The organism is Pseudomonas sp. URMO17WK12:I7, from assembly GCF_003269045.1.
GTDB classification, from domain to species: domain Bacteria; phylum Pseudomonadota; class Gammaproteobacteria; order Pseudomonadales; family Pseudomonadaceae; genus Aquipseudomonas; species Aquipseudomonas putida_J.
Genome location: NZ_QLTL01000003.1, coordinates 1 through 57,586, shown reverse-complemented (window position 1 = coordinate 57,586; position 57,586 = coordinate 1). Strand labels below are relative to the sequence as shown.

Genomic DNA, 57,586 nt, shown 5'->3' with positions numbered 1-57,586 from the left:
AAGCCACTTCAAAAGTGGCGGACTCAGCAGGATTCGAACCTGCGACCGCTCGGTTCGTAGCCGAGTACTCTATCCAGCTGAGCTATGAGTCCGTGTCTTGCCGCGCATGATAGTTCGCTGAAACATTTTTGCAAGAACTTTTTCGTTTAACTTCAACGACTTAGCGTTCCTACCGCTTACAGCGCCCTACGCAAATAATGGCGGTGAAGGGGGGATTCGAACCCCCGATACCCTTATGAGGTATACTCCCTTAGCAGGGGAGCGCCTTCGGCCACTCGGCCACCTCACCGCAACACGAGGCGAATATTAAAGAACCTCTTTCACCTTTGCAACCCTTTTTTTGAAAAAAACTTCAAAAAAATTAAAGGCTTGGCTCTTCATCCTTCTCCTTCTTGATCCGCAGGTAGATTTCCTCGCGGTGAACAGCCACTTCCTTCGGGGCGCTGACGCCAATACGCACCTGGTTGCCTTTGACGCCGAGCACCGTCACGGTGATCTCGCCGTCTCCAATGATCAGGCTCTCGGCGCACCGACGAGTCAGAATCAACATAGCTTTCTCCTTACGCAAAACATTCAGGGATTACAGTCTTGGGATGTCAGGGCCTTGCCGTGGGCCACGGCACAGGGCCTGGATGATCGCCCCGCCGGCAGGACAGGGCCTGCGTGGCGACCAGAAACGCGAAGGGCGCGGCTAAGCCGCGCCCTCCAGGCAAGGCGTTACTCGCCCTGTCGGGCCGGAGCATCGAGCTCGAACGCGGTGTGCAGCGCACGTACGGCCAGCTCCAGGTACTTTTCTTCGATGACCACCGAGACCTTGATTTCGGACGTGGAGATCATCTGGATGTTGATGCTCTCCTTGGCCAGGGCTTCGAACATGCGGCTGGCTACGCCCGCGTGGGAGCGCATGCCAACGCCGACGATCGACACCTTGGCGATCTTGGTGTCGCCGATCACTTCACGGGCACCGATTTCACGTGCGGTGTTTTCCAGCACGCTGTAGGCCTTCTCGTACTCGTTGCGATGCACGGTGAAGGTGAAGTCGGTGGTGTTATCGTGCGAAACGTTCTGCACGATCATGTCCACTTCGATGTTCGAAGCGCTGATCGGGCCGAGGATCTTGAAGGCAACGCCCGGGGTGTCCGGCACGCCACGAATGGTCAGCTTGGCCTCATCACGGTTGAAGGCGATACCGGAAATGATCGGCTGTTCCATGGATTCCTCTTCATCAATGGTAATGAGGGTACCTGGACCCTCCTTGAAGCTGTGCAGCACGCGCAGCGGAACGTTGTACTTGCCGGCGAACTCCACCGAGCGGATCTGCAGCACCTTGGAACCGAGGCTGGCCATTTCCAGCATCTCTTCAAAGGTGATCTTCTCCAGGCGGCGGGCCTGCGGCACGACGCGCGGGTCGGTGGTGTAGACGCCATCGACGTCGGTGTAGATCTGGCACTCGTCAGCCTTGAGCGCAGCCGCCAGGGCCACGCCGGTGGTGTCGGAGCCACCACGGCCGAGGGTAGTGATGCTGCCGTGCTCGTCGACACCCTGGAAACCGGCCACCACGACCACGCGACCTTCCTTGAGGTCGGCACGGATCTTCTGGTCATCGATCTGCAGGATGCGCGCCTTGTTGTGCGCGCTGTCGGTGAGGATGCGCACCTGGTTGCCGGTGTAGGACACCGCTGGCACACCGCGCTTGATCAAGGCCATGGTCAGCAGAGCAATGGTGACCTGCTCACCGGTCGACACGATCACATCCAGTTCACGCGGAACCGGCTGATCGGTGATCTGCTTGGCCAGATCGATCAGGCGATTGGTTTCACCGCTCATGGCCGACAGCACAACCACCAGGTCGTCGCCCGCTTCACGGTGTTTCTTGACCTTTTCGGCTACCTGCTCGATCCGCTCGATGGAACCGACAGAGGTGCCGCCAAATTTCTGTACGATCAACGCCATTTCAATGGTGCCTCAGCCCATACCGGGCCTCAAAAAAACCATCCAACATGAAGGAGCCGGCGGGGTGGCCTGTGTGGCCAATTCTTGCACTCAAATTCGGCACCAGGATTCACCTCGCAGCGTTGCCACTCCTCGCCGTAGCCCAGCTACGACTCGTCGCGGCGCCTTGCGCGGCAAACCCTGGCACTCGAATGTGAGCACAAGAATTAGCCGTACAGGCCACTAGACCGCCGGCCCCTTCATCTCAAAGTCCCTGCTCTGCAAACGGCACGGCCAGCGCCAGGGCCTGGTCCAGTGCAGCGACGTCGACGCCACCACCCTGGGCCATGTCCGGACGGCCACCGCCCTTGCCACCCACTGCCGCAGCGGCTTGTTTCATCAGGTCACCAGCCTTGAGTTGGCTGGAGAGGTCTTTGGTCACGCCGGCCACCAGCACGACCTTGCCCTCATGCTCGCTGCCCAGCAGGATCACTGCGTGGCCGAGCTTGTTCTTCAACTGATCGACCAGGGCCAGCAGGGCCTTGCCATCCTGCCCATCCAGGCGAGCGGCAAGCACCTTGGCACCCTTGACCTCAACGGCCGCATTGGAGAGATCGTCCCCGGCGGCGCTGGCGGCCTTGGCCTGCAGCTGCTCGAGCTGCTTTTCCAGCTGACGGTTGCGCTCAAGCACAGCCGACAGCTTGTCGATCAGGTTGTCACGGTTGCCTTTGACCAACTGCGCGGCTTCCTTGACCTGCTCTTCGGCAGCATTCAGGTAGGCCAGTGCAGCGGCACCGGTAACCGCTTCGATACGGCGTACGCCCGAGGCCACGCCGCCTTCGCTGATGATCTTGAACAGGCTGATATCGCCGGTGCGCTTGGCGTGGATACCACCGCACAGCTCGACGGAGAAGTCGCCGCCCATGCTCAGCACGCGCACGGTATCACCGTACTTCTCGCCAAACAGGGCCATGGCACCCTTGGCCTTGGCGGTTTCGATATCGGTCAGCTCGGTTTCAACCGGGGTGTTCTTGCGCACTTCACGGTTGACGATGTCTTCCAGGGCCTTGATCTGCGCAGGCGTTACCGCTTCGAAGTGGCTGAAGTCGAAACGCAGGCGTTGGCTGTCGACCAGCGATCCCTTCTGCTGCACGTGCTCGCCCAGGACCTGGCGCAGCGCTTCGTGCAGCAGGTGAGTGGCCGAGTGGTTCAGCGAGGTGGCGTGCTGCACGTCGGCATCGACCTTGGCCTCGACTGGCGAGCCGATGACCAGTGCACCGCTGGCGACCACGCCGTGGTGCAGGAAGGCACCGCCGGTCTTGGTGGTGTCGCGCACATCGAAGCGTGCAGCGCCGGCCTGCAGGAAGCCGCTGTCACCGACCTGGCCGCCGGATTCGGCGTAGAACGGCGTGCGATCGAGGACCACGACGCCCTGCTCGCCTTCACCCAGCTGATCGACGGACTGGCCGTCCTTGTACAGGGCGATGATCTTGCCCTGGCCTTCGGTGGCGTCATAACCGAGGAACTCGGTGGCGCTGTCGACCTTGACCAGGCTGTTGTAATCCATGCCGAAGCTGCTGGCGGAACGGGCACGCTCGCGCTGGGCTTCCATTTCACGCTCGAAGCCGGCTTCGTCGATGGTCAGCTCGCGCTCACGGGCGATGTCGGCGGTGAGGTCCATCGGGAAGCCGTAGGTGTCGTAGAGTTTGAACACCACGTCGCCCGGGACCACGTCGCCCTTGAGTTGCGCCAGGTCCTGCTCGAGGATGCGCAGGCCCTGCTCCAGGGTCTTGGCGAACTGTTCTTCTTCAGCCTTGAGCACACGCTCGATGTGAGCTTGCTGGTTCTTCAGTTCTGGGAAGGCCTCGCCCATCTCGGCGGCCAGGGCAGCGACGATCTGGTAGAAGAAGCTGCCCTTGGCGCCCAGCTTGTTGCCGTGGCGGCAAGCGCGGCGAATGATGCGGCGCAGCACGTAGCCACGGCCTTCGTTGGACGGCAGCACGCCGTCGGCAATCAGGAAGCCGCAGGAACGGATGTGGTCGGCAACCACTTTCAGCGATGCCTGGCCGTCGTTGCTGCAACCGATGGCCTTGGCCGCGGCAGACAGCAGGTTCTGGAACAGATCGATCTCGTAGTTCGAGTGCACGTGCTGCATGACCGCACTGATGCGCTCCAGGCCCATGCCGGTATCGACCGACGGCGCTGGCAGCGGATGCAATACGCCATCGGCAGTGCGGTTGAACTGCATGAAGACGTTGTTCCAGATCTCGATGTAGCGGTCGCCGTCTTCTTCCGGCGAGCCGGGTGGGCCGCCCCAGATGTCGGCGCCGTGGTCGTAGAAGATCTCGGTGCACGGGCCGCACGGGCCGGTGTCGCCCATGGTCCAGAAGTTGTCGGAGGCGTACGGGGCGCCTTTGTTGTCACCGATGCGCACCATGCGCTCGGCCGGCACGCCGACTTCCTTGGTCCAGATGTCGTAGGCTTCGTCGTCAGAGGCGTAGACGGTGACCCAGAGCTTTTCCTTGGGCAGGTTCAACCACTGCTCAGACGTCAGGAAGGTCCAGGCGAAGGTGATGGCGTCGCGCTTGAAGTAGTCACCGAAGCTGAAGTTGCCCAGCATTTCGAAGAAGGTGTGGTGACGCGCGGTATAGCCGACGTTTTCCAGGTCGTTGTGCTTGCCACCGGCACGCACGCACTTCTGGCTGCTGACTGCGCGGGTGTAGGCACGCTTCTCGGCACCGAGGAAGCAGTCCTTGAACTGGTTCATGCCAGCGTTGGTGAACAGCAGGGTCGGGTCGTTGTTCGGGATCAGCGAACTGGAGGCGACTCGGGTATGGCCCTGCTCTTCGAAGAAGCGAAGGAAGGCTTCACGGATTTCTGCGCTTTTCATAGGTTCTTCCACGGAAACGGCGGCCCTTGGGGGCAAACACGTCGACGAAACGACGGCAAAGGGCCGCATTATATCGGTCCTGCAATCTCGGTGCAGTGTGTTTATGCGATAGAAAGCGTCGATTGGACGGCTTTTAAGGCGCCTGCAAAACAAAATGACATGGGCGGATGCTAAATGCAGCCTTTCGCCACTGGCAAGCCAATTACCGCCCAAGGGAAGGGAAAATGGAACAGGCGGTGAATTAAAAGGTTTTCATCAATAATCGGATCCGAAAACCAGCCGCCGTTTTCAACGGCGGCTTTGACGTCAGCCCAGGCGCTGCCCCGAATCTGGCACGATCAGGATCCCGGCACGCAGGCCATTCTTGACCCTGGGGTTGGGGAAAATGATCCGCGCCCCCTCCTCCTCGACCACCCAGCGCATCTCTGCCAGGTCCTCGGCCAGCAGGTAACCCTTGCTCAGCTCGGAGAAGTTCTCGATGTCCGCCGGCAGGTGCAGGTGGAAGCTGTCACTGTGCTTGATGATCTCGCGCGCCACGCTGAACAGCTTCAGGCCGTCCAGCGAGCCGTCGATCTCGGGCTCGGTATCCTCGATGATACGAATCAGGCGCTCTTCGAGCCTGTCGAGGTTGACCTGCTCGTTCTGCCCGAACGGCCGGGCCTTGCCGAGCTCCAGGGTAAATGCCTCGGCATCCAGCTGTTCGTAGGTGAAGGCACTGAAGGTGATCGACGACTTGTTCTGCAGCAGCACAGCCTCCATGCCGGCTGCCGCCAGGCGGGCCAGCTCGCGACGGGAATGCTTGCGCCCCTCCTTATAAGGGTACAGGGCAAACTGCTCGATTTTCGAACCGCGGATGGCTGTATGCAGGTCGTAATGCAGGCGGGTGCGTTCCGGCTTGCTGAAGAACACCCGGGCGAACTGCTCCAGCTCGGCTGCACGCAATGCCTCGAAACCACTGGAGAGCTCGTGGCGGCCGTTGAACAGGCGGTTGATATCCTGCTCGACGAAGCGCTCGCCCTTGCGGATGGCCACGGGGTTGCCGAACAGGAACAGAATCCGCGCGCGCGGCTTGACCTTGCCGTTGGCAACGCCATGCAGGAGCCTTTCGAGCAGCTCGATCGGTGCCGTCTCGTTGCCGTGTATGCCGGCCGACAGCAGCAGGTCCAGCCCACAATCCTCGCCTTCAGGTGGGCGCACCTCCAGTGCGCCCTCCCCCAACCAGCGCAACCGCACGCCCTTGGGTGTCACTTGGGTCTTCTCGGCCGGCTCGTGATCGGTCAGGGTCAGCTCGAGCAATTTGCCAAGGGCGAGCATAGGCGCTTCCTTAGTGGTGGTGGCCGCAGTCGGGGCCATGGACGTGATCGTCATCTTCGCCGACCTCTGCCGGCTCCATTTCCAGCTGCAGGCTGACCAGGTTGGTGGCCATCGGGCGCAGCAGCAGGTTGGCGTATTCAGCATCGCCTTCCTCGACATCCACGCCGATCAGCAGCTGGCCACGGCCGTCCTGCTGAACCCACACTTCCTTGCCTTGCCAGACAATGGCAAAACGGGTGCAGGAGGTTTCCAGCTGGGTGCCGTCTACATCTTCGAGGATCAGGCGCAGGGCGTCGGTCATTGCAAATTCTCTCTTCAAGGTTGGCGTTGGAACGGGTACACCGAGCCCAACTTCAGGATCTGGGTCAATTCATCCAGCGCGGTACGGCATTCCAGCAGCAGCTGCGGGTCGGCAAGGTCGGCTTCGCCAAGGCGATCGCGGTAGTGCTTGTCGACCCACTGCACCAGCGTGTCGTACAGCGGGGCGGTCATGATAACGCCTGGATTGACCGCCGCCAGTTCCGATTCCTTCAATGCCACGCGCAAACGCAGGCAAGCCGGGCCACCGCCGTTCTGCATGCTCTGCTTGAGGTCGAACACCTTGACCTCCTTCACCGCGCCCCCCTGGGCAGTCAGTTGGCCGAGGTAGGCCCAGACCCGCTCGTTGTTGCGGCACTCCTCCGGCACCACCAGCAGCATCGAACCATCGTCACGGCTGAGCAGCTGACTGTTGAACAGGTAGGAACGCACTGCATCCTCTACCGCTACCGCCGCGCGTGGCACGCGGATGGCCTGGAAATTGCCACCCTTGCTGGCCAGTTTAGCCTGCAGTTGGCCAAGCACCGCGTCGGTCTCGAGGAAAGCGTCCTCGTGATAGAACAGCACTTCACCGTTACCGACCGAAATCACATCGTTGTGGAACACGCCCTGGTCGATTACCGCAGGGTTCTGTTGAGCGTAGACCACACCATCATCGCTCAGCCCATGCAGCCTGGCCACGGCCTGCGAAGCCTCCAGCGTCTGCCGCGCCGGGTACTTCTGCGGCGCCGGGTAGCGGCTGTCGAAGGCGCTGCGGCCATAAACGAAGAACTCCACCCCGGCCTCGCCATAGTCACGACAGAAGCGCGTGTGGTTGGCCGCGCCCTCGTCGCCGAACTGTGCCACGGCAGGCAGGGCTTCGTGGTGGGCAAAGTGTTTCTCGTTGTTGAACATCGCCGCCAGCACACGGCTGGTGGTCGGGTGCTCGATGCTGCGGTGGTACTTGCAATTGAGGTTGGCAGCCGTGAAGTGCACGCGGCCATCTGCGGTGTCGGCACTCGGGCTGACAGTGGCGGCATTGGCCACCCACATGCTCGAGGCCGAGCAACTGGCGACCAGCAACGGCATGGCCTCCTTGGCGGCACGCTGGATCACCTCGGCATCGCTGCCGCTGAAGCCCAGGCGGCGCAGGGCGGCCACGTCGGGGCGCTCCTGTGGCGCCAGCACACCCTGCTTGAAGCCCATGTCGGCCAGCGCTTTCATCTTGGCCAGGCCCTGACGCGCGGCTTCACGCGGGTTGGAGCCTTGCTGGCTGTTGCTTTGCGAAGCCACGTTACCGTAGGACAGGCCGCCGTAGTTGTGGGTAGGCCCCACCAGGCCATCAAAATTCACTTCATAGGATTTCATCGGCTAGGCTCCGTGACCTGTTGTTATAGGGTGACGCCCGGCGTCAGGGTCGCCGGCAAGGCAAGGCTGGCGGTCTCCAGCGAAGCTACGGGGTAAGCGCAGTAATCGGCTGCGTAATAGGCGCTGGCACGGTGGTTGCCACTGGCGCCCACACCGCCGAACGGCGCACTGCTGGCGGCGCCGGTCAGCTGCTTGTTCCAGTTGACGATGCCGGCGCGGCTGCGCAGCCAGAAGTACTGGTAGCGGGCACGGGAATCGGACAACAGGCCGGCGGCCAGGCCGTACTGGGTGTTATTGGCCTCGTCGATGGCAGCATCGAAATCGGCATAGCGGATCACTTGCAGCAGCGGGCCGAAGAACTCTTCGTCCGGGCGTTCGGCCACGGCGGTGACATCGAGAATGCCAGGCGTCAGCAGCGCGGCGTCGGCCTGGGGCTGGGTCATTGCCAACAGTTTCACGGCGCCCTTGGCCAGTAGTTCGGCCTGGGCTGCGATCAGGGCCTGCGCCGCCTGCAACGAGATCACCGAGCCCATGAATGGAGCCGGCTGCTGATCGAAAGCACCGACGGTAATGCCCTGGCACACTTCGACCAGCCGGGCGACCAGCGCATCGCCCCAGGCCCCCTGCGGCACCAGCAGACGGCGCGCGCACGTGCAGCGCTGGCCGGCAGAGATGAACGCCGACTGGATGATGGTGTACACCGCGGCGTCGAGGTCCTTGACCTCATCCACCACCAACGGGTTGTTGCCGCCCATTTCCAGGGCGAGGATCTTGTCCGGGCGCCCGGCAAACTGTTGGTGCAGCAGGTTGCCGGTGCGACTGGAGCCCGTGAAGAACAGGCCGTCGATACCCGGGTTGGCAGCCAGTGCCACACCGGTTTCACGTGCTCCCTGAACCAGGTTGAGCACCCCGGCCGGCAGGCCCGCGGCGATCCAGCAATTGACCGTCAGCTCGGCGACCTTGGGGGTCAGCTCGCTAGGCTTGAACACCACACAGTTACCCGCCAGCAGCGCCGGGACGATATGGCCATTGGGCAAATGTCCGGGGAAGTTGTACGGGCCGAACACCGCCACCACACCATGGGGCTTGTGCCGCAGCACGGCCGTGGCATCGGCCAGCGGGCCGCTCTTCTCGCCAGTGCGCTCGCGGTAGCTCTGCACCGAAATCGCCACCTTGTTGACCATGCTGGTCACTTCCGTGGCCGATTCCCACAACGGCTTGCCGGTTTCCTCACCGATGCAGTGCGCCAGCGCCTCGGCATGTTGCTTCAATTGCTCGGCGAACTTCTCCAGCACGTCGATACGCGCTTCCAGGCTCAGTTGCGCCCAGGCCGGGAATGCCTGGCGGGCAGCCTTGACGGCTGAGTCGACCTGGCCGGCATCGGCGCCCTGCCCTTGCCAGACAACCGCCTGAGTCACCGGATTGAGCGACTGCAGGGCTTCGCCCTTGCCCGCCAGCCAGTTGCCTGCGATGTAATGCGTAGTCATTTACTGGGCCTCCCGGCTTGCCGACAGCGGCACGGCGCGCACATTGTCGCCGGCGCCCATGCGCAGACGCTTGGCGGTCTGCGGGTCGACCACCAGGGTGCCGGCGGCCAGGCGCGCGGGCGCAGCAGTGATGCGGCAGTCGTCGCGCTTGCGGTTGTGGATGATGTAAGGGGTAGCGTCATCGCCTGGCGTGCCCACGGCCAGCACCAGGGTCTCGCTGTCGCGCACGGCGCGGATCTTAGAGGTCTCGCATTCGATGGCCGGGCCGGCGTCGAAGATATCGACGTAGCCCTGGTAGCTGAAGCCTTCCTGCTTGAGCATCGCCAGCGCAGGCTCGGTGTCGGTGTGTACGCGGCCGATGACACTGCGCGCAGCTTCGGACAGGAAGCAGGTGTAAAGCGGAAACTTGGGCATCAGCTCGGCGATGAACGACTTGTTGCCCACGCCAGTGAGGTAGTCGGCCTGGCTGAACTCCATCCTGAAGAAGTGCCGGCCCAGGCTTTCCCAGAACGGCGAACGGCCCTGCTCATCGGACATGCCCCGCATTTCAGCGATGATCTTGTTACCGAACAGTTCAGGGAATTCGGCAATGAACAGCATGCGCGCACGCGACAGCAAGCGGCCGTTGAGCCCGGAGCGATAGTCGCTTCGCAGGAACAGCGAGCACAGTTCGGAATTGCCGGTCAGGTCGTTGGCCAGGAACAGCGTGGGGATTTCGCGGTAGATCTTCAGCTCCTGGGAGGCGCTGACCGTCAGGCCGACCCGGTAGTTGTACCAGGGCTCGCGCAGGCCCACGGCCCCGGCGATGGCACTGATGCCGACCACCAGCCCTTCATCGTTCTCAAGCACGAACAGGTAATCGGTGTCGCCACGCTCGGCTTCGCCACGGAAGCTCTTCTCGGCCCAGCCAACACGGTGGCCAAGGCGCTCCTCGTTGGCTGGCAGGGTGGTCAGCCCGGTGGTACCGGTACTGCGGGCCAACTCGATCAGCGCGGGTAAATCGCTGCTGCGTACAGGACGAACGATCATGCTATCTCCTTGTGCGGCGGCCTGTGCCTGCCGCATGACTCTCTATACCTGCCTGCTGTTCCGGTTTGCGCGCCGGCGCTCAGGCGGCAACCAGGCGCACGCTGGCGCCTTCGCCTACACCCAGAGCCTCGGCCGCCTTGCTGCTCAGGCTGACCGGCTTGCCCGGCACCCAGTCCAGCTCCAGCAACACCGCGCGGTAGTCCTGCAACTGGCCGTTGCACACCAGGTACGGGCGCCCGCCCTTGACCGGGGTATCGTCCACCTTGACCGGCACCACGCGGCTCTGGGCGATCGAGCGGATGCCCGAGGCACGCGCGTGCAGGGTCGGCCCGCCGTCGAAGATGTCGATGTAGTGCTCGGTCTCGAAGCCTTCGCGCATAAGGATATCGAAGGTGATCTGGGCCCGCGGGTGCACCTGGCCCATGGCTTCCTGGGCCTCATCGGGCAGCAGCGGCACATAGATCGGGTAATGCGGCATCAGTTCGGCGAGGAAGGTGCGGCTCTTCAGGCCGCACAGGCGCTCGGCATGGGCGTAGTTGAGGTCGAAGAAGTTGCGGCCGATGGCGTCCCAGAACGGCGACTCGCCCTGCTCGTCGCTGTAGCCGACGATTTCGGTGACCACCGAATCGGCGAAGCGCTCGGGGTGCGAAGCCATGAACAGCAGGCGACCTCGGGAGTTGAGCTCCGCCCAACCACTGTTCACCAGTTCCGGCAACACATAGAAACTGGTCAGCAGGCTATTGCCGGTGAGGTCGTGGCACAGCGACAAGACATGGATCTTGTTGTGGATCTTCAGCTCGCGCGAGGCGTGCACGAAGGTCTCGTTGCGAAAGCTGTAGAACGGCTCGGAGTAGCCGGCCGAAGCAACGATGGCCGAGCAGCCGGCGAGCTTGCCGGTGTCGCTGTCTTCGAGCACGAAGAAGTAGCTCTCTTCACCGTTGAAGCTGACTTCAGCAGCGAAGGAGGTTTCCGACGCGGCAATCTTGTCGCCCAGGCGGGCGGCATCGTCCGGCAGCGAGGTGACACCAACGGGGCTGTCGGCAGCCATGCGCTGCACTTCGTTCAGATCAGCCATTTGCGCGGGGCGCATCACCAGCATGGTGTCACTCCTTTGGAAAAACGGGCCATCCAGGACGGCACGGAAAAACGGCGGGCGCAACGGCACCCGCACTGGAATTCGAGCTTCACCGACCCGCGACGGATCGGTGAAGCGACCGCAGGCCGATCAGCCTTTGGTCAGTTGCGCCACAGCGCGTTCAAAGCGGTTCAGGCCTTCGTCGATATCGGCATCTTCTACCACCAGGCTTGGCGCGAAACGGACCACATCAGGGCCGGCCTGCAGCACCATCACGCCTTCTTTTTCAGCGGCGTTGAGCACGTCCTTGGCCTTGCCCTGCCAGGCTTCGGTCAGCACGCAGCCGATCAGCAGGCCGACGCCACGCACCTGGCTGAACAGGCCGTACTGCTGGCCGATCTTCTCCAGGCGGGACTTGAAGCGCTCGTGCTTGGCCTTGATGCCGGCCAGGGTCTGCGGGGTGTTGATCACGTCCAGCACGGCGCAAGCAACGGCGCAGCCCAGCGGGTTGCCGCCGTAGGTGGTGCCGTGGGTACCCACGGCCAAGTGCCTGGCGATGTCGGTGGTGGTCAGCATGGCGCCAATCGGGAAACCACCGCCCAGGCTCTTGGCACTGGTCAGGATGTCCGGGGTCACACCGTAGTGCTGGTAGGCGTACAACGAACCGGTACGGCCAACGCCAGTCTGCACTTCATCAAAGATCAGCAGGGCATTGTGTTCGTCGCACAGCTTGCGGGCACCTTCCAGGTAAGCCTTGTCGGCCGGTACCACACCACTCTCGCCCTGGATCGGCTCGATCACCACGGCGCAGGTTTTGTCGGAAATCTGTGCCTTCAGCGCTTCCAGGTCGTTGTAGGGCACGTGGCTGATGCCGGTGATCTTCGGGCCGAAGCCGTCGGAGTACTTCGGCTGGCCACCGACGCTGACGGTGAACAGGGTGCGACCATGGAAGCTGTTCACGGTGGCGATGATTTCGTGCTTTTCAGGGCCGAAGCGGTCGTGGGCGACGCGGCGAGCCAGCTTGAAGGCGGCCTCGTTCGACTCGGCGCCGGAGTTGCAGAAGAACGCACGGTCGGCAAAGGTGGCATCGACCAGCTTGTGCGCCAGGCGCAAGGCCGGCTCGTTGGTGAAGACGTTGGATACGTGCCAGAGGGTATTGGCCTGTTCGGTCAGGGCCTTGACCAGTGCCGGGTGGCAGTGGCCCAGGGCGTTCACCGCGATGCCGCCGGCAAAATCGATAAGCTCACGGCCCGACTGGTCCCAGACGCGGGAACCCTCGCCTCGCACAGGAATGAAGGCCGCCGGAGAATAATTGGGAACCATGACCTGGTCGAAATCGGCACGTTGCACCGGGGCTTGCTCAACGGACATCTGAGTCTCCTGAAGAGGAACGCTGGCCTGGAAGTGGCGAGCGATGGGGGGATTGTAAGGACTGATCCGCGCCTGTCCTTGCGGCCAAGCGACAACTTGTTACAGCGCAAAACCCAGTTTTACCAAGGCTTTCGGCAATGCGACAAACACTGTCGCAATCGCGCAGTGTACGGGAGAGAGGGGGCTGGGTGAACGGGTGTGCACAGGCAAATGGATGTAGCAGCGGATGCAAGGCGTAGTTGGTGTGTAGTGGCGAAAATCGAGCGCCGCCCGCGCGGCGCATCGCGGATGAATCCGCTCCTACATTTGTTGCAACGTGCCGAACCTGTAATGCCATGGTTGCCAGCCCTGGCGCAGGTCTTGAGCCGTGCAAATCGGCTGACAATCATGGCCTCGCAGGCATGGCCACGTTGCAACAAATGTAGGAGCGGATTCATCCGCGATGCGCCGCGCGGGCGGCGCTCGATTTCAGCACCACCCTCAAACCCAAGGCATGCACCCCGACCCCACCCGAAACCTCAGCCCTTTTCGGCCGGCGCCGAGCTCAGTTCAAACGGGCTGCTGCTACGCCGCTGGTTGCGGTCCTCCCGCGGCGTGGCGCCGAAGAAGTTGCGATAGGCACTAGAGAAATGCGGCCCCGAGGAGAAGCCACAGGACAACCCGATCTGGATGATCGACTTGCTGGTCTGCATCAGCATCTGCCGCGCCTTGTTCAGCCGCAGCTCCAGGTAATACTGGCTCGGCACGCGGTTGAGGTACTGCTTGAATATGCGCTCCAACTGCCGGCGAGAGACGCAGACGTGCTGGGCAATTTCATCAGTGGTCAGCGGCTCTTCGATGTTGGCTTCCATCAACAGCACGGCCTGGGTCAACTTCGGATGGCTCGAACCAAGGCGGTTCTGCAGCGGAATGCGCTGGCGCTCGCCACCTTCGCGAATGCGCTCGACCACCAGTTCCTCGGACACCGCCCCGGCAAGCTCAGCACCATGATCGCGGGCCAGCACCGCCAGCAACAGGTCGGTCACCGCCATGCCACCACAGGCCGTCAGGCGATCACGATCCCAGTCGAACAAATGGCTGGTGGCAATCACCTTGGGGAACCGCTCGGCGAAATCATCCTGCCAGCGCCAGTGCACCGCCGCGCGGTAGCCATCGAGCAAACCAAGCATGGCCAGCGGGTACACGCCAGCAGACAGCCCCCCGATCATGCAACCACTGCGCGCCAACTGCTTGAGCGCCGACGAAAGCGCCGAACCCACCGCTTGAGGCAAATCGTCTGCCAACAGGAAGAGCTTGTGACAGCCCTCCAGGCGGCCATTCCACGGCTCGCCCGGCAGGCGCCAGGCGCCCTCCTCGGCAGGCTCCGCCTGAAGGAAGGAAATCTCGTAGACCACCTCCGGATGCACCCGCTGGGCCACCTGCAACACTTCCTCCGCCAGCGCCAAGGTCAAAGGCTTGGTGCTTGGCCAGATGAGAAAACCGATTCGCTGGGTGGTCATAGGGTGCGGTCCGAAACCTGGGTTCGTTCGAGTCAGTGGCGCCGGGTCAGGCTGCGCTCGCTGCGCAGCATGCCCTATTCTGGTGCAAAGATGCAGCCTTTTACTTCAAGCTGCCGGAGAGGAACTGCTTGAGCCGCTCCGATTGCGGGTTGGCCAGCACTTCACGCGGGCAACCGGTCTCTTCGACCAGGCCTTTGTGCAGGAACACCAGCTGGTTCGACACTTCGCGGGCAAAGCCCATTTCGTGGGTCACCACCACCATGGTTCGGCCTTCTTGAGCCAGGGCCTGCATGACCTTGAGCACATCACCCACCAGCTCGGGGTCGAGCGCCGAAGTCGGCTCGTCGAACAGCATGACTTCCGGCTCCATGGCCAAGGCCCGGGCAATGGCCACACGCTGCTGCTCACCGCCAGACATGTGACCGGGGAAGGCGTCCTTGCGGTGGGCCACACCGACCTTGGCCAGGTAGTGCTCGGCCTTCTCCAGGGCTTCCTTCTTGCTTACCCCGAGAACGTGCACTGGCGCTTCGATGATGTTCTCCAGCGCGGTCATGTGCGACCACAGGTTGAAATGCTGGAACACCATCGACAGACGCGAGCGCATGCGCTGCAACTGGCGCGGGTCGGAGGCCTTGAGTGCGCCGTCCTTGCCAGGCTGGAGCTTCAGCTCTTCGTTGTTGAGCAGGATCTTCCCTGCATGGGGCTGCTCCAGCAGGTTGATGCAGCGCAGGAAGGTCGACTTGCCCGAACCGCTGGAGCCGATGATGCTGATCACGTCGCCGGCCTTGGCCGCCAATGAAACGCCCTTGAGCACTTCATGGCTGCCGTAGCGCTTGTGCAGGTCTTGGACTTCGAGTTTGTACATACTGTCGGTTCTCACAGAGCGTTCAGTGCTTGCGCGGCGCCAGATAGCCGAGCCAGCGGCGTTCGGCCATCTTGAACAGGCGCACGAGGATGAAGGTCAGGCACAGGTAGAACACGCCCGCCGTGATGTAGGCCTCGAAAGGCAGGTAGTACTGGGCATTGACCGTGCGCGCCGCACCGGTGATGTCGATCAGGGTCACGATCGACGCCAGGCTGGTGGTCTGCAGCATCATGATCACTTCGTTGCTGTACTGCGGCAGCGCCCGGCGCAGGGCCGACGGCAGCAGGATGCGGCGGTACATCTTCATCCGTGACATGCCCATGGCCTTGGCCGCCTCAATCTCGCCATGGGGCGTGGCCTTGAGGCTGCCGGCGATGATTTCGGCGGTGTAGGCACTGGTGTTGATAGCGAAGGCCAGGCAGGCGCAGAAGGTTGCGCTGGACAGCCACGGCCAGAAGATGCTCTCGCGCACCGCCTCGAACTGGGCCAGGCCGTAGTAGATCAGGAACAGCTGCACCAGCATCGGCGTGCCACGGATCACATAGGTGTACAGCCAGGCGCCCATGTTCACCAGCGGCTGCTTGGATACGCGCATCAGGCCCAGCGGGATGGCCGCCAGCAGGCCGAACAGCAGCGACAGCGCCAGCAGCTTGAGGGTGGTCAGCAGGCCGCCAAGGTACAGCGGCATGGCCTCCCAGACGACGTTGTAGTCGAAGATCATAGTTCAGCCACCTTGACGCCTACCGAGTAGCGGCGCTCGAGATACTTCAGCGCCAGCAGCGAAATACTGGTGATCACCAAGTACAGCGCGGCCACGGCCAGGAAGAAGGTGAAAGGTTCGCGGGTGGCGTCGGCTGCCTGCTTGGCCTTGAACATCATGTCCTGCAGGCCCACCACCGAAATCAGCGCCGTGGCCTTGGTCAGCACCAGCCAGTTGTTGGTGAAGCCCGGGATGGCCAGGCGGATCATCTGCGGCACCTGGATGCGGAAGAACACCTGGCGTGCACTCATGCCATAGGCCACGCCGGCTTCGGCCTGGCCCTTGGGGATACCGAGGAACGCACCACGGAAGGTTTCCGACAGGTACGCGCCAAAAATGAAGCCCAGCGTGCCGATACCGGCCACCAGCGGGTTAAGGTCGATGTAGTCGTCATAGCCGAGCAGCGGCGCCACCCGGTTGATGATGTCCTGGCCGCCGTAGAAGATCAGCAGGATCAGGACCAGGTCGGGGATGCCACGGATCACCGTGGAGTACAGATCCCCCAGCCAGGCCAGCCAGCGCACCGGCGACAAACGCAGCGCCACGCCGATCAGGCCGAGGACGATGGCCAGGGCCATCGACGACAGGGCGAGCTGCAGCGTCAGCCACGCCCCGTCGAGGATGACTGCCCCATAGCCTTTCAACATGATTCGGATTCCTCAGGGCTTGGGAATGAAAAATGGTGCAAACCTCAGAGCCTCTGCTGTTTGCACCATTGCACAGGTGAAACTCGACGTCTTAGTTCGAGTCTGGACCGTAGATATCGAAGTTGAAGTACTTCTTCTCGATTTCTTTGTACTTGCCGTTGGCGCGGATGGCGTCGATGGCCTTGTTGATGCGCTCGCGGTTGGCGTCGTCACCCTTGCGCACGGCGATGCCGACGCCGTCACCGAAGTACTTCACGTCGGTGAACGATGGGCCGACGAAGGCGAAGCCCTTGCCAGCGTCGGTTTTCAGGAAGCCGTCTTCGAGCAGGGTGGCATCGGCCACGGTACCGTCCAGGCGGCCGGCGGCAACATCCAGGTAGATTTCGTTCTGGGTGCCGTAAGGAACCACGGTGGCGCCCTTCGGAGCCAGCACTTCCTTGGCGAAGCGATCGTGGATCGAGCCGCGCTGCACGCCGATCTTCTTGCCCTTGAGCTCGTCGAGGCTGTCGCTCACGGTGGAGCCTTCCTTCATGACCAGGCGCGCCGGGGTCAGGTAGTAGCGCTTGGTGAAGTCGACCGACTTCTTGCGATCATCGGTGATCGACATGGACGACAGGATGGCGTCGATCTTGCGCACCTTGAGCGCCGGGATCAGGCCGTCGAACTCTTGCTCGACCCAGGTGCACTTGGCCTTCATCTCTTCACACAGGGCGTTGCCGATGTCGTAGTCGAAACCGGCGATGCTGCCATCCGGCTGTTTGAAGGCGAAGGGCGGGTAGGCGGCTTCGATGCCGATCTTCAACGGTTTTTCATCGGCCTGCGATACCAGGGAAAACACGGAAAGCGCCAGTGCGCCAAGCAGTGCGAGCTTCTTCATCAGGTAACTCCATCGGTACGGGGCAATACGAGGCAGGGTAACAGCTGCCCGATATGCGAATGGGTACAACGCGAGCCGCGCAGGTTTCGACCAAGGTCGCAGACCACGAGCGAGTGAGTGGCATTTTAACGACAGCCCGGTAGTCGATATTTCTTCAAAGCGACAACTACTTACAGAAGCGCTTGAAATCGCGGCGGGCGATGTTGACAGCTTTTGCAAATCATGCAAGAGCTCGAGAGAAATAACCTGTAAGCCAAGCAATTACTGGGCCTATTATTGGCAAACCCTTGCATTACGGCAAGTGCAGCGTTTCACCTCACTGAAAATGGCCACCGAGACGCACCAAAACGGCACGGACGTGTTTCCCTGCGCCCCGATCCTGTGCGAAATCGGTGACAGAAGAGTTACCGATGATTGTCGGGTAACAGTTAAGCAAAAACCCCGCCGGTTGCCCTGGCGGGGTTTCGTAGTGCCTACAAGGTCAGGCCGTAGCCAGGCTCATCGCCTTGTGAGTATCGATCAGGTGCTGCACCACACCTGGGTCGGCCAGGGTCGAGATGTCGCCCAGGGCGTCGTATTCGGCCGTGGCGATCTTGCGCAGGATGCGCCGCATGATCTTGCCCGAACGGGTCTTCGGCAGCCCCGGCGCCCACTGGATCACATCCGGCGAGGCAATCGGGCCAATCTCCTTGCGCACCCAGTTCTTCAGCTCCAGGCGCAGCTGCTCGCTCGGCTCGATTCCGGCATTGAGGGTGACATAGACATAGATGCCCTGCCCCTTGATGTCGTGCGGCACGCCAACCACCGCCGCCTCGGCGACCTTGGCGTGGGCGACCATGGCGCTCTCGATCTCGGCGGTACCCATGCGGTGGCCGGACACGTTGAGCACGTCGTCCACGCGACCGGTGATCCAGTAGTAGCCATCCTCGTCACGACGCGCACCGTCGCCGGTGAAGTACATGCCACGGAAGGTCTTGAAGTAGGTATCGACGAAGCGGTCGTGGTCGCCGTACAGCGAACGCGACTGGCCCGGCCAGGAATCGAGAATCACCAGGTTGCCTTCGGCAGCCCCTTCGATCAGGTTGCCCAGGTTATCCACCAGCGCCGGCACCACACCGAAGAATGGACGGGTCGCCGAGCCCGGCTTGAGTGCCGTGGCACCCGGCAGCGGGCTGATCAGCACCCCCCCTGTCTCGGTCTGCCACCAGGTATCGACGATCGGGCAACGCTCTTTGCCGACGGTCTTGTAGTACCAGTTCCAGGCCTCGGGGTTGATCGGCTCGCCGACCGAACCCAGCAGGCGCAGGCTGGAACCATCGGCACCGGCAACGGCAGCCTGCCCTTCGGCCATCATGGCGCGGATGGCGGTCGGTGCGGTGTAGAGGATATTGACTTTGTGCTTGTCGACGATCTTCGACACGCGGGTGATGTCCGGGTAATTTGGCACGCCTTCAAACAGCAGCGTGGTTGCGCCGTTGGCCAGCGGGCCATAGACAATGTAGCTGTGGCCGGTGACCCAGCCGACGTCGGCGGTGCACCAGTAGACTTCGCCCGGGCGGTAGTCGAACACGCGCTCATGGGTCAGTGCGGCATACACCAGGTAACCACCGGTGGTGTGCAGCACACCCTTCGGCTTGCCGGTGGAGCCGGAGGTATAAAGGATGAACAGCGGCTCTTCGGCCCCCATTTCCTTCGGCGCGCAGTGGCTGGAGGCAACCTTCATCAGGTCCTCGTACCAGATGTCGCGGTGCTGGTGCCAGGCGATGTCGCCACCGGTGCGCTTGCACACGATGATCTTCTGCACGCTGTTGGTTTCCGGGTTGGTCAGCGCCAGGTCGACGTTGGCCTTGAGCGGCGTGCGACGCCCGCCCCGCAGGCCTTCGTCAGCGGTGATCACCACTTTGGACTTGCAGTCGATGATGCGCCCGGCCAGGGCTTCCGGCGAGAAGCCGCCGAACACCACCGAGTGGATGGCACCGATGCGGGCGCACGCCAGCATGGCCACCACGGCCTCAGGGATCATCGGCATGTAGATGGTCACCACATCGCCACGGTGCACGTCCTGGCCGCGCAGGGCGTTGGCGAACTTGCAGACCTGCTCGTGCAGCTCGCGGTAGGTGATGTTGCGATGCTCGGAAGGGTCGTCGCCCTCCCAGATGATTGCCAGCTGGTCGCCGCGCTCTTCGAGGTGGCGGTCCAGGCAGTTGGAGGAAACGTTGAGAGTGCCGTCGGCAAACCACTTGATATCGACATGGTGGTCGTCGAACGAGGTCTGCTTGACCTTGGTGAAGGGCTTGATCCAGTCCAGGCGCTGGGCCTGCTCGCGCCAGAAGCCGTCCGGATTGATCACCGATTGCTGGTACATGGCCTTGTAGGTGGCCTCGTCGGTCAGGGTAGTGGCCGCAACCTCGGGACGAACGGGATACAGTGGAGCCGCACTCATCTGTGTTACCTCGGTGTAATAGTTGTTTTTGTATGGAACCGTTTGTAACTGTACCAGAGCGGGAAAAACCATACGACGATGGTAGTAGCACGCCCGGCAAATCTTCATGCCCACGGCGCGGGAGGCTCTAGCCCGCAGCCGCCGGCCCGGCAAGGGAAAACCACGAGGGCACCTGCCAAGGGATTGTTACAGATTATGGAAAAAGGCGAAAAAACTTTATCAAAACCCCATCTGTTTCCCTTAGTTACTCAGGCATAAGATTCACCTCGCCAGCAACGGCAAGGCGATTAACTACTGGAACAGCCCCCACGAAGGCAATCAGTTAATCCCCCTCTAATCCCGATAGTTGAACTTTGGCAGTACTCGCGGCGCCACAAGTGCCGCGTGCCCCCTCACGACCTTAGACAGGTAAATAGAAAATGAAAGCTTTACTGGTATTGGTACTTGGCAGTCTTTGCGGCGCGGCAATGGCCGGCGAAGCAAACAATGTCGAGCAGATTCCGGTTGAACAGTACAGTTACTCGCAGCACCTGGACATTGCCCGCGTCATCTCCATGAGCGAAGTGCCCAACGTCTGCGAAGTAGTGCCCGCCCGCATGACCTACGAGGACTCCAAGGGCCAGAAGCACATTCTCGAATACCGCGTGATGGGGAACGGCTGCTCCAACGGCTGATACCTTCGAATCGGGGCCCCTGCGGGCCCCGTTCGCGTTTTTGCCTGCCTGCAACTTTCACCCCGAATTGAAAGTTAACGAGGCATTAAATAGCAGCCATTTAATCTGCCGACTTGCCCAACGAATAATCCCGCAACTTGTTGGCAATTGTCGTATGGGAAACCCCCAGGCGTTTTCCCAGCGCCCGGCTACTTGGAAACTCCCCCATCAGACTTTCCAGCACCGCCTTTTCAAATCGTCCTACAATCTGCGAAAGATCCCCATCCAGCGAAAACTCGCCCAACGGCTGCCGCACGCCATAATCCGGCAAACGAATATGCTCGCTCTTCACCACCCCGCCTTCGCATAACGAAACCGCCTGGAACAACACGTTCTCCAGCTGCCGCACATTCCCTGGCCAGTGATACTGGCTGAGTTTGTCCATGGCCGCCGGTGCCAGGCGCGGCATGGCGCAGCCGATCTGCCGGCTGGCCTGATCGAGGAAGTGCTGCACAAGGCCCTCCAACCCGTCCATGCATTCGCGCAGCGGCGGAATGTGCAGCGACAGCACGTTGAGCCGGTGATACAGGTCCTGGCGGAATTCGCCGCGGGCGCACAGCTCGGACAGGTCGACCTGGGTGGCGCAGATTACCCGCACATCCAGGTACACCTCTTCATCGCTGCCGACACGGCGGAAGCAACCATCCTGCAGGAAACGCAGCAGCTTTACCTGCAGGCGCGGGCTCATCTCCCCCACGCCATCGAGGAACAATGTACCGCCAGCCGTCAACTCCAGCAGCCCCAGCTTGCCCTCGGCACGCGCCCCCTCGAAAGCACCGGGGCCATAACCGAACAGCTCGGTTTCGGCCATCGACTCTGGCAGGCCGGCACAGTTGAGTGCCATCAAAGGCGCCTGGCCACGCGGGCTGGCCAGATGGCAGGCGCGGGCCAGCAACTCCTTGCCGGTGCCGGTCTCGCCTTCGATCAGCAAGGGCGCATCCAGCGGCGCCATGCGCCGCGCTTCACGGACCACCGCCGCCATGACCCGCGAGCTCTGGAAAATGCTGTCGAAACCGCGCAATTCCTGTTTGCGCACGTTATAGATGCGCTCGCCGATGCGGTCGGCGCGATGCAGGGTCAGCACGGCACCGGCCAGGGCCTCGCTGTCATCGTGCTCGGATTGCAGCGGCGCAATATCGGCCAGGAACACATCACCCTTGACCTTGATGCGCAGGCCATTGATGCGCGACTTGTTGGCGCGCACCAGCTCCGGCAGGTCGAAATCCTCGACATAGCGCGCCAGCGGCATGCCCGGCACTTCGTCGACCCGCACCCCGAGCAACTGCGCCGCAGTGCGGTTGGCAGCGACGATGCTGCCCCCCATGTCGATCGACAGCACCGGGAAATCCAGCGCGCCGAGCAACGCATTGAGCTCCATGTGGCGGCGCTCGCTGGGCATCAGGCCGACGCGCTTGACCCCGAATACGCCGGCAATCGATTCGAACTTGGGCCGCAGCGCCTGGAACTGCAGATTGATCAGGTTCGGGCAGTGCAGGTAGATGGCATTGCCATGGTCTCCCCCCACCTCGCCGCGCAGCACGTTGATGCCGTATTCCACCAGCAGGTTGAGGATGTCGCGAAGGATGCCGATGCGGTTCTGGCAATGCACTTTGATACGCATGGAAGCTCTCGAAGTGGCGAAGTTTTTCAACGTCGCACGGAAAAGTCGTAAAGATAAGCTGCCAAAAACGACGCAAAGGGCAGCTTGATGAGCCGGATTTTCCGGCATGCAGGGTATTTTGTAAAATTATCGTTACGAATGACCGGTCAATGGGCACCTACCAGGAGGCGCTGCCCCCCGTGCAAATCAGCCGGTGAAGGGATATTCCTGAGTCATGTCGTGGACATAACAAGAAAGCCCTCACCAGGAGAGCCACATGAAACAGACGCAATACGTGGCACGCGAGCCCGATGCGAACGGTTTTATCGATTACCCGCAGCAAGAGCATGCGGTATGGAACACCCTGATCACTCGCCAGCTGAACGTCATCGAAGGCCGCGCGTGCCAGGAATACCTGGACGGCATCGACCAGCTCAAGCTGCCCCATGACCGCATTCCGCAGCTGGGCGAAGTCAACAAGGTGCTGGGCGCCACCACCGGCTGGCAGGTTGCCCGGGTACCGGCGCTGATCCCCTTCCAGACCTTCTTCGAGCTGCTGGCCAGCAAACGCTTCCCGGTCGCCACCTTCATCCGCACCCCGGAAGAACTGGACTACCTGCAGGAACCGGACATCTTCCACGAGATCTTTGGCCACTGCCCGCTGCTGACCAACCCGTTCTTTGCCGAATTCACCCACACCTACGGCAAGCTCGGCCTGGCCGCGACCAAGGAACAACGCGTGTACCTGGCACGCCTGTACTGGATGACCATCGAATTCGGCCTGATGGAGACCCCACAGGGTCGCAAGATCTATGGAGGCGGTATCCTCTCCTCGCCGAAAGAGACCGTCTACAGTCTTTCTGGCGAGCCTGAGCACCAGGCCTTCGACCCGATCGAGTGCATGCGCACGCCCTACCGTATCGACATTCTGCAGCCGCTGTACTTCGTGCTGCCGAACATGAAACGCCTGTTCGACCTGGCCCATGAAGACATCATGGCCATGGTCCACAAAGCCATGCAGCTGGGGCTGCATGCACCGAAATTCCCACCCAAGGTCGCTGCCTGAGCACCTTGCCGATAACAACTCGAAGCGGAAAACACACCATGAATGCCTTGAACCAAGCCCACTGCGAAGCCTGCCGCGCTGACGCACCCAAGGTCACCGACGAAGAACTGGCCGGGCTGATCCGCGAGATCCCGGACTGGAACATCGAAGTCCGCGATGGCCACATGGAGCTCGAGCGCGTGTTCCTCTTCAAGAACTTCAAGCATGCCCTGGCGTTCACCAATGCCGTGGGCGAGATCGCCGAAGCCGAAGGCCACCACCCCGGCCTGCTGACCGAGTGGGGCAAGGTCACCGTGACCTGGTGGAGCCACTCGATCAAGGGCCTGCACCGCAACGACTTCATCATGTGCGCGCGTACCGACAAGGTCGCCGAGACGGCTGAAGGCCGTAAGTAACACCAGATCGAAGCTGGCTGCGACACCTACGTCGCGGCCAGCTTCGTACATGCCAATAGCACTTATCTGCCACAACCAACCGCCACATGCCCTCCCTCCTAGAGAATGCCCCTCTGAAAGAATTGTTCCGCTTGAACCACGCTAGCCGCTCTCAACCCCGGAGCGACTCACGATGTTCCTATCCTCATTCGATACCGAACTGAACAACGCAATTACCGCCTCTCACAGGGCATGCTCAAAACCTGGCAGTGCACAGCTTGATACACCTCGCCTGGCCAGCCTGGACAACTTCCGTGACATAGCGGGCACCATCGCAGCGCACACTACCTGTTACGGCACCCTGCGCAGCATGTGCTTCTACCGGAGCAATGCCGTAACCCCTAGCGCAGCCGACATGGCCATCCTTGAACAGCTTGGCATTCGCGCAATCTTCGACCTACGCGACGATCACGAAATCGAAACAGCGCCAGACGTACTCCCAAAAGGCGCCATTTATCGTCATTTCAACGTGTTGCGCCACCGCTTCAAAGGATTCGACCTCGCCTCATTGCGCCTTGAAAGCGCGGAGCAGACCAGCGCACTCATGCGGGATGTGAACCGCGACTTCGTCGTATGCGCATCAGCACGCGAGGTGTTGGGGGAAGTCCTGACGGCAATGACCCAAACCCAAGGGCCGGTGCTTTTCCATTGCTCCGCCGGCAAAGACCGTACCGGCTGGGTATCTGCACTGTTGCTGAGCATTGCCGGTGCTGATCATGCAACCCTGATGTACGACTACCTGGCGAGCAATGCCTACACCGCCCAACGCATCGCCGCCACTCTGGCAGGCATGCCAGAAAGCAGGAGGGCCATCTATGCGCCTGCCTTGACGGTCGATGCGCGCTATCTCAATGCAGCACTGGAACAGGTGACCCGTGATTACGGCGACATGGACAATTATCTGCACAATGGCTTGAACCTGTCGCACCAGACGCTGAGCACCTTGCGCAGCAAACTGGTCGTTTAACCCGCCGTGCTCTGCCCGCTCAACACGCGGGCAGAGCACTATTGCGTCCGGTATCCGCCCGCAAAACCGACAAGCGACCGGGAAAAATTACAAACTGTCATCCAGACTTGTGTATCCTGCCCCAGCTTTGCGAAGCTCCGAACGCGCCTGGCGCAGACTTTTCACTCACACTTGCGAGGAACGACGAGATGCATGAAATCCCGAATCTTCCCTTCCCAAGCCTGAACCCAGAAGAGCCAACCGTTACCGTCCACGCCGAACCGACGCCTGCCGTCGATCAGGATGGTGACGATCAATCCAGCGCTGACCAGGAATAAACTGCGCATCCCTCCGACTGTGTGAAAACGGCTGACCTGCGGGCCACCCCCGTCATCACGTTTTCACACCGTCACGAACCTCTGCCACGAAGACACCCATGCCTGACTCACCGCGCCCCCTTGCGGTCACCCTGCAAGTCGTATCCATCGTCCTCTTCACCTTCATCGGCTACCTGAACATCGGCATCCCCCTGGCCGTGCTGCCTGGCTATGTGCACAACGACCTCGGCTTCAGTGCCGTGATCGCCGGCCTGGTGATCAGCGTGCAGTACCTCGCCACCCTGCTCAGCCGCCCTACCGCCAGCCGCATCATCGATAACCTGGGCAGCAAGAAAGCCGTGATGTACGGGCTGTTCGGCTGCGGCCTGAGCGGTGTGTTCATGCTTGCCTGCGCCTTCCTCACCCACCTGCCCTGGGTCAGCCTGAGCTGCCTGCTGGTTGGCCGCCTGGTGCTTGGCAGTGCCGAAAGCCTGGTGGGCTCTGGCTCGATTGGCTGGGGTATCGGCCGGGTCGGGGCCGAGCACACGGCCAAGGTCATATCCTGGAACGGCATCGCCAGCTATGGCGCGCTGGCCATCGGTGCGCCACTGGGCGTGCTGATGGTCAAGAGCCTGGGGCTGTGGAGCATGGGGGTAAGCATCATCCTGCTGTGCGGCATTGGCCTGCTGCTGGCCTGGCCGAAGCACGCGGCGCCCGTCGTCAGCGGCAAGCGCCTGCCGTTCATGCAGGTGCTGGGCAAGGTGTTCCCGCACGGTTCGGGACTGGCCTTAGGCTCCATCGGCTTTGGCACCATCGCCACCTTCATCACCCTGTATTACGCCAGCCGTGGCTGGGCCAATGCAGCACTGACCTTGAGCCTGTTCGGTGCCAGCTTCATCTGCGCGCGGCTGCTGTTCGGCAACCTGATCAACCGGATGGGTGGGTTCAGGGTGGCAATCGTTTGCCTTTCGGTAGAAACCCTTGGGCTGCTGATGCTGTGGCTGGCGCCAAATGCCGAGTGGGCGTTGGCAGGGGCTGCGCTAAGCGGGTTCGGTTTCTCGCTGGTGTTCCCGGCACTGGGGGTGGAAGCGGTAAACCAGGTGTCGGCGGCCAACCGCGGGGCGGCGGTGGGGGCTTATTCGCTGTTCATCGACCTGTCGCTGGGGATTACCGGGCCGCTGGTGGGTGCGGTGGCGTCGGGGTTCGGGTTTGCTTCGATGTTTCTGTTTGCTGCTGCGGCGGCGTGCTGTGGGTTGGTGTTGAGCCTGTATCTTTATCGCCAGGCGCGGCTGGGGCGCGGCCAATAAAGCTGGGAGCGCTTTGCGCTCCTTTCGCGACACAGGGCCGCTCCGACAGGGGATCGCATTCGCTTGTGGGAGCGGCCTTGTGTCGCGAAAGGGCTGCAAAGCAGCCCCGGGGCCCTGAAGGTCAGCGCCTGGCGTACTGCAACACCACTTCCAACGGGTGGCGCATCTGCCGCTCGGTCATGCGCTTGACCTGGCTGCGACACGAGTAGCCAGTCGCCAGCGCCTCCCCTTCCTTGTCCAGCTTGGTCGCCCACGACTGCTCGAAGATGGTCCGCGAAGTGCCCTGGTTGCGCGCCTCGTGCCCGTAGGTACCTGACATGCCGCAGCAACCCGTCGCCTCGGTCACCAGCTTCAGCCCGAGCCGGGCAAACACTTGCTCCCACTGTTTGGTGCTGGCCGGCACGTTGGTTTTCTCGGTGCAATGCGCCATCAGGCGGAAATTGCCCGGTGCGGCAGGCGCCTGCTCCGGCAGCACATCCATCAGCCACTCCTGCGGCAGCAGAACGTTCGGGCAGCCATCCAGGCCCGGCACTTTCTGGTATTCCTGGCGATAGACCAAGGTCATCGCCGGGTCCAGGCCCACCAGCGGCACGCCGCAGTCAGCCAGGGCCTTGAGCTGGGTTGCGTTGCGGATCGCCGCCTTGGCAAAGGCGCCGAGGAAGCCCTGCACGTGCAGCGGCTTGCCATTGGCGCTATAGGGCGCCAGGAACACCCGGTGGCCCAGGCGATGGGCCAGCTCGATGAAGGCGGCCAGCAGCGGCGTTTCGAAGTAGCGGGTGAAGGCATCCTGCACCAGTACGATGCTGCGCTCGCGCTGGGCCGGGGTTAGTTCGCGCAGGGCCGGCACGCTGGCCACGCCGACGCGGCAACGGGTCAGGGTCGACTGGAAGTTGAAGCGGCTGATCAGCGGGCTGTCGACCATGCCGACCTTGTCCGCCAGCAGCTTGCTCACCCACTTGGAGCCCATCACGGCGTTGTACAGGCCAGGTGCATGGGCCAGGTACGGAATGGTGAACTCCAGCGAGCCGATCAGGTAATCACGCAGCGGGCGCTGATAGCGACCGTGGTACAGCTCCAGGAAGCGCGAGCGGAAGTCCGGCACGTTGACCTTGATCGGGCACTGCCCCGCGCACGATTTGCACGCCAGGCAGCCGGCCATGGCGTCGTACACCTCATGGGAGAAGTCTTCCTGGCCCTGGCTGCGTGCACGGTTGTTGCGCAGCCGCGCCGGCAGACCCTTGAGCCACGACACCTTGTTGCGCGCAGCCGCCAGCACGTCGATGTTGGCCTCGCCCTGCAGACGCAGCCACTCGCGCATCAGCGAGGCGCGGCCTTTGGGCGAATGCTGGCGTTCACGGGTAGCCTTCCACGACGGGCACATGGCGTCGTTGGGGTCGTAGTTGTAGCAGGCACCGTTGCCGTTGCAGTGCACGGCGCTGGGGAAGTCCTGCCACACGCGCTCGTCGATGGTGCGGTCGAGCTCGCCACGCAGGGTCACGCCGTCGACCGGGGTCAGGCCCTCGGTGCTGCCCAGCGGCGTGCAGATCTTGCCCGGGTTGAGCTGGTTGTGCGGGTCGAAGGCGCCCTTCAGGCGCTGCAGCGCCGGGTATAGCTTACCGAAGTACTCCGGCACGTATTCAGACCGCAGGCCCTTGCCGTGCTCGCCCCACAGCAAACCGCCGTAGCGCTTGGTCAACGCGGCGACGGCGTCGGAAATCGGCTTGACCAGTGCGGCCTGGGCGGGGTCTTTCATGTCCAGCGCCGGGCGCACGTGCAGCACGCCGGCATCGACGTGGCCGAACATGCCGTAGGCTAGGCCGTAACCATCGAGCAGCGCGCGGAAGTCGGCGATGTAGTCGGCCAGTTGCTCTGGCGGTACGGCAGTGTCTTCAACGAACGGCTGCGGGCGCACCTCGCCCTCAACGTTGCCGAGCAGGCCGACCGAGCGCTTGCGCATGGTGTAGACGCGGGTTACCGCCTCGGCGCCCTCGGCCAGGGTGTGGCCCAGGCGCTCGACACTGGTGTCGCTCTGCAGGTGATCAATGAACGCCTGGACCCGAGCATTGACCTCCGCCGGCTCGTCGCCGCAGAACTCCACCAGGTTGATGCCCAGGGTCGGGCGCTCAGGGTCGGCCGGGAAGTATTCGGCAACGCTGTGCCAGACGATGTCCTTCATCGCCAGCATCAGCACCTTGGAGTCGACCGTCTCGATCGACAGCGGCTTGAGCGCCATCAGCGCATTGGCGTCGCGCAGGGCATCCATGAAGCTGCTGTAGCGCACGTTGACCAGCACCGCGTATTTCGGGATCGGCAGCACATTGAGCTTGGCTTCGACCACATAGCCGAGCGAGCCCTCGGCACCGCACAGCACGCTGTTGAGGTTGAAACGGCCTTGCTCGTCGCGCAGGTGCGCCAGGTCATAGCCGGTCAGGCAACGGTTGAGCGTGGGGAAGGTGGTCTCGATCAGCTCGCCTTGGGTTTCCTGGATCTCCCGGGCCATGCGGTACACCTCGCCGACCCGGCCAGGCGCGGCGCATGCCTGCTCCAGCGCGCCATCGTCGATCGGCAGGCTGTGCAGGCGCTCGCCACCGAGCAGCACGCTGTGCAGTTCGAGCACGTGGTCGCGGGTCTTGCCGTAGGTGCAGCTGCCCTGGCCGCTGGCGTCGGTGTTGATCATGCCGCCGACAGTGGCGCGGTTGGAGGTGGACAGCTCAGGGGCGAAGAACAGGCCGTACGGCTTGAGCGCGGCATTGAGCTGGTCCTTGACCGTACCGGCCTGGACCCGCACCCAGCGCTCCTCGACGTTGATTTCGAGGATCTGGTTCATGTGCCGCGACAGGTCGACGACGATACCATCGGTCAGCGACTGGCCATTGGTGCCGGTGCCGCCGCCACGAGGGGTCAGCTTGACCTCCTTGAAGCGTGGCTCGCCCATCAGCGTGGCGACACGCGCCACGTCGTCGGCATCCAGCGGGAACACCGCCGCCTGCGGCAGACGCTGGTAGATCGAGTTGTCGGTGGCCAGCACCGTACGGGTGCCGTAGTCGGCGCTGATCTGGCCGCGGAAGCCGCTGTTGCGCAGGGCTTCGAGGAATTCTGGGTAGTTGGCGCTCGGCGCAAGGGTCGACAGCTGGGCGATCATCGAAGGATGGCCTCTTGATATGGACTAATTCACGGGAATCCTGTCATGCCGGTATGGGTAGCCACACGCGAGGATGACGCATAGACCAATGTTCCTGTAGTTTCGCTTCAGGGGCAAACGGATAATCCTGCCGCTATCAATGACTTTTATGAATGAATTACCGCCACCTGACACCGTCCATGTCGCTACTGCTGGCTTTCGAGGCCGCCGCCCGGCATGAAAGCTATACCCGCGCCGCTGCCGAACTGTCGCTGACCCAGAGCGCGGTCAGCCGCCAGGTGCAGGCGCTGGAGCAGCAACTGGGCCTGACCCTGTTCCGCCGCGAGGGCCGCCAGGTGCAACTGACTGACGTCGGTCGGCTGTACCAGCGCGAATTGAGCGAGGCGCTAGGTCGCATTCGCAGCGCCACCCTGCAGGCACTGGCCTACCAGTCGGGGGTCGGTACCCTGCGCCTGGCAACCTTGCCTACCTTCGGCTCGAAGTGGCTGCTACCACGCCTGCATGCGTTCTACAGTGCCCACCCGGGCATGCTGGTGCATATTCATTCACGCATCGAAGCGATCAACTTCGATACCAGCGAGATCGACGCGGCCATCGGCGTGGCCAGCCATGACCTGCCGGGCTTGATATGTCATCGGCTGCACGCCGAGGAGCTGGTGGTGATCCTGCCGCCGGAAGCAGGCGGCGATGCCCAGGGCTGGGGCCCGGCGCGGGTCAGTGAAGAGGTGCTGCTGAACGTGGCCAACAACCCGCATGCCTGGGGCGAGTGGTTTTCGCACCACGGGTTGCCGCACCGGGCGATGCGCCTGGGGCCAAGCTTCGAACTGACCTCGCACCTGATACAAGCCGTGCGGGCCGGGATAGGCATCGGCCTGGTACCGAGGGTTCTGGTGGAGGAAGAGCTGGCCAAGGGTGAGCTGTTCAGCCCGGGGGCGGCGTTTGCCAGCCAGCGCAGTTATTACCTGATCTATCCACCGCGCAATGAAGCCTTGCCTTCACTGAGGGCATTTCGCAGCTGGTTGCTGGAACAGATCTGAATCCTGTTCCGGCCTCTTCGCGGGTAAACCCGCTCCCACAGGGAACTCACTGCCTGTGGGAGCAACTGTCTTCTTGTGGGAGCGGGTTCACCCGCGAAAGGGCCGGTACAGCCACCCACAAGCCAAGCGCCCGCCTTGAGGTCCATGCTGAACTTGTGGGAGCGGGTTCACCCCCGAAAGGGCCGGTACAGCCACCCACAAGCCAAGCGCCCGCCTTGAGGTCCATGCTGCACTTGTGGGAGCGGGTTCACCCGCGAAAGGGCCGGTACAGCCACCCACAAGCCAAGCGCCCGCCTTGAGGTCCATGCTGCACTTGTGGGAGCGGGTTCACCCGCGAAAGGGCCGGTACAGCCACCCACAAGCCAAGCGCCCGCCTTGAAGTCCATGCTGCACTTGCGGGAGCGGGTTTACCCGCGAAAGGGCCGGAACAGGCAATAAAAAACCCGATGCCAGTCACCTGACATCGGGTTTCTTCAAGCAGCCAAAGATTTACCTGGCCACGGTACCTGCAGTGCCATTGGCCTGCGGCCGGCGCTTGCCCTTGAGCAGGTAGGCGACCAGCATCGCTCCCAGCCACACAGGAATTGCATACACCGACACCTGGATGCCCGGAATCATCAGCATGATGCCGAGGATCAGCACCACGAAAGCCAGCACCAAGTAGTTGCCGTAGGGGTACCACAGTGCCTTGAACAGCGGCTTCTGGCCAACACGGTCAAGGTGCTGGCGGAACTTCAGGTGCGAGTAGCTGATCATCGCCCAGTTGATCACCAGGGTCGCGACCACCAGCGACATCAACAGCTCCAGCGCATTCTGTGGCATCAGGTAGTTGAGCAGCACGGCAATCAGGGTCACAGCCGCCGACACCAGGATCGAACGCACGGGTACGCCACGCTTGTCGACCTTGGCCAGCGAAGCCGGCGCGTCACCCTGCTCGGCCATGCCCAGCAGCATGCGCGCGTTGCAGTAAGTGCCGCTGTTGTACACCGACAGCGCGGCGGTCAGGACCACGAAGTTCAGCAGGTTGGCCGCCACGTCGCTGCCCAGCAGCGAAAACACCTGGACGAACGGGCTGCTGCCATAGCTGCCACCGGACGCGTCGATGCTGGCGACCAGGTTGTCCCAAGGGGTCAGCGACAACAGCACGATCAGGGCGCCGACATAGAAGATCAGGATGCGGTAGATGACCTGGTTGATCGCCTTCGGTATCACGGTCTTCGGCTTGTCGGCCTCGGCGGCGGTGAAGCCGAGCATTTCCAGGCCACCGAAGGAGAACATGATGAACGCCAGGGCCATCACCAGGCCGCTGACACCATGCGGGAAGAAGCCGCCATGGCTCCACAGGTTGCTCACCGAGGCGTCAGGGCCGCCGTTGCCGCTGGTCAGCAGGTAGGCGCCCAGGCCGATCATGCTGACGATGGCCACGACCTTGATGATGGCGAACCAGAATTCGGCTTCACCGAAGAACTTCACGTTCATCAGGTTGATTGCGTTGATCAGCACGAAGAATGCTGCCGCCGTGACCCAGGTCGGGATCTCCGGCCACCAGTAGTGAACGTACTTGCCCACCGCCGACAGCTCCGACATGCCCACCAGGATGTACAGCACCCAGCAGTTCCAGCCCGACAGGAAGCCGGCGAAGCCGCCCCAGTAGGTATGCGCAAAGTGGCTGAACGAGCCGGCCACCGGCTCTTCGACGATCATCTCGCCAAGCTGGCGCATGATCATGAAGGCGATGAAGCCGCAGATGGCGTAACCCAGGATCATCGACGGACCGGCGGATTTCATCACGCCTGCCGAGCCGAGGAACAGGCCGGTACCAATCGCGCCGCCGAGGGCGATCAACTGGATGTGGCGGTTCTTCAGGCCCCGCTTGAGCTCGCCTGAATGCATGTTTTGTCCACTCATGAACGAAGTCACCTGCATTGTTTTTATCTGTGACGGAATCGGACCCACCGCGCTCGTGGCGCAGCGGAATGGGCAAGGTGGTTACCTTGGGTTTCCTGCCAACGGATGCCGCCGGGGCGGATCAGCCTGGTGTTGGCAAGAGTGCGCGGTACGCAAGAGGGTCACAGGTAAAACGCGGCGCACTGTATACCCCTGCAAACGCGCAGGCGTCAACGCGTTGCATCGTTTCCTCGGGAAAAAACGCAGCGATCCTGTGGTAGGCACCTGAAAAGGCGGAGTGATCGGCGTACATGGCGCCTCCATTTGTTGTTTTGTCAGCCCGGCTCTGTGGACGGGCTCTTGCACACGGCAATGAGCGCTATATCACCGTGGTACGGGGGTTTGAACAAGATAGGGCGGGATGGCGGAAGAGGCTCAAGGGCGGGTGACGCGGCAAGTTCTGTTTACACGAATACGAAAATTCCGAAATCCAGGCTGAATTCGAGCAGTTCTGTAAGAATTTATTTACAGGGTGGTTTGGAAACTTGCCAGTCGTCCGAAAAATTCTTTTTCTTCAATATCTTGGGGGCGCTGCGCAGCCCCCAATTTCTCACAGGCATAAAAAAACCAGCCCGAAGGCTGGTTCTCATTGCCGCACAATGCAATCAACCACGCGGCTTGCCGCGGCCACGGCCGGCCGGCTTGTCACCGTCAGGCTTGCCTGGGCGCTTGCGCATCTCGCTCGGGCGCTCGGCCACGGCGCTGCCACGGTTGCCTTTGCGCGGCGCTTCGTCGCGCGACTGACGCGCAGGGCGCTCACCCGAGGTATCCCGCGGCTGACGTGCCGGGCGCTCAGCGGCTGCAGCACCGCCTTCATGGGCCGGGCGCAGGCTACGTACGCGCTCGTTGCGCCCCATTGGCCGGCTCGACTTGCGCTGCAGGCGCTCCATCTTGTCCTTGGCCTTGAGGTTCAGGGTTGGCAGCGCCACCGGCTGCAAGCCTACTTCAGCAGCCAGGATGTCGATTTCGCCCTGGGTCATCTCACGCCAGCGGCCCATCGGCAGGTCGGAGTTGAGGAACACCGGGCCGAAACGTACGCGCTTCAGGCGGCTGACCACCATGCCCTGGGACTCCCACAGGCGGCGTACTTCACGGTTGCGGCCTTCCATCACCACGCAGTGGTACCAGTGGTTGAAGCCTTCGCCACCCGGCGCCTTCTGGATGTCGGTGAACTTGGCCGGGCCGTCTTCGAGCATCACGCCCGCCTTCAGGCGGTCGATCATCTCGTCGTCGACTTCGCCACGTACACGCACGGCGTATTCGCGGTCCATCTCGTAGGACGGGTGCATCAGGCGGTTGGCCAGCTCACCGTCGGTGGTGAACAGCAGCAGGCCAGTGGTGTTGATGTCCAGGCGGCCGATGTTGATCCAGCGACCTTCTTTCGGCCGCGGCAGGCGGTCGAACACGGTCGGGCGGCCCTCCGGGTCGTCACGGGTGCAGATCTCGCCATCGGGCTTGTTGTACATGATGACCCGGCGCGTGGCTTCAGCAGCCTCCTCGCGCTTGATCAGCTTGCCGTCGACGGTGATGGCGTCGTGCAGGTCGACGCGCAAGCCGAGGGTGGCCTCGACGCCGTTGACCTTGATGCGGCCCTGGCTGATCCAGGCTTCGACGTCACGGCGCGAACCGACGCCAATGCGCGCCAGCACTTTCTGCAGCTTTTCGCCGGCTGGCGGGGTGATTTCGGTATTTTGCAGGTCTTGCTCACTCATCTGGGCACCTCCCGGTGTAGGAATGAAAACAGGGTTCTGGCGACGAACGCGCCAAAAGGCCGCGCATCATACGCGGTTCGCTGGGGGAACGCACTGGAGGGTAGAGGGTTTTGTCAGCTTTGCGAGTGAATTCTGCCTAATGGTGATGTGTGGCCAGTGCCTGCCCTTTCGCGGGTAAACCCGCGCCCACGAGGAGGTCACATCCTGATTGCGGCGCAGTACCTGTAGGAGCGGGTTTACCCGCGAAAGGGCCGGCACACGCGGCAAAAGAGTCAGGGCTCTGACTTGCCCTCTTCCTCTACCGAAACCTCCGGCTCTTCCTCACGAAGGTCATCGAAGTCGGTCTTAAGCCCCTCCTCCATGGCATCGAGCTCCACCAGCAGGCTGCGGAAGCTGGTCTCATCCTTCGGCTCAGCCACCTGCTCTTCCTCACCCAGGCTGGCATCGGCCAGCGCCTGCAGGTGTGCCGGCACCGGCGCGTCATCCGGATCGAGCAGTGGCTCCCGTTCCATTTCGCGCAGTTCGGCAAGCGCTGGCAGCTCGTCCAGGCTCTTGAGGTTGAAGTGATCGAGAAACGCCTTGGTGGTGGCGAACATCGCCGGGCGCCCAGGTACCTCGCGGTGGCCGACCACGCGAATCCACTCACGCTCCATCAGCGTCTTGATGATGTTGCTGTTGACCGCCACCCCCCGTACATCTTCGATTTCGCCACGGGTGATGGGCTGGCGGTAGGCGATCAGCGCCATGGTTTCGAGCAGTGCGCGGGAATACCGCTGCGGGCGCTCCTCCCACAGCCGGCCAACCCAGGGCGCGAAGCTTTCGCGAATCTGCAGGCGGTAACCGGTGGCCACTTCCTTGAGCTCGAACGCCCGCCCGGCGCAAGACTTGCCGAGCACTTCCAGGGCCTTTCTGAATACCTTCGGCTCGGGGCGCTCGGCTTCTTCGAACAGCTCGTAGAGGCGTTCGAGGGACTGCGGCTTGCCCGAGGCGAGCAGGAAGGCTTCGATCAGCGACGCCAGGTCGCGGGGTTCATTCAGATTCATCAGGTTCTTCGACAGACTCGGGGCGCAGCCGCACATGGATCGGCGCAAAAGGCTCATTCTGCACCAGTTCGACCAGCGATTCCTTCACCAGCTCGAGGATCGCCATGAAGGTCACCACCACGCCGAGCTTGCCCTCCTCGGGCGTGAACAACTCGACGAACGGCACGAAGGCACCGCCCTTGAGGCGCTCCAGCACATCGCTCATGCGCTCGCGGGTAGACAGCGTCTCACGGGTGATCTGGTGGCTTTCGAACAGGTCGTTGCGGCGCATGACCTCGGCCATGGACACCAGCAGCTCCTCGAGGCTTACCTGCGGCAGCAGCTTGCGCACTTTCGCCTGCGGCGCCTCCAGGCGCGGTACGACAATCTCGCGGCCAACCCGTGGCAGCTCGTCGATGCCCTCGGCGGCGGCCTTGAAACGCTCGTACTCCTGCAGGCGGCGGATCAATTCGGCGCGTGGGTCGCCCTCTTCTTCCTCGATCGCGGCCGAGCGCGGCAGCAGCATGCGCGACTTGATCTCGGCGAGCATGGCCGCCATCACCAGGTATTCGGCCGCCAGCTCCAGGCGCACGCTCTTCATCAGCTCGACGTAGCCCATGTACTGGCGGGTGATTTCCGCCACCGGGATGTCGAGGATGTCGATGTTCTGCTTGCGGATCAGGTACAGCAGCAGGTCCAGCGGGCCCTCGAACGCTTCGAGGATGACTTCCAGGGCGTCGGGCGGGATGTAAAGGTCCAGCGGCAACTCGGTCAGCGCTTCACCGTAGACCAGGGCCAGCTGCAACTGCTGGGGGGGCAATTCTGGTTGCACGGCCGCCTGTTCGGCCGCTGCCTCGGGTGCTTCCACCTGACTCACGCGTTGACCATGAACGGCGTAGGGTCGCCGCAGCCTTCACGGATCAGTTCAGGCTCGTCGCCGGACAAGTCGATAATGGTCGAGGCCTTGAGGTCGCCGAAGCCGCCATCGATGACCAGGTCGACATGGTGCTCCAGGCGCTCGCGAATCTCGTAGGGGTCGGTCATTGGCTCGGTGTCGCCCGGCAGGATCAGGCTCACGCTCATCAACGGCTCGCCCAATTCGGCCAGCAACGCCAGCGTGATGGCGTGGTCCGGCACGCGCAAGCCAATGGTGCGGCGCTTTTCATGCAGCAGCAGGCGCGGCACTTCGCGGGTACCGTTGAGGATGAAGGTGTACGGCCCCGGCACATGGGCCTTGAGCAGGCGGAAGGTGCCGGTGTCGACCTTGGCATACAGCCCCAGCTGCGACATGTCGCAACACATCAGGGTGAAGTTGTGGGTCTTGTCCAGGCCGCGCAGACGGCGCACCCGCTCGATTGCTGCCTTGTCGCCGATCTGGCAACCCAGGGCATAGGCCGAGTCAGTCGGATAGACCACCACCCCACCCTTGCGGATGATCTCCACCGCCTGGCGAATCAGGCGCGGCTGTGGGTTCTCCGGATGAATCTGGAAAAATTGGCTCACGAAGTCTTCCTGTTCATAGCGCCATAGGCTGTTCATGGCTGAATCGACGCCACAGAGGTGGCAAGTCCTCGGGCAATGGCCGGTAGGCACCGATCTCGCCCCAGGTGCCGGGGCCGTGGAAATCGCTGCCAGCGCTTGCCAGCAGGCCGAACTCACGGGTAAGGATGGACATCGTGCCCACCTGCTCGGCCGGCATCATCCCGTTGACCACTTCAAGTGCCTGCCCGCCTGCCTGAATATAGTCGGCAATCAGCCGCCTGCGCTTGCTGCGGGTCAGATCGTAGTGCATGGGATGCGCAAGGCTCACCCAGGCGTTGGACTGGCGCAAGGTGGCGACAGTTTCGTCCAGGGTTGGCCAGTGCTGCTTGACGTCGCCCAGCTTGCCGGCCCCCAGCCACTTGCGAAAGGCCTCGCCGCGGTCCTTGACGTGACCGGCGCGCACCATGAATTCGGCAAAATGCGGCCGCGCAGGCGCGTTGCCGCTGTCCCCCAACTCTTGCTGCACGGCCCGCGCACCGTCGAGGGCTCCGGGCATGCCCTTGGCCGCCAACCGTCTGTCGATTTCCTCGGCGCGCAACCAGCGGCCACGGTGCAGGGACTCGATGGCCTGGAGCAAGGGTGGTGCATCTAGCGGGAAGTGGTAGCCCAGCACATGAATGGTCGCGCCCCCCCAGGTGCACGACAGCTCTACCCCGCTGACCCAGTGCATGCCGCGCGCGTGGCAGGCCTGGCGCGCCTCGGGCAGGCCTTCGAGGGTGTCGTGGTCGGTCAGTGCCAGCGTTTGCACCCCGTGCTCGTGGGCCCGGGCGACCAGGTCCGTGGGCGACAGGGCGCCGTCGGAGGCCGTGCTGTGACAGTGCAGATCAACATTCATGGAGGAGCGCTTTCGCTGGAATCGATGTTTGTTATTATGCCGTCACATCCCGATTCTGGCTGCCATTGTGAAACAATTCATCGATTTCATCCCGCTGCTGCTGTTCTTCATCGTCTACAAGCTCGACCCACGGCCGATGGACGTTGCTGGCCACAGCTTCGAATTCGGCGGCATCTACAGTGCCACGGCGATGCTGATCATCAGCTCGCTGGTGGTGTACGGCGCGCTGTTCCTGCGCCAGCGCAAGCTGGAAAAGGGCCAGTGGCTGACCTTGGTCGCCTGCCTGGTGTTCGGCGGCCTGACCCTGACTTTCCACAGCGAAACCTTCCTCAAGTGGAAGGCGCCGGTGGTCAACTGGCTGTTCGCCCTGGCCTTTGCCGGTAGCCACTTCATCGGCGACCGGGTGCTGATCAAACGCATCATGGGCCATGCGCTGACCCTGCCCGATGCCATCTGGTCGCGCCTGAACGTGGCCTGGATCGCCTTCTTCGTGTTCTGCGGTGCTGCCAACTTGTTCGTCGCCTTCACCTTCCAGGCGTACTGGGTCGACTTCAAGGTGTTCGGCAGCCTCGGCATGACCGTGCTGTTCCTGGTGGCGCAGGGTGTGTACCTGTCGCGTCATCTGCACGACGACCCTTCCACCTCCAAACCCAAGGATTGACATGCTCTACGCCATCATCGCCAGCGACGTCGCGAACTCCCTGGAAAAACGCCTGGCCGCACGCCCGGCGCACATCGAGCGCCTGCAGCAGCTCAAGGTCGAAGGCCGCGTGGTGCTGGCCGGCCCGCACCCGGCCATCGACAGCAACGACCCGGGCGAAGCTGGCTTCAGCGGCAGCCTGATCGTCGCCGAGTTCGACTCGCTGGCCGCTGCCCAGGCCTGGGCCGATGCCGACCCTTACATCGCCGCCGGCGTGTACGACAAGGTCATCGTCAAGCCGTTCAAGCAAGTCCTGCCTTGACCTGATATCGCGTCGTCTGCTTCGCGGGCAAGTCGGGGCGCCGAACCGCCGCTTCCACAGGGATTGCACAGGCCCGAAGGCTGCCAGAGACCTGTGGGAGCGGGCGTGCCCGCGAAGAGGGCGACGCAGCCTCCCCCGCTCCAATTGCACACTCGTCCTCAGTCTGCGGTATCTTTGCCACTGGCGGACACAGTAGACGCCGTCAATGGTTGAATTGAGTGAGTCATGAGCGAGCTGTTACTGATTGATGATGACCAGGAACTCTGCGAGCTGCTCGGCAGCTGGCTGACCCAGGAAGGGTTTGCGGTACGCGCCTGCCACGATGGCCAGAGCGCGCGCCAGGCATTGGCCGAGCATGCCCCGGCAGCCGTGGTGCTGGATGTGATGCTGCCCGACGGCAGCGGCCTGGAGCTGCTCAAGCAGCTGCGCAGCGAGCATGCCGAGCTGCCGGTGCTGATGTTGTCGGCCCGTGGTGAACCCCTGGACCGCATCCTCGGCCTGGAGCTGGGCGCCGACGATTACCTGGCCAAGCCCTGTGACCCCCGTGAGCTCACCGCCCGCCTGCGCGCCGTGCTGCGCCGCAGCCACCCCACCGCCACCACCACCCAGCTGGAAATCGGTGACCTGGCGTTCAGCCCGGTGCGGGGGGTGGTCAGCATCGATGGCCGCGACATGAGCCTGACACTGTCCGAAAGCCGCATCCTCGAAGCGCTGCTACGCCAGCCCGGCGAGCCGCTGGACAAGCAGGAACTAGCGCAGATCGCCCTGGGGCGCAAGCTGACCCTGTACGACCGCAGCCTGGACATGCACGTCAGCAACCTGCGCAAGAAGGTTGGCCCGCATGCCGATGGCCGGCCACGGATCGTCGCGCTGCGTAGCCGCGGTTACTACTACAGCCTTTGAAGCTGACATGCTCCGCTGTAGGAGCGGCCTTGTGTCGCGAAAGGGCTGCGCAGCAGCCCCAAGGATTCAGTGTACATGCATGAGTTGCTGGGGCTGCTGCGCAGCCCTTTCGCGACACAAGGCCGCTTCTACAAAATCCCAGCTCATCTTTACCCTGCCTTTACGCAGCGCTGACTGCGCTTGACCTTGATCTCCCTAGACTGAGCTCATCCGGTAACCACCGGCCTATGACAGGAGAGACACCATGCGCAAGACCCTTATCGCTCTGATGTTCGCCGCCGCCCTGCCAACCGTGGCCATGGCCATGCCTGAAGGCGGCCCGCGTCACGACGGCCCGCATCATCGCGGTGATGCGCCTTTCGCCCAACTGGACCTGAGCCGCGACCAGCGCCAGCAGATCGGCAAGCTGATGGGCGAGCAGATGAAGAACCGCCACGAAATCACCGAGCGCTACCTGAACAAGCTGCCGGCAGCCGACCAGAAGGCCATGAAAGACGAACTCAAGGCCAGCCACGACAAGACCGACAGCCAGGTCCGCGCACTGCTCAAGCCTGACCAGCAGAAGAAATTCGACGAACTGCAGAAGGAACGCGAAGCACGCAAGGCTGAATGGAAGGAGTTCCAGGCCTGGAAAGCTGAAAAAGCTGGCAAGGCCCAGTAAGCTGTCAACCAATGCCCGGCCCGCCCTCAAGCGGGCCGGGCTTTTCCCGTTTACAGGAGGTGCTCTTGCGTTCTCTGTTCTGGCGCATCCTGGCCAGCTTCTGGCTGGCTATCACCCTCGTCGCGGGCCTGTCGATCCTGCTCGGCCACATGCTCAACCAGGACGCCTGGATCCTCAGCCGCCACCCGGGCCTGAAAACCATGGCCAGCCATTGGACCCAGCATTATGAGCAGGAGGGCCTGGAGTCTGCCCAGGCATTTCTGGAGCGACGCAAGCAGCGCTACAAGATCGATGTACAGGTGCTCGACGACAGCGGCGATGCCGTGGTGCCCGGTACCTTCCCGCGCCGCGCTGCCGCGTTCGAGGCGCGCCAGCACAATGACGAGCGCCGCCTGCCGTGGCGCCGCTTGACCGAGGAATACACCAGCCCCGACACCGGCGAGACCTACCTGCTGATCTACCGCATCCCGCACCCAGAGCTGGATGCGTGGCACCGCGAGAGCCTGCTGTGGCCGTTGAGTGCGCTGGGCATCGCGTTGGTGGTGCTGACCTTGTTCAGCCTGCTGGTGACCCTGTCCATCACCCGCCCGCTCAGCCGCCTGCGCGGCGCCGTGCACGACCTTGGCCAGGCCACCTACCAACAGAACAGCCTGGCCCGCCTGGCTGCCCGGCGTGATGAGTTTGGTGTGCTGGCCAAAGATTTCAACAAGATGGGCGCGCGCCTGCAGAGCCTGATAGGCAGCCAGCGCCAGCTGCTGCGCGACGTGTCCCACGAGCTGCGTTCACCGCTGGCGCGCCTGCGCATTGCCCTGGCCCTGGCCGAACGTGCCGAAACCGAACAGCGCCAGGCCCTGTGGCCGCGCCTGACCCGTGAATGCGACCGCCTGGAAGACCTGATCAGCGAAATCCTGACGTTGGCCAGGGTCGATGCCGAGCAGGCCCATACCGAGCCTGTCGACCTCAACGCGCTGCTCGGCAGCGTGCGCAAGGACGCTCAGCTAAGTGCGCCGGAGCAGGATGTGAAGCTGGAGGCGCAACCGGGGTTGACGCTGCAGGGCTGGCCGACACTGATCGAGCGCGCCGTGGACAACCTGGTGCGCAATGCCCTGCGCTTCAACCCGCAGGGGCAGCCGATCGAGATCAGCGCGCAGCGCGAGCCCGGGCAGATCGTCCTGAGCGTGCGTGATCACGGCCCCGGGGTGGCGCCGGAGCACCTGGCACAGCTGGGGGAGCCGTTCTTCCGTGCGCCGGGGCAGGAGGCAGCGGGGCATGGGCTGGGCCTGGCGATTGCGCGCAAGGCGGCAGAGCGCCATGGCGGCAGCCTGGTGCTGGAGAATCACCCGCAGGGTGGATTCTTAGCCCGGCTGGAGTTGCCTGAAAACATCGCAGCTGACTGACAGCAAGCCGGGGCTGTTTTGCAGCCCTTTCTGACCGGTCCGGCGCCCCGGCAAGGCCGCTCCCACAGGGATCACTACAGGTTCGAAACCTGCGCCGTGCCTGTGGGAGCGGGCTTGTCCGCGAAGAATCCAGCGCGTTATTCGCCCCAGACGCTGACGTACTCGGCGGTTTCCAGTATCGGCGCCGTACGCGGCTCGGTCAGCGGCGTGCCGACATACAGGTAACCGATCAGCTCCTCGTTCTCGGCCAACCCCAAGCCCTTGTGCACGTGGGCATCGAAAGCCATGTCGCCGGTGCGCCACACCGCGCCGATGCCCTGGGCATGGGCAGCAATCAGGATGCCATGGGCCGCGCAACCCGCCGCCAGGCGCTGCTCGGACTTGGGCACCTTGAAGTGGTCCTGCAGCTTGGCGATCACCACGATCAGCAACGGCGCACGCAGCGGCATCGCGCGTGCCTTGTCCAGCGCAGCCTGGCTGGCGTCGCCCTTGTGCAGCAGCGCTTCGGCGAACAGTTCACCGAGCTTGTCGCGGCCCTGACCCTCGATGGTCAGGAAGCGCCATGGCCGCAGCTGGCCGTGGTCCGGTGCGCGCAAGGCCGCCTGGAACAACGCCTCGCGTTGGGCCTCGTTAGGTGCAGGTTCGGTCAGGCGTGGCACGGAAACACGGTTGAGCAATGCGTCGAGAGCCTCCATCGGCTACCCTCCTGGCAGGTAAATGTGCGGCCATTCTAGCGTTTACATCACCAGACCCATAGGTAGAATGGCGCCCTTCCGTTTCGAGTCTGAGCAGATCACATGGCGTTGCCGACCTTAAGGATCATTGGTTTCATCATCGGCATCTTCCTGATTACCCTGGCCGTAGGCATGGCCGTGCCCATGGCGACCCTGGTGATCTTCGAACGCACCGGCGACATGCCCTCGTTCCTCTGGTCCAGCCTGATCACATTCATCGCCGGCCTGGCCATGGTCGCTCAGGGGCGGCCCGAGCACGTCCACCTGCGCCCACGCGACATGTACCTGCTGACGGTCAGCAGCTGGGTGGTTGTGTGCATCTTTGCGGCCCTGCCGTTCTTGCTGACCCAGCACATCAGCTACACCGACGCCTTCTTCGAAAGCATGTCCGGCATCACCGCCACCGGCGCCACGGTGCTCAGCGGGCTCGACAACATGTCACCAGGCATCCTGATGTGGCGCTCGATGCTGCACTGGCTTGGCGGCATCGGCTTCATTGCCATGGCGGTGGCGATCCTGCCGCTGCTGCGCATCGGTGGCATGCGCCTGTTCCAGACCGAGTCGTCGGACCGCTCGGAGAAGGTCATGCCGCGCTCGCACATGGTCGCCAAGTCGATCGTCGGCGTGTACGTCGGTTTCTCGATCTTTGGGGCACTGGCCTTCTGGTGGGCCGGCATGAGCCCGTTCGATGCAATCAACCACGCCATGTCGGCGATCTCCACCGGCGGTTTCTCCACCTCTGACCAGTCACTGGCCAAGTGGGACATCCCCGCCGTGCACTGGGTCGCGGTGGTGGTGATGATCCTCGGCAGCCTGCCTTTTACCCTGTACGTGGCGACCTTGCGCGGCAACCGCAAGGCGTTGATCCGCGATCAGCAGGTACAGGGCCTGCTGGGCATGCTGGTGGTGACCTGGGTCGTGCTCGGCACCTGGTACTGGTACACCACCAACCTGCACTGGCTCGACGCCTTGCGCCACGTGGCGCTCAACGTGACCTCGGTGGTCACCACCACCGGCTTCGCCTTGGGCGACTACAGCCTGTGGGGCAACTTCTCGCTGATGCTGTTCTTCTACCTGGGCTTCGTCGGTGGCTGCTCCGGCTCGACGGCCGGGGGTATCAAGATCTTCCGTTTCCAGGTGGCCTACATCCTGCTCAAGGCCAGCCTCAACCAGCTGATCCACCCGCGCGCGGTGATCAAGCAGAAGTACAACGGCCATCGCCTGGACGAAGAGATCGTGCGTTCGATCCTGACCTTCTCGTTCTTCTTCGCTATCACCATTTGCGTGATGGCCCTGCTGCTGTCGCTGCTGGGGGTGGACTGGATGACCGCTCTGACCGGTGCAGCCGGCACGGTGTCGGGTGTCGGCCCGGGCCTGGGTGAAGTGGTCGGCCCTTCGGGCAACTACTCGACGTTGCCGGATGCCGCCAAGTGGATCCTCGCCGCCGGCATGCTGCTCGGCCGCCTGGAAATCATCACGGTGCTGGTGTTGTGCATGCCGGCGTTCTGGCGTCACTGACTTCACCGGGCTCGGCACCCAGCCGGGCGCGGTATTCGCTGGGGGTCACATCGAACCAGCGGCGGAACGCGCGGTAGAAGTTGCTCGGGTCGGCAAAACCCAGCAGGTAGGCGGTTTCCAGCAGGGTCATGCCTGGCTGGGCCAGGTACTGCTCGGCCAGCTCGCGACGGGTGTCGTCAAGCAGGGTCTGGAAGCTGGTGCCCTCTTCCTGCAGGCGGCGCTGCAAGGTGCGCTGGGACAGGTGCAGGGCCTGGGCCAAGGTTTCGCGCTTGGGCTCGCCTTGCGGCAGGATGCGGCACAGCACCTGGCGCACCCGGTGAGTCACGCGGCTCTCCGAAAAGCGCGCAAGGTATTCACCGGCGAAGCGGTCATGCAGGATGGCCATGGCTTCGTTGGCGGTGGGCAATGGCGCCTCCATATCGGCCCGTTCGAACACCAGTGCATCGTGCGGTGCACCGAACACCAGCGGGGAATGGAATGCCACCTTGTACGGTTCGATATCCTTCGGCTGCGGCCCTTGCACCAATACCCGTCGCGGCTGCACCGGCCGACCACTGAGCCACTTGCACAAGGCCAGCGCGCAGGCCAGCGAGGCTTCTGCGCTGTGCCGGGTAGGCGGCAGGTGGTCGCCATGCACGGTCAGAATCAGCGAATAACCTTCAGGGCCGAGGACAAAGCTCAGGTCGGAACTCTCGGCAATGATGCGCTGGTAGCGCACCAGCCGCTCGAAGCCTTCAGCCAGGGTGCGGCTGGACATCAGCGCGTAGCCCACCACGTGGAACGACGCCGGGCGCACCACCCGCGCCATGTTAAGGCCAATGGCTTCGTTACCCGAAAGTTCGACCGCCAGCTGCCACAGGCGGGTCATGGCGTCCTGCGGAAAACGCGCATCCGGGTCGTCGAGTGCGGCGAAATCCAGCCCCAGCTGCTTGAACATGGCCGGGCAGTCGAGCCCTTCCAGCTCCAGCGCCTTGACAATCCCTGATGCCCAGCTGGCTGACGTGGTTCTTTCGCTCATGGCAGGCTTCTTATGCTGACCGCATCGTGCGGTTAACCCCAAGGATACTCATTTGGCGCCTATTGTCACTGGCCGGCCCCGCCAATCACTCTAGACTCGATTCAGGCTCCACGCCGTGTAACCTGTTAAAAGTGATAATCCCGGAGTACTGCCCATGACCAGCACCACGCAGTTTCGCAGTTTCGCCGAGTTCTATCCGTATTACCTGGGGGAGCACAGCAACCCCACCTGCCGGCGCCTGCACTTTGTCGGCACCAGCCTTGTGATCGCCTTGCTGGCCTACACCATCGGCAGCGGGAAGTGGTTGCTGTTGCTGGCAGTGCCGCTTTGCGGGTACGGCTTCGCCTGGGTGGGGCACTTTTTCTATGAGCGCAACAGACCGGCCACGTTCAAGCACCCGTGGTACAGCCTGGTGGGTGACTTCGCCATGTTCCGCGACATCCTGCTTGGCCGGATCAGCCTCTAGGCCGGCTCACGCAGAGCCGCCACAGCGTCGGCCTGGCGCGCCTGGGCATCGGCCAGCCTGTACAGCTCGATGCTGCCGTCCCAATGCTCGATCAGCGCTGTGCACGACTCGACCCAATCACCGCAGTTGAGGTAATCCACCTCGCCGACCTTGCGTATTTCGGCGTGGTGGATATGCCCGCACACCACCCCGTGAAAACCACGGCGGGTGCACTCATGGGCAATCGCATCCTCGAAGTCACTGATGAAGTTCACCGCACCCTTGACCTTGTGCTTGAGGTACGCCGACAGCGACCAGTAGCCATACCCGTAGCGCGCACGCCAATGGTTGAGCCAGCGGTTGAGCACCAGGGTGAACTCATAGGCACGGTCGCCAAGGAAGGCCAGCCAACGGTGATAACGGGTGATCACGTCGAACTGGTCGCCATGGATCACCAGCAGGCGTCGGCCATCGGCGGTCAGGTGCTCGGCCTCGTCCACCAACTGGATATTGCCCAGCATCAGCTTCGAGTAACGGCGCAGGAATTCGTCATGGTTGCCGGTAACGTAGATCACCTCGGTGCCACGCTTGCTCATGGTCAGCAAGCGGCGGATCACGTTGGTATGGGCTTGCGGCCAGTAGATGCCACCGCGTAGCTTCCAGCCATCGATGATATCGCCTACCAGGTAGATGCGATCAGCCTGGTAGCCCTTGAGGAATTGCGACAGGTGTTCGGCCTGGCAATCGCGCGTGCCCAGGTGCACGTCGGATATCCACAGGGTGCGTACGCGCTGCTTGCGTGACGGGCGAGAGAGTTCGGCATGGGTCATGGGCAGGCTCCGGCGCTGTTTGCTGGAGACTGGCAGGCACAAGTGACAGGTTGGTGGCAGGGATGTGACGAGTGATGGGCTGCCAGGAATGCGGCACAATGGCCGACAGCCCCACGAGGAAACCCCATGGCCGGCCCGATACTTTCCTTGCGCCACTACCGCGATGAGCTGATCGCCCACAGCCACGAACACCCGCAATTGGTATTCGGCCTGCAAGGCCGCCTGGATTTCGAGGTGCAGGGCCACGGGGCCAAGGTCGCCCGCCAGGGCCTGGTGGTGGTGCCCGCGGGCGCCCATCACACCTGCGGCAGCGATGCCGGCAGCGATTGCCTGGTACTGGATGTGCCCGGCGAGCACTGGCTGCACGAGCAACTCGGAGCCCATGCCGATGCCAGCCGGCGCCTGCTCGACCAGCCTGGCGCACTGGGGCTGGATGATCGCCAGCAGCAACTGGTGGACTGGCTGGCGGCGAGCCCCATGGACGACCCGCTGATCGCCCGGCAAGGCGCGGTGCTGTTGCTGGCCAGTCTCAACCCCTGCGCAGCGGCCATCGTCACGCCCAGCCATCGCCTGCCCTATGCCGCTTTCGATGGGCATATCGAACAGCATGCGGCCTACCCGCTGCAGGTTGCCGACCTTGCACGTATCGCCGGCTTGTCCAGCGCCCGGCTGCATGCACGATTTACCGCCGAGTGCGGCATGACGCCGATGGACTACATCCGCCAGCGGCGCCTGCTCAAGGCAAGGCGGCTGGTCATCCAGAGCTTGCTGCCGATGGGCGAGATTGCGGCGCAGGTGGGGTACAGCTCGCAGAGTGCATTCTCGGCAGCCATGCTGCGCGCGTTTGGCTGCTCGCCGTTGGCCATGCGGCGAGAGGCTGGCGACAATTGACGGCAGGATGGCGACAGAACGTGTTGGCCTGAGGCTTTACACTTTGCCTGTGCCGGCCTCATCGCGGATAAATCCCCTCCTACAGGTTTCGTGTAGGAGCGGATTTATCCGCGATGAGGCCGGCACAACCCGTAGAGATTTGAGCAAGGACCCAAGATGAACCACCGCACTGCCCTCGGCGCCCTGCACATCGGGGCGTTGTTCTTCGGCCTGACCGGCGTCTTCGGCAAGCTGGCCACCAGCGCCAGCCCGGCGATCATCGTCTTTGGCCGCGCCGCATTCGCGGTGCTGGCCCTGGCGCTGTTCGCCAGCCTCACCGGTCCCGGCTGGCGACGCCTGAGTGGCCAGGACATGCGCCGCCTGCTGTTCGGCGGCGTGTTGCTGGCCGGCCATTGGGTCAGCTTCTTCATCGCCGTGAAAGTCGGCGGCGTGGCCATCGCCACCCTGGGCTTTGCCAGCTTCCCGGCCTTCACCGTGATCCTCGAAGGCTTGCTGTTCCGCGAACGCATCCGCCGCAACGAAGGCGTGCTGGTGGTGCTGGTCAGCATCGGCCTGATACTGGTCACCCCGGCATTCGACCTGGCCAGCCAAGCTACCGGCGGCCTGCTCTGGGCTTTGCTCTCCGGCTTGCTGTTCTCGCTGCTGTCCTTGACCAACCGCGCCGGCTCTGGGCGCTTGCCGGCCGTGCAGGCGGCACTGTGGCAGAACCTGGTGGTCGGCTTGTGCCTGCTGCCCTTCGCCGGCCCAGGCCTGAGCCAGGTAGCCACCCTGGACTGGCTGTGGATCGCCCTGCTCGGGGTCTTCTGCACCGGCGTCGCCCATAGCCTGTTCGTTGCCAGCCTGGGAGTGATCAAGGCGCGCACCGCCGCCGTAGTGTTCGCCATGGAACCGGTTTACGGCATCGCCGTGGCCTGGGCGGTGTTTGCCGAAACGCCAACCCTGCGCATGCTGTTGGGTGGCGTGCTGATCATCTTTGCCATCGTGCTGTCCAGCCGCATGGCCGCCGAGCAACCTCACAGGCACAAGCCCGTGGCCGAGGGCGCCTGATCAGCGATCGTTGTGGCCCAGGTCGCGTTGCGGGTCGATCTGGTCGCGCACACGCTGCTTGAGCACCTTGGCCTCGGGGAAGCCTCCGTCAGCCTTGCGCTCCCAGATCTGTACGCCATTGCAGGTGATGCGAAAGACCCCACCACTGCCCGGTTCCAGCGCTACCCGGCCAAGGTCGTCGGTGAAGGTGCTGAGCAGCTCCTGGGCCAGCCAGGCGGCGCGCAGCAGCCACTGGCATTGCGTGCAATATGTGATGACGATTTCCGGCTTGTTGTCGGCCATGCTGAAGCATCTCCAGATAAGGGGCCGCTTATACTAGCGGTCTTTAGCCTTCGGTTTGAGACTCACGATGCGCCGCCTGCTGTTCTGCCTTTTGCTGACACTCACTGCCTTGACCGCATTCGCCGCCGAGTCCGCCCACCCCAAGGTCGGCCTGGTGCTGTCTGGCGGTGCCGCCCGTGGCCTGGCCCACATCGGCGTGCTCAAGGCCCTGGAGGAACAGGGCGTGCACATCGACGCCATCGCTGGCACCAGCATGGGCGCGGTGGTGGGCGGGCTGTATGCCTCCGGCTACAGCGTCGAAGAGCTGGAAAAACTTGCCACCACGCTGGACTGGCAGCAGGCGCTGTCCGATGCACCGCCACGCAAGGATGTGCCGTTCCGGCGCAAACAGGATGACCGCGACTTCCTGGTCAAACAGAAGCTGAGCTTTCGCGACGACGGCAGCCTGGGCCTGCCCCTGGGGGTGATCCAGGGCCAGAACCTGGCGCTGCTGCTGGAAAGCAAGCTGGCCCACACCGCCGACACCCGCGACTTCGACAAGCTGCCGATCCCCTTCCGCGCCGTGGCCACCGACATCGCCAACGGCGAGAAAGTGGTGTTCAGCCGTGGCCACTTGCCACAGGTGATTCGCGCGAGCATGTCGATCCCGGCCGTGTTTGCCCCTGTCGAGCTTGATGGCCGCCTGCTGGTGGATGGCGGCATGGTCGACAACATCCCCCTCGACGTGGCCCGGGAAATGGGCGTCGACCTGGCCATCGTCGTCGACATCGGCACGCCGTTGCGTGACCGCAAGCAACTGGCCACGGTGGTCGATGTGCTCAACCAGTCGATCACCCTGATGACCCGGCGCAATTCCGAGGAACAGCTGGCCAGCTTGCACCGCGACGACATCCTGATCCAGCCGCAACTGGCCGCCTTTGGCGTCACCGACTTCGGCCGCGCCCAGGACATGATTGACGCAGGCTACCGCGCCACCCGCCTGCTCCACACGCGCCTGGCCACGCTGCGCCAGCCAGAGAGCGACGCCAGCCTGGCCGTGGCCCGCTCGCCAGGCCAGCGCACGCCGGTGATCACCGCGATCAGGATAGAAAACGACTCCAAGGTCAGCGACGACGTGATCCGCTATTACATCCGCCAGCCAATTGGCGAGCCGCTGGCGCTGGACCGCCTGCAGACCGACATGGGCACCCTGTATGGCCTGGACTACTTCGACCGCGTGCAGTACCGCGTGGTGCACAAGGGCCACGACAACACCCTGGTGATCAATGCCCGCGGCAAGCGCGGCGGCACCGACTACCTGCGCCTGGGCCTGAACCTGTCGGACGACCTGCGTGGCGACAGCGCCTTCAACCTCGGCGCCAGCTACCGCATGAACGGCATCAACCGGCTGGGTGCGGAATGGCTGACGCGCGCCCAGATCGGCGACCAGCAGGAGCTGTACAGCGAGTTCTATCAGCCGCTGGACGTGGGTTCGCGCTACTTCGTCGCGCCTTACCTGGACCTGGGTTCGCAGAACATCGAAGCGACCCTGGACAACGACCCGATCGCCGAGTACCGGTTGGAGCGCTATGGCTTCGGCCTCAACGTCGGGCGCCAGATCGGCACGTCCGGCGAAGTGCGCCTGGGCGTGGGCAAGGCCTGGGGCGAGGCCGAAGTGCGTATTGGCGATCAGGACCTGCCCTCGGCCAGCTTCAACGAAGGTTTTTACGAGCTGAAGTATTCGTTCGACACCCTCGACAACGTGTACTTCCCGCACAGTGGCGAGGACATCGGCCTGACCTTGCGCAAGTACGACCAGTCGCTGGATTCGGATGACGAGTACCGGCAGTGGCTGCTGAACCTGGACAAGGCATTCAGCGTCGGGGCGAACACCTTTGTGCTGGGTGGGCGTTACGGGCGAACGCTGGACCCGACGGAGGTGGTGACGTCAAGTTTCGTGTTGGGGGGCGCGCGGGAGTTGTCGGGCTTCCGCCAGGACTCGGTGTCAGGGCAGAACGTCAGCCTGCTACGGATGGTGTACTACCGGCGCCTGACGCCAAGGGCCTATCTGCCGTTGGACTTCCCGTTGTATATCGGCGGGTCGCTGGAGCGTGGGCGGGCCTGGAACAACGACAACGAGTTCGACAGTGGCTACATCAATGCGGCGAGCATCTTCCTGGGGCTGGAGACGCCGTTGGGGCCGTTGAACCTGAGTTATGGGGCCAACAGTGCGAACGAGCAGGCGGTGTACCTGAACCTGGGGCATACCTTCTAGAGGGCTGGGGCCGCTTTGCGGCCCTTTCGCGACACAAGGCCGCTCCTACAGGGGAGCGCATATGCCTGTAGGAGCGGCCTTGTGTCGCGAAAGGGCTGCGAAGCAGCCCCCGGAGGGATCAGGACTTTTCGAGGTTGGCGAGGATCTTGGCATGCACCCGCATGCACACTTCCAGATCCGCCTCATCCACGCCCGTGAAAAGCTCCAGGCGCAGGGCGTTGGCAATGGTTTCGATCTGCTCGATCAGCGGCTTGGCCGGTGGGCACAGCAGGATCTTTTTCGCCCGCCGGTCCTCCAGCACCGCCTGGCGGCGCACCAGGCCCTGGCTTTCCAGGCTGTCGAGCAGCCGCGCCAGGGTCGGGCCTTCAACGCCCACGCTCTGCGCCAGCTCGCGCTGGGTAGGCGCTTCTTCGAAACGGGCCAGGTGCAACAACACCAGCCAGCGCGCCTGGGACAGGTTGAGCCCGGCCAGGCGGCGATCCAGCTCGGCACGCCAGCCGCGGGACATCTGCGCCAGCTGCATGCCGAAGCGGTGTTGGTTGTCGGTCAGGGGCATAAGCAACTCAATAGACTAGAACTAATTGTTAGTCAGCTAACCATGCTCCGGGGCATCAGGCAAGGCTGCCCGCCGCGGAAACACCCGATAATCGTCAAAAAGGATGACAAACATCAGCAGTTGACAGAAATGCCGCCCATCAGAGCTCGAACTCCGCCGCCAGTGCCGCACGTATGCAGTACAGCACGCCTTCCGGCACCCGGGCACCGAACAACGGTGCAATCGCCGACACCGGCGGCAGCTCGCCTTCGCCGTCGAGGAAGGCATCCTGCACTTCCATCATCAGGTCTTCCGGCAGGTCCAGCGCTTGCTCCAGGCTCAGTTCCTGGCGCCCAAGGGCCTCGGCCAGCAGGCTGTAGACGTTCTTCTCACTGCAGTTGAGCTGCCCGGCGATCTGCGCCGGGGTCATGCCGGCGCGGGCCAGGCTGACCAGTTCGTGGCGCAGGTCGAGCACCACCTTCGGCGCCTCCTCGGTGCCACCGGCGCCGTTGAGCACTTCGAGGAAGGCCTGGCCGTAGCGTTCCAGCTTGCGCGCACCCACACCGCTGACCTGGGCCATGTCGCCGAGGCTGATCGGCTGGCTGCGGAGCATTTCCAGCAGGGTGGAATCGGGGAAGATGACATAGGGCGGCACGCTGTGCTCCTCGGCCAGCTTGCGCCGCAAGGTGCGCAGCGCCTCCCACAGTTCGCGCTCTTCGGCGCGTACCAGCTGGCTGGCCGGGCTGCCGCCGCTGGAGGCAGCCTTTGCCACGGTCTGTGGCTTGAGGTCGCGGCGCAGCTGCAGGTTAACCTCGCCACGCAGCAGTGGCCGGCAGCTGTCGGACAGGCGCAGGCCACCGTAGCCTTCCAGGTCGATGTCGACCAGCCCGCGCGCCACCAGCTGGCGGAACAGCGAACGCCATTCGGCCTCGGCCAGGTGCTTGCCGACACCGAACACCGAAAGTTTCTCGTGGCCAAAGTTGCGCACCTTCTCGGTCTCCTTGCCCAGCAGCACGTCGACCAGGTGGCCTACGCCGTAGCGCTGGCCGGTGCGGAACACGGCCGACAACGCCTGGCGGGCAGGCTCGGTGGCGTCCCAGGTCTGGATCTGGTCGACGCAGTTATCGCAGTGGCCACAGGGTTGTTCGAGTGTTTCGTCGAAATAGGCCAGCAGCGACTGGCGGCGGCAGCGGGTTTCTTCGCACAGTGCCAGCATGGCGTCGAGCTTGTGCTGCTCGATGCGTTTGTGGCGCTCGTCACCTTCGGAGTTCTGCAGCATCTGCTTGAGCATCACCATGTCCTGCAGGCCGTAGGCCATCCAGGCATCTGACGGCAACCCGTCACGGCCGGCACGGCCGGTTTCCTGGTAATAGGCCTCGAGCGACTTGGGCAGGTCGAGGTGGGCTACGAAGCGCACGTTGGGCTTGTCGATGCCCATGCCGAAGGCAATGGTGGCGACCATGATCAACCCTTCCTCGTTGAGGAAGCGGTGCTGGTTGGCCGCACGGGTCTCGGCGGCCAGGCCGGCATGGTACGGCAGCGCCGGGAAGCCTTGCTCGCAAAGGAACGCGGCGGTTTCATCGACCTTCTTGCGCGACAGGCAGTAGACAATGCCGGCGTTGCCACGGCGCTCGCCGAGGAAGGCCATCAGCTGCTTGCGTGGCGACTCCTTGGGCACGATGCGATAGAAGATGTTCGGCCGGTCGAAACTCGACAGGAAGCGCTCGGCGCCCTGCAGGTGCAAGCGCTGGACGATCTCCTCGCGGGTACGCATGTCGGCGGTCGCGGTCAGGGCGATACGCGGCACGTGCGGGAACAACTCGGCCAACTGCCCCAGCTGCAGGTACTCCGGGCGGAAGTCATGGCCCCATTGCGATACGCAGTGAGCTTCGTCGATGGCGAACAGCGAAATATCGAGATCGCGCAGGAAGTCCAGCATGCGTGGCTGCACCAGGCGCTCCGGCGCCAGGTAGAGCATCTTCACCTCGCCCCGGCGCAAGCGCCCGGCCAGGTCACGCTGCTGCTCCGGGCTCAGCGTGGAGTTCAGCGCCGCCGCGGCGACGCCGAGTTCATCGAGGGTGGCGACCTGGTCGTCCATCAGCGCGATCAGCGGCGACACAACCACCGTCAGGCCCGGGCGCAACAAACCAGGCACCTGGAAGCACAGCGACTTGCCGCCACCGGTAGGCATCAGCACCAAGGCATCGCCGCCATTGGCCACGCATTCGATGATCGCTGCCTGGCGCCCACGGAAACTGTCGTAACCGAAGATATCCTTGAGAACGCGCTGAGCCTGTTCGAGCATGTGCAACTCCACAAATCGCCGTACCATCCTGGACACAGGCTGGACGAAAAACCCGCCCCGCACACGCCAAAAGCGTAAGCGGCTTTTGCCAGATGGACGGGAAATCCCGCACCTGGATGAAAAACGGCGGAGTATACCGTAGTGCTGGCCCGCACAGGATGCCCGGTGACAGACGTTCCCTTTGCCCCGCTGCCGCCGCAAGGTGCTAGAATTCACTATCGTTTATTCCCCAAGGTAGCCCTGTAATGTCCTTCGCCGAGCAACTGACCCGCCTGCAAGCCTTCCTCGACGCCGACGAGCTGCACGAAGAAGCGCTGGACTACGTCGCCGCACACGGCTACCTGACCGCGCTGTCGATCTGCTCCGAAGTCGTTCCCGAGCGTGAATGGATCGACGCGCTGTTCGCCGAAGAGCCCCATTACGCCAGCGATGCCCAGCGCACCGAGATCGAAGCGACGCTGGTAGCCCTCAAAGGCCACATCGCCCGCCAGCTGGCCAGCGATGAAGAATTCGACCTCCCATGCGACCTTGACCTGACCGACGAGCCGGACGATTCCGACCTGCGCGGCTGGTGCATCGGCTTCATGGAGGGCGTGTTCCTGCGTGAAGAGGCCTGGTTCGAGAACGCCGAAGAAGAAGTCAGCGAAATGCTGCTGCCGATCATGGTCGGGTCCGGCCTGTTCGACGAACAGCCTGAGTTTGCTGACATCGCCAGCAACGCCAACCTGCAGGACGACATGATCGTGCAGATCCCGGAAGCGCTGAGTGCGCTGTTCCTGCTGCTGCACGCTCCAGAAGAGAAGCCGGCGCTGCTCAAGCCACGCCACCACTGAGTCGGCCGTGCGCTACCTGCTGCTGGCCGTCGGCTGGCTCAGCGTTGCGCTGGGGGTGCTGGGGATCTTCCTGCCGGTGTTACCCACCACCCCGTTCCTGCTGCTGGCTGCGGCCTGCTTCGCGCGCAGCTCGCCGCGCTTTCACGATTGGCTGGTCAACCATCCCAAGCTTGGGCCGTGGATCCGTGACTACCTGACTGGCGAGGGTATTCCGCTCAAGGGCAAGGTCTACGCCATCGGCCTGATGTGGGCGAGCATCGGGCTGTCCTGCTACCTGGTACCACTGTTCTGGGCCAGGGCCTTCATGCTGACCAGTGCGGTGCTGGTCAGCCTGTACATCCTCAAGCAGAAGACCTTGCGCCGATCGGGCTGACCCGTGCTATCGCCTGTTCTGGTCTCTTCGCGGCTAAAGCCGCTCCTACAGGTGCCAGAGTACCTGTAGGAGCGGCTTTAGCCGCGAAGAGGCCAGAACAGGCTGATCAGACCGTATCCACCTTCAACGAATGGTCATTGATCATACCGTTGATGATGGTCGCAGTATCATGCCCCGCCGAAATCACCCCGCCCGCCCCTGCCGTCACCCCGTAATGCTGGGCCAGGTCGACCCCGGCCAGGTCGATGGTCTGGGTCGGCGCCGCGCCCGCCACGCTGCTGACTTCGATGGTCGAGACCACATGGGTGCCGCTGCCACTGACCTTGAAGTGCAGGTAGTCATCCAGCGAGGCCGCCGTGGCATTCTCGCCCTGCAGCAGTTGCGACAGGTCCAGACGGTCGCTGCCCGGAGTGAAATCAGTCACCGTGTCATGCCCGGTGTCACCCTTCTGCCAGACGAAGGTGTCGTTGCCGTTGCCACCGGTCATGATGTCGTCACCCGGCCCGCCGATGAGGATGTCATTGCCATCACCGCCCTTGAGCACATCGTTACCCCGGCCACCGCTAAGCGTGTTGTCGCCGGCATCGCCGATCAAGGTGTCGTTGTAATCGGAGCCGATCAGGTTCTCGATGCTGATCAAGGTGTCGATGCCTGCGGCACCGGTATTCTGTGGCCCGTGCAGGCTGAGGTCGACCGTCACACCTGCGGTGGCCGAGGCATAGCTGGCGGTATCGTTGCCCGCGCCGCCATCGAGCAGGTCGTTGCCAAGGCCGCCGATCAGCAGGTCATCGCCATTGCCGCCGTGCAGGGTGTCATTGCCCGCACCGCCCACCAGCACATCATGGCCGTCACCACCGTTGAGGATGGTGTCGGCATTGCTTGCCATCAACACATCATCGCCTGCCGTGCCGTTCAAGGTGCTGCCGGCCTGGTAAGTGATATCCACCGCGCCAGCCGCACTGCCGCCATGGCCATCGGTGACCGTGTAGCTGGCCTGATGCACGTCATTCACGGCGTTGCTGTAGTCCACCACCATGCTCAGCTTGTAGTTTTCGGCGGCCTTGCTGGTGTCCGAGGGGTTGATCTGGTTGACCACATGGATGCTGTACACCCCGTCATGGCTGGCGGTGAAGCTGCCGCCATCGGTAATGGGCTGATAGCTGCCGCTGGCATCCTTCCACTCCAGCCCCAGGTTGCCGTCGGGGCGGTCATGGTCCAGGTGAAGGGTCTCGCCCTTGCGCAGGCTGACGGTGATCACATCCTCGGCATTGGCATGGCTGCTGTTGATGTCGCCCAGGTAGCCGAGTACCACCAGCGCTGCGGTCATGCTGCCAGCAGCAGTGGTGAAGGCGCTGCGCTCCAGGGCCTTGAACTGGTTGTCGAGCGAATTGCCCTGGCCATCGAAGGTGATGTTCGGGACGCCAGTGCCGAGGGTGAAGCCGGCCCCCTTGTCGGCAAAGTTGGTGTTCACAGTGATCGGCGCCGCACTCAAATGGTCGTTGTCGAGATCACTGTCATTGGCCAGCAGCACTTCGGACGGCAAGGTGATACTGGCGCCGGTGATGTTGGTGATGACATGGTCGGCCACCGCCACCGGTGCATGGTTGCCATTGACCATTACGAGCAGGTCGGCACTGCTGGTATCGCCGTCATTGTCGCTGACCGTGAAGCCGAAACGCTCGGGCGGGCTGCTGTCATTGCCCTTGGGTGGCGTGTAGGTGAACTCGCCGCTGTCCATGTTCACCAACAGGCTGCCGCCCAGGCTGGTCTTGATGGTCAGCGTGTTGCCCGTGGTGTCGAAGCTGGCATTGTCTGCGCCACCGCTGGCCGAGTACCCACCCTGCCCCGCGTTGGCTTTCGGGTCGTAGCTGTAGGTGATGCCGTCGACCAGCAGTGCCTTGATGAAGCCGCCATCGGCACCGAAGGTGCCATCGCTGAGAAGGCTGCCGGTAATCGGCGAACCCTGCACGGTACCCGACAGCACGCCATAAAGCTGGTTGAAGTCGCTGACGATCACTGCATTGGTGTCGGTATGGCTGCTGCCGTCATAGGCCAATGGGTTCAGGTTGTCCGCGTTGACATCCGTGCCAAGGCCAATGGCGTAGGACTTGATGCCGTTGCTGTCGAGGAACGTCTCCCAGCTGGTTTCGCGCGAAGCGGTCATGGCATGCCCGGAGCTGGGCTCGCCATCGGAGAAGAAGTAACTGACGTTCTGCGCATCCGCCAGCTTGCCATTCTGGGCATAGGCCGTCTGGGCAGCGGTGGCCGCACTGTCGTAGTAGGTCGAACCACCGGCGTGCAGGCCGTTGACGATCGACTTGGCGACGTCGATGCTGACCCACTCCGCCGACTGGATCTGCGCACCACCGCTGAAGGTGACGATCTGCACCTTGATGTCGCCCATGCCGTCGTACTTGTCGAGCAGCGCAGCGATGGCATGTTTGGCCGCGTCCAGCCGGGTCAGGCCGGGTATGCCGGAAGCAGAATCCATGCTGCCGGACACATCGATCACCAACAGGATGTTGGAATCCAGATGGCCCGGCGTGATGCTGCGCTCGGCACAGACCGCATTGGGTACATCGTCGACGATGGTGATGGCGATGTTGTTGGTGATGCTGTGGCCCAGTGAGTCGGTCGCCTTGTAAGTGAAATACTCGACCGCCGAATCGGCGCCCGGGGTATTGGCAGGTGAAGTCAGCGTGTAGGTGTAGCTGCCGTCAGGGTTGATGCTGATCTGCCCATACTGGCCGACAGCGTTGCCAACCAGGCTGAAGGTCAGCGCCCCCACGGCATTGGAAACGGAGCCTGCCAGCGAGCCGCTCGCCGTTTCACCGGTCGAGGTCGGGTCACTGCCCGTGACGCTGCCGGCTGCCAGGTCATTGCCGTCCTTGTGCAGGTCCAGCGCTTTCTCGTACACCGTGACTTCCTGATCCCCGCAAACCTGAAGCCTTGGGTCATGCACGTTGATGGCCAGGGTCGTGGTGCTCTCGTCGCCATCGGCATCGCGGAGGGTGTAGACGAAGGTGTCGACAGCATCCCGCGGCGATACCACGTCCGGGTTGGAGTGGTAGACCGCGTTGCCCTTCTCGTCGATGGTCAGGTAGCCGTACTGGCCATTCACCTG

General features: G+C 63.1%; 50 protein-coding genes and 2 tRNA genes. 19 read left to right on the top strand and 33 right to left on the bottom strand.

The window, feature by feature from the left end; translation table 11 throughout:
• Positions 1 to 15: 15 nt before the first annotated feature.
• The 18 genes from H040_RS04455 to acs form a co-directional block, all read right to left on the bottom strand.
• A tRNA-Arg gene (locus H040_RS04455) sits at positions 16 to 92 on the bottom strand.
• 106 nt (positions 93 to 198) lie between these two features.
• Positions 199 to 289: transfer RNA gene (locus H040_RS04450), tRNA-Ser, on the bottom strand.
• Between the two features lie 72 nt (positions 290 to 361).
• A complete protein-coding gene (gene csrA / locus H040_RS04445; RefSeq protein ID WP_003254503.1) occupies positions 362 to 550 on the bottom strand; it encodes a carbon storage regulator CsrA in 189 nt (62 codons plus the stop codon).
• 167 nt (positions 551 to 717) lie between these two features.
• A complete protein-coding gene (locus tag H040_RS04440) occupies positions 718 to 1,953 on the bottom strand; it encodes an aspartate kinase (RefSeq protein ID WP_027921100.1) in 1,236 nt (411 codons plus the stop codon).
• A gap of 244 nt (positions 1,954 to 2,197) precedes the next feature.
• Complete coding sequence (gene alaS / locus H040_RS04435) at positions 2,198 to 4,822, bottom strand: alanine--tRNA ligase (RefSeq protein ID WP_027921099.1); 2,625 nt, start codon at positions 4,820 to 4,822, stop codon at positions 2,198 to 2,200.
• 306 nt (positions 4,823 to 5,128) lie between these two features.
• The gene (gene astE, locus H040_RS04430; protein WP_027921098.1) at positions 5,129 to 6,136 is read right to left on the bottom strand and encodes a succinylglutamate desuccinylase; all 1,008 of its coding nucleotides are present in this window, start codon (positions 6,134 to 6,136) and stop codon (positions 5,129 to 5,131) included.
• Positions 6,137 to 6,146: 10 nt separating this feature from the next.
• Positions 6,147 to 6,437 carry a hypothetical protein gene (locus H040_RS04425; RefSeq protein ID WP_027921097.1) on the bottom strand — a complete coding sequence of 97 codons (291 nt, stop codon included), beginning with the start codon at positions 6,435 to 6,437 and terminating at the stop codon, positions 6,147 to 6,149.
• Between the two features lie 14 nt (positions 6,438 to 6,451).
• On the bottom strand, positions 6,452 to 7,801 hold the full coding sequence (gene astB, locus H040_RS04420) for an N-succinylarginine dihydrolase (protein ID WP_027921096.1): 1,350 nt from the start codon (positions 7,799 to 7,801) through the stop codon (positions 6,452 to 6,454).
• Between the two features lie 23 nt (positions 7,802 to 7,824).
• Positions 7,825 to 9,288, bottom strand: coding sequence for a succinylglutamate-semialdehyde dehydrogenase (gene astD / locus H040_RS04415; RefSeq protein ID WP_027921095.1), 1,464 nt, complete (start codon positions 9,286 to 9,288; stop codon positions 7,825 to 7,827).
• Entirely contained in the window at positions 9,289 to 10,317 is a 1,029-nt protein-coding gene (gene astA, locus H040_RS04410; RefSeq protein WP_027921094.1) for an arginine N-succinyltransferase, read from the bottom strand. It abuts the gene before it with no gap.
• 79 nt (positions 10,318 to 10,396) lie between these two features.
• Positions 10,397 to 11,416 carry an arginine/ornithine succinyltransferase subunit alpha gene (gene aruF / locus H040_RS04405; RefSeq protein WP_027921093.1) on the bottom strand — a complete coding sequence of 340 codons (1,020 nt, stop codon included), beginning with the start codon at positions 11,414 to 11,416 and terminating at the stop codon, positions 10,397 to 10,399.
• A 126-nt stretch (positions 11,417 to 11,542) separates the two neighbouring features.
• A complete protein-coding gene (locus tag H040_RS04400; RefSeq protein ID WP_027921092.1) occupies positions 11,543 to 12,763 on the bottom strand; it encodes an aspartate aminotransferase family protein in 1,221 nt (406 codons plus the stop codon).
• A gap of 518 nt (positions 12,764 to 13,281) precedes the next feature.
• Entirely contained in the window at positions 13,282 to 14,262 is a 981-nt protein-coding gene (gene argR, locus H040_RS04395) for a transcriptional regulator ArgR (RefSeq protein WP_027921091.1), read from the bottom strand.
• Between the two features lie 100 nt (positions 14,263 to 14,362).
• Positions 14,363 to 15,127 carry an ABC transporter ATP-binding protein gene (locus H040_RS04390; protein ID WP_027921090.1) on the bottom strand — a complete coding sequence of 255 codons (765 nt, stop codon included), beginning with the start codon at positions 15,125 to 15,127 and terminating at the stop codon, positions 14,363 to 14,365.
• Positions 15,128 to 15,149: 22 nt separating this feature from the next.
• Positions 15,150 to 15,848 carry an ABC transporter permease gene (locus H040_RS04385; protein ID WP_027921089.1) on the bottom strand — a complete coding sequence of 233 codons (699 nt, stop codon included), beginning with the start codon at positions 15,846 to 15,848 and terminating at the stop codon, positions 15,150 to 15,152.
• A complete protein-coding gene (locus H040_RS04380; protein WP_027921088.1) occupies positions 15,845 to 16,534 on the bottom strand; it encodes an ABC transporter permease in 690 nt (229 codons plus the stop codon). Before H040_RS04380 ends, H040_RS04385 begins: the two co-directional genes overlap by 4 nt.
• 91 nt (positions 16,535 to 16,625) lie before the next feature.
• Positions 16,626 to 17,411: an ABC transporter substrate-binding protein gene (locus H040_RS04375; protein WP_027921087.1), complete on the bottom strand. Its 786-nt coding sequence runs from the start codon at positions 17,409 to 17,411 to the stop codon at positions 16,626 to 16,628.
• A gap of 481 nt (positions 17,412 to 17,892) precedes the next feature.
• Positions 17,893 to 19,854 (bottom strand): acetate--CoA ligase, encoded by a 1,962-nt coding sequence (acs, locus tag H040_RS04370; protein ID WP_027921086.1) that lies wholly within the window; start codon positions 19,852 to 19,854, stop codon positions 17,893 to 17,895.
• A gap of 419 nt (positions 19,855 to 20,273) precedes the next feature.
• Between acs and H040_RS04365 the strand changes: the two genes are divergently transcribed.
• Positions 20,274 to 20,528 carry a DUF2790 domain-containing protein gene (locus tag H040_RS04365; protein WP_027921085.1) on the top strand — a complete coding sequence of 85 codons (255 nt, stop codon included), beginning with the start codon at positions 20,274 to 20,276 and terminating at the stop codon, positions 20,526 to 20,528.
• 100 nt (positions 20,529 to 20,628) lie between these two features.
• Here H040_RS04365 and H040_RS04360 read toward each other — a convergent pair whose 3' ends face one another.
• Entirely contained in the window at positions 20,629 to 22,188 is a 1,560-nt protein-coding gene (locus H040_RS04360) for a sigma-54-dependent phenylalanine hydroxylase transcriptional regulator PhhR (protein ID WP_027921084.1), read from the bottom strand.
• 256 nt (positions 22,189 to 22,444) lie between these two features.
• Between H040_RS04360 and phhA the strand changes: the two genes are divergently transcribed.
• The 5 genes from phhA to H040_RS04340 all read left to right on the top strand — a co-directional run bounded on the left by phhA (position 22,445) and on the right by H040_RS04340 (position 26,237).
• Positions 22,445 to 23,233, top strand: a complete 789-nt coding sequence (gene phhA, locus H040_RS04355) for a phenylalanine 4-monooxygenase (protein ID WP_027921083.1) — start codon at positions 22,445 to 22,447, stop codon at positions 23,231 to 23,233.
• A 38-nt stretch (positions 23,234 to 23,271) separates the two neighbouring features.
• Positions 23,272 to 23,628 carry a 4a-hydroxytetrahydrobiopterin dehydratase gene (locus H040_RS04350; protein ID WP_027921082.1) on the top strand — a complete coding sequence of 119 codons (357 nt, stop codon included), beginning with the start codon at positions 23,272 to 23,274 and terminating at the stop codon, positions 23,626 to 23,628.
• Positions 23,629 to 23,800: 172 nt separating this feature from the next.
• Positions 23,801 to 24,634, top strand: a complete 834-nt coding sequence (locus H040_RS04345) for a tyrosine-protein phosphatase (protein ID WP_027921081.1) — start codon at positions 23,801 to 23,803, stop codon at positions 24,632 to 24,634.
• A 188-nt stretch (positions 24,635 to 24,822) separates the two neighbouring features.
• Positions 24,823 to 24,951: a hypothetical protein gene (locus H040_RS27635; protein WP_256208154.1), complete on the top strand. Its 129-nt coding sequence runs from the start codon at positions 24,823 to 24,825 to the stop codon at positions 24,949 to 24,951.
• Between the two features lie 98 nt (positions 24,952 to 25,049).
• On the top strand, positions 25,050 to 26,237 hold the full coding sequence (locus H040_RS04340; protein WP_027921080.1) for an MFS transporter: 1,188 nt from the start codon (positions 25,050 to 25,052) through the stop codon (positions 26,235 to 26,237).
• Positions 26,238 to 26,358: 121 nt separating this feature from the next.
• Here H040_RS04340 and ydiJ read toward each other — a convergent pair whose 3' ends face one another.
• The gene (gene ydiJ / locus H040_RS04335) at positions 26,359 to 29,379 is read right to left on the bottom strand and encodes a D-2-hydroxyglutarate dehydrogenase YdiJ (RefSeq protein ID WP_027921079.1); all 3,021 of its coding nucleotides are present in this window, start codon (positions 29,377 to 29,379) and stop codon (positions 26,359 to 26,361) included.
• 152 nt (positions 29,380 to 29,531) lie between these two features.
• Here ydiJ and H040_RS04330 point away from each other — a divergent pair, with 152 nt between their 5' ends.
• The gene (locus H040_RS04330; protein WP_027921078.1) at positions 29,532 to 30,416 is read left to right on the top strand and encodes a LysR substrate-binding domain-containing protein; all 885 of its coding nucleotides are present in this window, start codon (positions 29,532 to 29,534) and stop codon (positions 30,414 to 30,416) included.
• Between the two features lie 489 nt (positions 30,417 to 30,905).
• On the opposite strand, the gene H040_RS04325 is transcribed toward H040_RS04330, so the two are convergent.
• From H040_RS04325 to H040_RS04300, 6 genes are all read right to left on the bottom strand, one after another.
• Positions 30,906 to 32,324 carry an amino acid permease gene (locus H040_RS04325; protein WP_177326730.1) on the bottom strand — a complete coding sequence of 473 codons (1,419 nt, stop codon included), beginning with the start codon at positions 32,322 to 32,324 and terminating at the stop codon, positions 30,906 to 30,908.
• 644 nt (positions 32,325 to 32,968) lie between these two features.
• Entirely contained in the window at positions 32,969 to 34,075 is a 1,107-nt protein-coding gene (gene rluB / locus H040_RS04320) for a 23S rRNA pseudouridine(2605) synthase RluB (protein ID WP_027921076.1), read from the bottom strand.
• A gap of 272 nt (positions 34,076 to 34,347) precedes the next feature.
• Positions 34,348 to 35,118, bottom strand: coding sequence for an SMC-Scp complex subunit ScpB (scpB, locus tag H040_RS04315; protein ID WP_027921075.1), 771 nt, complete (start codon positions 35,116 to 35,118; stop codon positions 34,348 to 34,350).
• A complete protein-coding gene (locus H040_RS04310; RefSeq protein ID WP_177326732.1) occupies positions 35,105 to 35,830 on the bottom strand; it encodes a segregation and condensation protein A in 726 nt (241 codons plus the stop codon). Before H040_RS04310 ends, scpB begins: the two co-directional genes overlap by 14 nt.
• 140 nt (positions 35,831 to 35,970) lie before the next feature.
• A complete protein-coding gene (locus H040_RS04305; protein WP_033696652.1) occupies positions 35,971 to 36,600 on the bottom strand; it encodes an L-threonylcarbamoyladenylate synthase in 630 nt (209 codons plus the stop codon).
• A gap of 13 nt (positions 36,601 to 36,613) precedes the next feature.
• Positions 36,614 to 37,474, bottom strand: coding sequence for a PHP domain-containing protein (locus tag H040_RS04300; RefSeq protein ID WP_027921072.1), 861 nt, complete (start codon positions 37,472 to 37,474; stop codon positions 36,614 to 36,616).
• A gap of 67 nt (positions 37,475 to 37,541) precedes the next feature.
• Here H040_RS04300 and H040_RS04295 point away from each other — a divergent pair, with 67 nt between their 5' ends.
• The 5 genes from H040_RS04295 (at position 37,542) to H040_RS04270 (ending at position 41,397) form a co-directional block, all read left to right on the top strand.
• Complete coding sequence (locus H040_RS04295) at positions 37,542 to 38,135, top strand: septation protein A (RefSeq protein ID WP_027921071.1); 594 nt, start codon at positions 37,542 to 37,544, stop codon at positions 38,133 to 38,135.
• A 1-nt stretch (position 38,136) separates the two neighbouring features.
• On the top strand, positions 38,137 to 38,436 hold the full coding sequence (locus tag H040_RS04290) for a YciI family protein (protein ID WP_027921070.1): 300 nt from the start codon (positions 38,137 to 38,139) through the stop codon (positions 38,434 to 38,436).
• A 225-nt stretch (positions 38,437 to 38,661) separates the two neighbouring features.
• Positions 38,662 to 39,339, top strand: a complete 678-nt coding sequence (locus tag H040_RS04285; protein ID WP_027921069.1) for a response regulator transcription factor — start codon at positions 38,662 to 38,664, stop codon at positions 39,337 to 39,339.
• A 244-nt stretch (positions 39,340 to 39,583) separates the two neighbouring features.
• Entirely contained in the window at positions 39,584 to 40,000 is a 417-nt protein-coding gene (locus tag H040_RS04275; protein WP_027921068.1) for a Spy/CpxP family protein refolding chaperone, read from the top strand.
• Between the two features lie 59 nt (positions 40,001 to 40,059).
• The gene (locus tag H040_RS04270) at positions 40,060 to 41,397 is read left to right on the top strand and encodes a sensor histidine kinase (RefSeq protein WP_027921067.1); all 1,338 of its coding nucleotides are present in this window, start codon (positions 40,060 to 40,062) and stop codon (positions 41,395 to 41,397) included.
• A 137-nt stretch (positions 41,398 to 41,534) separates the two neighbouring features.
• On the opposite strand, the gene H040_RS04265 is transcribed toward H040_RS04270, so the two are convergent.
• On the bottom strand, positions 41,535 to 42,092 hold the full coding sequence (locus H040_RS04265; RefSeq protein WP_027921066.1) for an NAD(P)H nitroreductase: 558 nt from the start codon (positions 42,090 to 42,092) through the stop codon (positions 41,535 to 41,537).
• 102 nt (positions 42,093 to 42,194) lie between these two features.
• Here H040_RS04265 and H040_RS04260 point away from each other — a divergent pair, with 102 nt between their 5' ends.
• Positions 42,195 to 43,649: a TrkH family potassium uptake protein gene (locus H040_RS04260; protein ID WP_027921065.1), complete on the top strand. Its 1,455-nt coding sequence runs from the start codon at positions 42,195 to 42,197 to the stop codon at positions 43,647 to 43,649.
• On the opposite strand, the gene H040_RS04255 is transcribed toward H040_RS04260, so the two are convergent.
• Positions 43,606 to 44,667 (bottom strand): AraC family transcriptional regulator, encoded by a 1,062-nt coding sequence (locus H040_RS04255; RefSeq protein ID WP_027921064.1) that lies wholly within the window; start codon positions 44,665 to 44,667, stop codon positions 43,606 to 43,608. The two genes, H040_RS04260 and H040_RS04255, sit on opposite strands and share 44 nt — an antisense overlap.
• Positions 44,668 to 44,821: 154 nt before the next feature.
• Between H040_RS04255 and H040_RS04250 the strand changes: the two genes are divergently transcribed.
• The gene (locus H040_RS04250; protein WP_027921063.1) at positions 44,822 to 45,133 is read left to right on the top strand and encodes a DUF962 domain-containing protein; all 312 of its coding nucleotides are present in this window, start codon (positions 44,822 to 44,824) and stop codon (positions 45,131 to 45,133) included.
• Here H040_RS04250 and H040_RS04245 read toward each other — a convergent pair.
• Positions 45,130 to 45,942, bottom strand: coding sequence for a UDP-2,3-diacylglucosamine diphosphatase (locus H040_RS04245; RefSeq protein ID WP_027921062.1), 813 nt, complete (start codon positions 45,940 to 45,942; stop codon positions 45,130 to 45,132). The two genes, H040_RS04250 and H040_RS04245, sit on opposite strands and share 4 nt — an antisense overlap.
• A 126-nt stretch (positions 45,943 to 46,068) precedes the next feature.
• On the opposite strand from H040_RS04245, the gene H040_RS04240 reads away from it, so the two are divergent.
• Both H040_RS04240 and H040_RS04235 read left to right on the top strand, forming a co-directional pair.
• Positions 46,069 to 46,833, top strand: a complete 765-nt coding sequence (locus tag H040_RS04240; RefSeq protein WP_027921061.1) for a helix-turn-helix transcriptional regulator — start codon at positions 46,069 to 46,071, stop codon at positions 46,831 to 46,833.
• A gap of 156 nt (positions 46,834 to 46,989) precedes the next feature.
• On the top strand, positions 46,990 to 47,880 hold the full coding sequence (locus H040_RS04235; RefSeq protein WP_027921060.1) for a DMT family transporter: 891 nt from the start codon (positions 46,990 to 46,992) through the stop codon (positions 47,878 to 47,880).
• Here the strand turns inward: H040_RS04235 and H040_RS04230 are convergent, their stop codons facing one another.
• A complete protein-coding gene (locus H040_RS04230) occupies positions 47,881 to 48,162 on the bottom strand; it encodes a SelT/SelW/SelH family protein (RefSeq protein ID WP_027921059.1) in 282 nt (93 codons plus the stop codon).
• Positions 48,163 to 48,229: 67 nt separating this feature from the next.
• Here H040_RS04230 and H040_RS04225 point away from each other — a divergent pair, with 67 nt between their 5' ends.
• Complete coding sequence (locus tag H040_RS04225; RefSeq protein ID WP_027921058.1) at positions 48,230 to 50,416, top strand: patatin-like phospholipase family protein; 2,187 nt, start codon at positions 48,230 to 48,232, stop codon at positions 50,414 to 50,416.
• Between the two features lie 118 nt (positions 50,417 to 50,534).
• Here the strand turns inward: H040_RS04225 and H040_RS04220 are convergent, their stop codons facing one another.
• Positions 50,535 to 50,972: a MarR family transcriptional regulator gene (locus H040_RS04220; RefSeq protein WP_027921057.1), complete on the bottom strand. Its 438-nt coding sequence runs from the start codon at positions 50,970 to 50,972 to the stop codon at positions 50,535 to 50,537.
• A gap of 139 nt (positions 50,973 to 51,111) precedes the next feature.
• The gene (gene recQ / locus H040_RS04215; protein ID WP_027921056.1) at positions 51,112 to 53,256 is read right to left on the bottom strand and encodes a DNA helicase RecQ; all 2,145 of its coding nucleotides are present in this window, start codon (positions 53,254 to 53,256) and stop codon (positions 51,112 to 51,114) included.
• A 245-nt stretch (positions 53,257 to 53,501) separates the two neighbouring features.
• On the opposite strand from recQ, the gene H040_RS04205 reads away from it, so the two are divergent.
• The gene (locus H040_RS04205; RefSeq protein WP_027921055.1) at positions 53,502 to 54,089 is read left to right on the top strand and encodes a YecA/YgfB family protein; all 588 of its coding nucleotides are present in this window, start codon (positions 53,502 to 53,504) and stop codon (positions 54,087 to 54,089) included.
• Positions 54,090 to 54,096: 7 nt separating this feature from the next.
• A complete protein-coding gene (locus H040_RS04200) occupies positions 54,097 to 54,462 on the top strand; it encodes a YbaN family protein (protein ID WP_027921054.1) in 366 nt (121 codons plus the stop codon).
• Between the two features lie 106 nt (positions 54,463 to 54,568).
• On the opposite strand, the gene H040_RS04195 is transcribed toward H040_RS04200, so the two are convergent.
• On the bottom strand, positions 54,569 to 57,586 hold a 3,018-nt coding region (locus H040_RS04195), incomplete at its 5' end, for a type I secretion C-terminal target domain-containing protein (RefSeq protein ID WP_146746755.1).

Bases quoted from the DNA above. Each gene is read 5' to 3' on its own strand.
- H040_RS04255 (WP_027921064.1), bottom strand. From the start codon at position 44,667: ATGAGCGAAAGAACCACGTCAGCCAGCTGGGCATCAGGGATTGTCAAG.
- H040_RS04350 (WP_027921082.1), top strand. From the start codon at position 23,272: ATGAATGCCTTGAACCAAGCCCACTGCGAAGCCTGCCGCGCTGACGCA.
- scpB (WP_027921075.1), bottom strand. From the start codon at position 35,118: ATGAATCTGAATGAACCCCGCGACCTGGCGTCGCTGATCGAAGCCTTC.
- H040_RS04265 (WP_027921066.1), bottom strand. From the start codon at position 42,092: ATGGAGGCTCTCGACGCATTGCTCAACCGTGTTTCCGTGCCACGCCTG.
- H040_RS04275 (WP_027921068.1), top strand. From the start codon at position 39,584: ATGCGCAAGACCCTTATCGCTCTGATGTTCGCCGCCGCCCTGCCAACC.
- alaS (WP_027921099.1), bottom strand. From the start codon at position 4,822: ATGAAAAGCGCAGAAATCCGTGAAGCCTTCCTTCGCTTCTTCGAAGAG.
- aruF (WP_027921093.1), bottom strand. From the start codon at position 11,416: ATGCTGGTGATGCGCCCCGCGCAAATGGCTGATCTGAACGAAGTGCAG.
- H040_RS04385 (WP_027921089.1), bottom strand. From the start codon at position 15,848: ATGATCTTCGACTACAACGTCGTCTGGGAGGCCATGCCGCTGTACCTT.
- argR (WP_027921091.1), bottom strand. From the start codon at position 14,262: ATGACCACCCAGCGAATCGGTTTTCTCATCTGGCCAAGCACCAAGCCT.
- csrA (WP_003254503.1), bottom strand. From the start codon at position 550: ATGTTGATTCTGACTCGTCGGTGCGCCGAGAGCCTGATCATTGGAGAC.
- H040_RS27635 (WP_256208154.1), top strand. From the start codon at position 24,823: ATGCATGAAATCCCGAATCTTCCCTTCCCAAGCCTGAACCCAGAAGAG.
- astD (WP_027921095.1), bottom strand. From the start codon at position 9,288: ATGACTACGCATTACATCGCAGGCAACTGGCTGGCGGGCAAGGGCGAA.
- astA (WP_027921094.1), bottom strand. From the start codon at position 10,317: ATGATCGTTCGTCCTGTACGCAGCAGCGATTTACCCGCGCTGATCGAG.
- H040_RS04345 (WP_027921081.1), top strand. From the start codon at position 23,801: ATGTTCCTATCCTCATTCGATACCGAACTGAACAACGCAATTACCGCC.
- acs (WP_027921086.1), bottom strand. From the start codon at position 19,854: ATGAGTGCGGCTCCACTGTATCCCGTTCGTCCCGAGGTTGCGGCCACT.
- H040_RS04260 (WP_027921065.1), top strand. From the start codon at position 42,195: ATGGCGTTGCCGACCTTAAGGATCATTGGTTTCATCATCGGCATCTTC.
- H040_RS04380 (WP_027921088.1), bottom strand. From the start codon at position 16,534: ATGTTGAAAGGCTATGGGGCAGTCATCCTCGACGGGGCGTGGCTGACG.
- H040_RS04375 (WP_027921087.1), bottom strand. From the start codon at position 17,411: ATGAAGAAGCTCGCACTGCTTGGCGCACTGGCGCTTTCCGTGTTTTCC.
- H040_RS04225 (WP_027921058.1), top strand. From the start codon at position 48,230: ATGCGCCGCCTGCTGTTCTGCCTTTTGCTGACACTCACTGCCTTGACC.
- H040_RS04330 (WP_027921078.1), top strand. From the start codon at position 29,532: ATGAATTACCGCCACCTGACACCGTCCATGTCGCTACTGCTGGCTTTC.
- H040_RS04220 (WP_027921057.1), bottom strand. From the start codon at position 50,972: ATGCCCCTGACCGACAACCAACACCGCTTCGGCATGCAGCTGGCGCAG.
- phhA (WP_027921083.1), top strand. From the start codon at position 22,445: ATGAAACAGACGCAATACGTGGCACGCGAGCCCGATGCGAACGGTTTT.
- H040_RS04285 (WP_027921069.1), top strand. From the start codon at position 38,662: ATGAGCGAGCTGTTACTGATTGATGATGACCAGGAACTCTGCGAGCTG.
- H040_RS04365 (WP_027921085.1), top strand. From the start codon at position 20,274: ATGAAAGCTTTACTGGTATTGGTACTTGGCAGTCTTTGCGGCGCGGCA.
- H040_RS04425 (WP_027921097.1), bottom strand. From the start codon at position 6,437: ATGACCGACGCCCTGCGCCTGATCCTCGAAGATGTAGACGGCACCCAG.
- H040_RS04235 (WP_027921060.1), top strand. From the start codon at position 46,990: ATGAACCACCGCACTGCCCTCGGCGCCCTGCACATCGGGGCGTTGTTC.
- recQ (WP_027921056.1), bottom strand. From the start codon at position 53,256: ATGCTCGAACAGGCTCAGCGCGTTCTCAAGGATATCTTCGGTTACGAC.
- astE (WP_027921098.1), bottom strand. From the start codon at position 6,136: ATGCTCGCCCTTGGCAAATTGCTCGAGCTGACCCTGACCGATCACGAG.
- H040_RS04325 (WP_177326730.1), bottom strand. From the start codon at position 32,324: ATGAGTGGACAAAACATGCATTCAGGCGAGCTCAAGCGGGGCCTGAAG.
- H040_RS04400 (WP_027921092.1), bottom strand. From the start codon at position 12,763: ATGTCCGTTGAGCAAGCCCCGGTGCAACGTGCCGATTTCGACCAGGTC.
- astB (WP_027921096.1), bottom strand. From the start codon at position 7,801: ATGAAATCCTATGAAGTGAATTTTGATGGCCTGGTGGGGCCTACCCAC.
- H040_RS04340 (WP_027921080.1), top strand. From the start codon at position 25,050: ATGCCTGACTCACCGCGCCCCCTTGCGGTCACCCTGCAAGTCGTATCC.
- H040_RS04205 (WP_027921055.1), top strand. From the start codon at position 53,502: ATGTCCTTCGCCGAGCAACTGACCCGCCTGCAAGCCTTCCTCGACGCC.
- H040_RS04300 (WP_027921072.1), bottom strand. From the start codon at position 37,474: ATGAATGTTGATCTGCACTGTCACAGCACGGCCTCCGACGGCGCCCTG.
- H040_RS04360 (WP_027921084.1), bottom strand. From the start codon at position 22,188: ATGCGTATCAAAGTGCATTGCCAGAACCGCATCGGCATCCTTCGCGAC.
- H040_RS04440 (WP_027921100.1), bottom strand. From the start codon at position 1,953: ATGGCGTTGATCGTACAGAAATTTGGCGGCACCTCTGTCGGTTCCATC.
- H040_RS04390 (WP_027921090.1), bottom strand. From the start codon at position 15,127: ATGTACAAACTCGAAGTCCAAGACCTGCACAAGCGCTACGGCAGCCAT.
- H040_RS04290 (WP_027921070.1), top strand. From the start codon at position 38,137: ATGCTCTACGCCATCATCGCCAGCGACGTCGCGAACTCCCTGGAAAAA.
- H040_RS04240 (WP_027921061.1), top strand. From the start codon at position 46,069: ATGGCCGGCCCGATACTTTCCTTGCGCCACTACCGCGATGAGCTGATC.
- H040_RS04250 (WP_027921063.1), top strand. From the start codon at position 44,822: ATGACCAGCACCACGCAGTTTCGCAGTTTCGCCGAGTTCTATCCGTAT.
- ydiJ (WP_027921079.1), bottom strand. From the start codon at position 29,379: ATGATCGCCCAGCTGTCGACCCTTGCGCCGAGCGCCAACTACCCAGAA.
- H040_RS04230 (WP_027921059.1), bottom strand. From the start codon at position 48,162: ATGGCCGACAACAAGCCGGAAATCGTCATCACATATTGCACGCAATGC.
- rluB (WP_027921076.1), bottom strand. From the start codon at position 34,075: ATGAGTGAGCAAGACCTGCAAAATACCGAAATCACCCCGCCAGCCGGC.
- H040_RS04245 (WP_027921062.1), bottom strand. From the start codon at position 45,942: ATGACCCATGCCGAACTCTCTCGCCCGTCACGCAAGCAGCGCGTACGC.